General features: G+C 74.0%; 46 protein-coding genes and 1 riboswitch (1 of these 47 running past the window's edge). Of the genes, 24 read left to right on the top strand and 22 right to left on the bottom strand.

Annotated features, from left to right (window positions below):
- The 5 genes from JQX11_RS28290 to JQX11_RS28310 form a co-directional block, all read left to right on the top strand.
- Positions 1-397, top strand: the 3' portion of a protein-coding gene (locus JQX11_RS28290) for an ABC transporter permease (protein WP_204927980.1). Its footprint begins 497 nt before the window's first position; the window shows 397 of its 894 coding nt (coding positions 498-894); the start codon falls outside the window, past its left edge; the stop codon is at positions 395-397.
- A complete protein-coding gene (locus JQX11_RS28295) occupies positions 390-1,208 on the top strand; it encodes an ABC transporter ATP-binding protein (RefSeq protein ID WP_204927981.1) in 819 nt (272 codons plus the stop codon). Before JQX11_RS28290 ends, JQX11_RS28295 begins: the two co-directional genes overlap by 8 nt.
- A gap of 170 nt (positions 1,209-1,378) precedes the next feature.
- Complete coding sequence (locus JQX11_RS28300) at positions 1,379-2,887, top strand: bifunctional cytidylyltransferase/SDR family oxidoreductase (protein ID WP_204927982.1); 1,509 nt, start codon at positions 1,379-1,381, stop codon at positions 2,885-2,887.
- 23 nt (positions 2,888-2,910) lie between these two features.
- Positions 2,911-4,602 (top strand): CDP-glycerol glycerophosphotransferase family protein, encoded by a 1,692-nt coding sequence (locus tag JQX11_RS28305; RefSeq protein ID WP_204927983.1) that lies wholly within the window; start codon positions 2,911-2,913, stop codon positions 4,600-4,602.
- 195 nt (positions 4,603-4,797) lie between these two features.
- Complete coding sequence (locus tag JQX11_RS28310) at positions 4,798-5,802, top strand: hypothetical protein (RefSeq protein WP_204927984.1); 1,005 nt, start codon at positions 4,798-4,800, stop codon at positions 5,800-5,802.
- Positions 5,803-5,865: 63 nt separating this feature from the next.
- Here JQX11_RS28310 and JQX11_RS28315 read toward each other — a convergent pair whose 3' ends face one another.
- From JQX11_RS28315 to JQX11_RS28335, 5 genes are all read right to left on the bottom strand, one after another.
- Positions 5,866-6,717 carry a C39 family peptidase gene (locus JQX11_RS28315; RefSeq protein ID WP_307826389.1) on the bottom strand — a complete coding sequence of 284 codons (852 nt, stop codon included), beginning with the start codon at positions 6,715-6,717 and terminating at the stop codon, positions 5,866-5,868.
- Positions 6,718-6,976: 259 nt separating this feature from the next.
- A riboswitch (cyclic di-AMP (ydaO/yuaA leader) is annotated at positions 6,977-7,121 on the bottom strand.
- Between the two features lie 409 nt (positions 7,122-7,530).
- A complete protein-coding gene (locus JQX11_RS28320; protein WP_204927985.1) occupies positions 7,531-8,292 on the bottom strand; it encodes a hypothetical protein in 762 nt (253 codons plus the stop codon).
- A gap of 131 nt (positions 8,293-8,423) precedes the next feature.
- Entirely contained in the window at positions 8,424-8,819 is a 396-nt protein-coding gene (locus JQX11_RS28325; protein WP_204927986.1) for a hypothetical protein, read from the bottom strand.
- Positions 8,820-9,022: 203 nt separating this feature from the next.
- On the bottom strand, positions 9,023-10,321 hold the full coding sequence (locus JQX11_RS28330) for an acyltransferase family protein (protein ID WP_307826390.1): 1,299 nt from the start codon (positions 10,319-10,321) through the stop codon (positions 9,023-9,025).
- 224 nt (positions 10,322-10,545) lie between these two features.
- On the bottom strand, positions 10,546-11,319 hold the full coding sequence (locus tag JQX11_RS28335; protein ID WP_204927987.1) for a S1 family peptidase: 774 nt from the start codon (positions 11,317-11,319) through the stop codon (positions 10,546-10,548).
- A 259-nt stretch (positions 11,320-11,578) separates the two neighbouring features.
- Between JQX11_RS28335 and JQX11_RS28340 the strand changes: the two genes are divergently transcribed.
- Together JQX11_RS28340 and pseI are read left to right on the top strand one after the other, a co-directional pair.
- Complete coding sequence (locus JQX11_RS28340) at positions 11,579-12,697, top strand: glycosyltransferase family 2 protein (RefSeq protein ID WP_307826392.1); 1,119 nt, start codon at positions 11,579-11,581, stop codon at positions 12,695-12,697.
- 63 nt (positions 12,698-12,760) lie between these two features.
- Positions 12,761-13,810, top strand: a complete 1,050-nt coding sequence (gene pseI / locus JQX11_RS28345; protein ID WP_204927989.1) for a pseudaminic acid synthase — start codon at positions 12,761-12,763, stop codon at positions 13,808-13,810.
- 44 nt (positions 13,811-13,854) lie between these two features.
- On the opposite strand, the gene JQX11_RS28350 is transcribed toward pseI, so the two are convergent.
- Genes JQX11_RS28350 through JQX11_RS28365 form a run of 4 tightly spaced genes read right to left on the bottom strand, consistent with a single transcriptional unit; the run spans position 13,855 to position 16,549 of the window.
- On the bottom strand, positions 13,855-14,334 hold the full coding sequence (locus JQX11_RS28350) for a hypothetical protein (protein ID WP_307826393.1): 480 nt from the start codon (positions 14,332-14,334) through the stop codon (positions 13,855-13,857).
- On the bottom strand, positions 14,318-15,064 hold the full coding sequence (locus JQX11_RS28355; protein ID WP_204927990.1) for an SDR family NAD(P)-dependent oxidoreductase: 747 nt from the start codon (positions 15,062-15,064) through the stop codon (positions 14,318-14,320). The genes JQX11_RS28350 and JQX11_RS28355 overlap by 17 nt, the downstream gene beginning before the upstream one ends.
- Positions 15,057-16,301 carry an AMP-binding protein gene (locus JQX11_RS28360; RefSeq protein ID WP_204927991.1) on the bottom strand — a complete coding sequence of 415 codons (1,245 nt, stop codon included), beginning with the start codon at positions 16,299-16,301 and terminating at the stop codon, positions 15,057-15,059. Before JQX11_RS28360 ends, JQX11_RS28355 begins: the two co-directional genes overlap by 8 nt.
- On the bottom strand, positions 16,298-16,549 hold the full coding sequence (locus JQX11_RS28365; RefSeq protein WP_169733084.1) for an acyl carrier protein: 252 nt from the start codon (positions 16,547-16,549) through the stop codon (positions 16,298-16,300). The genes JQX11_RS28360 and JQX11_RS28365 overlap by 4 nt, the downstream gene beginning before the upstream one ends.
- Positions 16,550-16,638: 89 nt before the next feature.
- Here JQX11_RS28365 and JQX11_RS28370 point away from each other — a divergent pair, with 89 nt between their 5' ends.
- The gene (locus tag JQX11_RS28370) at positions 16,639-17,151 is read left to right on the top strand and encodes a GNAT family N-acetyltransferase (protein ID WP_204927992.1); all 513 of its coding nucleotides are present in this window, start codon (positions 16,639-16,641) and stop codon (positions 17,149-17,151) included.
- A 102-nt stretch (positions 17,152-17,253) separates the two neighbouring features.
- On the opposite strand, the gene JQX11_RS28375 is transcribed toward JQX11_RS28370, so the two are convergent.
- On the bottom strand, positions 17,254-19,044 hold the full coding sequence (locus JQX11_RS28375; RefSeq protein ID WP_204927993.1) for a hypothetical protein: 1,791 nt from the start codon (positions 19,042-19,044) through the stop codon (positions 17,254-17,256).
- Positions 19,045-19,391: 347 nt separating this feature from the next.
- On the opposite strand from JQX11_RS28375, the gene pseB reads away from it, so the two are divergent.
- The 7 genes from pseB (at position 19,392) to JQX11_RS28410 (ending at position 26,759) form a co-directional block, all read left to right on the top strand.
- The gene (pseB, locus tag JQX11_RS28380) at positions 19,392-20,375 is read left to right on the top strand and encodes a UDP-N-acetylglucosamine 4,6-dehydratase (inverting) (protein ID WP_088645426.1); all 984 of its coding nucleotides are present in this window, start codon (positions 19,392-19,394) and stop codon (positions 20,373-20,375) included.
- Positions 20,372-21,529 (top strand): DegT/DnrJ/EryC1/StrS family aminotransferase, encoded by a 1,158-nt coding sequence (locus tag JQX11_RS28385; RefSeq protein WP_204927994.1) that lies wholly within the window; start codon positions 20,372-20,374, stop codon positions 21,527-21,529. Before pseB ends, JQX11_RS28385 begins: the two co-directional genes overlap by 4 nt.
- Before the next feature lie 12 nt (positions 21,530-21,541).
- A complete protein-coding gene (locus JQX11_RS28390; protein WP_204927995.1) occupies positions 21,542-22,378 on the top strand; it encodes a hypothetical protein in 837 nt (278 codons plus the stop codon).
- Positions 22,375-24,180, top strand: a complete 1,806-nt coding sequence (locus JQX11_RS28395; protein WP_372444646.1) for a class I SAM-dependent methyltransferase — start codon at positions 22,375-22,377, stop codon at positions 24,178-24,180. Before JQX11_RS28390 ends, JQX11_RS28395 begins: the two co-directional genes overlap by 4 nt.
- Before the next feature lie 125 nt (positions 24,181-24,305).
- Positions 24,306-25,028 carry a cytidylyltransferase domain-containing protein gene (locus tag JQX11_RS28400; RefSeq protein WP_307826397.1) on the top strand — a complete coding sequence of 241 codons (723 nt, stop codon included), beginning with the start codon at positions 24,306-24,308 and terminating at the stop codon, positions 25,026-25,028.
- Positions 25,025-26,113 carry a PseG/SpsG family protein gene (locus JQX11_RS28405; RefSeq protein ID WP_204928029.1) on the top strand — a complete coding sequence of 363 codons (1,089 nt, stop codon included), beginning with the start codon at positions 25,025-25,027 and terminating at the stop codon, positions 26,111-26,113. Before JQX11_RS28400 ends, JQX11_RS28405 begins: the two co-directional genes overlap by 4 nt.
- Before the next feature lie 13 nt (positions 26,114-26,126).
- The gene (locus tag JQX11_RS28410; RefSeq protein WP_204927996.1) at positions 26,127-26,759 is read left to right on the top strand and encodes an alpha-ketoglutarate-dependent dioxygenase AlkB; all 633 of its coding nucleotides are present in this window, start codon (positions 26,127-26,129) and stop codon (positions 26,757-26,759) included.
- 48 nt (positions 26,760-26,807) lie between these two features.
- On the opposite strand, the gene JQX11_RS28415 is transcribed toward JQX11_RS28410, so the two are convergent.
- Both JQX11_RS28415 and JQX11_RS28420 read right to left on the bottom strand, forming a co-directional pair.
- The gene (locus JQX11_RS28415; protein WP_204927997.1) at positions 26,808-29,297 is read right to left on the bottom strand and encodes a DNA gyrase/topoisomerase IV subunit A; all 2,490 of its coding nucleotides are present in this window, start codon (positions 29,295-29,297) and stop codon (positions 26,808-26,810) included.
- Positions 29,298-29,335: 38 nt separating this feature from the next.
- Positions 29,336-31,393 (bottom strand): DNA gyrase/topoisomerase IV subunit B, encoded by a 2,058-nt coding sequence (locus tag JQX11_RS28420; protein WP_204927998.1) that lies wholly within the window; start codon positions 31,391-31,393, stop codon positions 29,336-29,338.
- A 312-nt stretch (positions 31,394-31,705) separates the two neighbouring features.
- Here JQX11_RS28420 and JQX11_RS28425 point away from each other — a divergent pair, with 312 nt between their 5' ends.
- The gene (locus JQX11_RS28425) at positions 31,706-32,962 is read left to right on the top strand and encodes an SGNH/GDSL hydrolase family protein (protein WP_204927999.1); all 1,257 of its coding nucleotides are present in this window, start codon (positions 31,706-31,708) and stop codon (positions 32,960-32,962) included.
- Between the two features lie 69 nt (positions 32,963-33,031).
- Here JQX11_RS28425 and JQX11_RS28430 read toward each other — a convergent pair whose 3' ends face one another.
- Positions 33,032-33,484: an RrF2 family transcriptional regulator gene (locus JQX11_RS28430; RefSeq protein WP_204928000.1), complete on the bottom strand. Its 453-nt coding sequence runs from the start codon at positions 33,482-33,484 to the stop codon at positions 33,032-33,034.
- A gap of 145 nt (positions 33,485-33,629) precedes the next feature.
- On the opposite strand from JQX11_RS28430, the gene JQX11_RS28435 reads away from it, so the two are divergent.
- The 4 genes from JQX11_RS28435 to JQX11_RS28450 all read left to right on the top strand — a co-directional run bounded on the left by JQX11_RS28435 (position 33,630) and on the right by JQX11_RS28450 (position 37,978).
- Positions 33,630-34,847, top strand: a complete 1,218-nt coding sequence (locus JQX11_RS28435) for a globin domain-containing protein (protein WP_204928001.1) — start codon at positions 33,630-33,632, stop codon at positions 34,845-34,847.
- Between the two features lie 240 nt (positions 34,848-35,087).
- Entirely contained in the window at positions 35,088-36,305 is a 1,218-nt protein-coding gene (locus JQX11_RS28440) for a glycosyltransferase (protein WP_204928002.1), read from the top strand.
- Positions 36,306-36,369: 64 nt separating this feature from the next.
- Positions 36,370-37,233 (top strand): alpha/beta hydrolase family protein, encoded by an 864-nt coding sequence (locus tag JQX11_RS28445; RefSeq protein WP_204928003.1) that lies wholly within the window; start codon positions 36,370-36,372, stop codon positions 37,231-37,233.
- Between the two features lie 121 nt (positions 37,234-37,354).
- Positions 37,355-37,978, top strand: a complete 624-nt coding sequence (locus JQX11_RS28450) for a hypothetical protein (protein ID WP_088647384.1) — start codon at positions 37,355-37,357, stop codon at positions 37,976-37,978.
- 69 nt (positions 37,979-38,047) lie between these two features.
- Here the strand turns inward: JQX11_RS28450 and JQX11_RS28455 are convergent, their stop codons facing one another.
- Positions 38,048-38,944, bottom strand: a complete 897-nt coding sequence (locus tag JQX11_RS28455) for a DUF72 domain-containing protein (RefSeq protein ID WP_204928004.1) — start codon at positions 38,942-38,944, stop codon at positions 38,048-38,050.
- Positions 38,945-39,083: 139 nt separating this feature from the next.
- Between JQX11_RS28455 and JQX11_RS28460 the strand changes: the two genes are divergently transcribed.
- Positions 39,084-39,590 carry a DinB family protein gene (locus tag JQX11_RS28460; RefSeq protein ID WP_204928005.1) on the top strand — a complete coding sequence of 169 codons (507 nt, stop codon included), beginning with the start codon at positions 39,084-39,086 and terminating at the stop codon, positions 39,588-39,590.
- 10 nt (positions 39,591-39,600) lie between these two features.
- Here the strand turns inward: JQX11_RS28460 and JQX11_RS28465 are convergent, their stop codons facing one another.
- Positions 39,601-40,647, bottom strand: a complete 1,047-nt coding sequence (locus JQX11_RS28465) for a polyprenyl synthetase family protein (protein WP_204928006.1) — start codon at positions 40,645-40,647, stop codon at positions 39,601-39,603.
- 4 nt (positions 40,648-40,651) lie between these two features.
- Positions 40,652-41,113 (bottom strand): hypothetical protein, encoded by a 462-nt coding sequence (locus JQX11_RS28470; protein ID WP_204928007.1) that lies wholly within the window; start codon positions 41,111-41,113, stop codon positions 40,652-40,654.
- Positions 41,114-41,295: 182 nt separating this feature from the next.
- Here JQX11_RS28470 and JQX11_RS28475 point away from each other — a divergent pair, with 182 nt between their 5' ends.
- Both JQX11_RS28475 and JQX11_RS28480 read left to right on the top strand, forming a co-directional pair.
- Positions 41,296-41,637, top strand: a complete 342-nt coding sequence (locus tag JQX11_RS28475) for a hypothetical protein (protein WP_204928008.1) — start codon at positions 41,296-41,298, stop codon at positions 41,635-41,637.
- 159 nt (positions 41,638-41,796) lie between these two features.
- Positions 41,797-42,489, top strand: coding sequence for a Pr6Pr family membrane protein (locus JQX11_RS28480; RefSeq protein WP_204928009.1), 693 nt, complete (start codon positions 41,797-41,799; stop codon positions 42,487-42,489).
- Here JQX11_RS28480 and JQX11_RS28485 read toward each other — a convergent pair.
- The 4 genes from JQX11_RS28485 to JQX11_RS28500 form a co-directional block, all read right to left on the bottom strand.
- Positions 42,481-44,547, bottom strand: coding sequence for an amylo-alpha-1,6-glucosidase (locus JQX11_RS28485; RefSeq protein WP_204928010.1), 2,067 nt, complete (start codon positions 44,545-44,547; stop codon positions 42,481-42,483). The two genes, JQX11_RS28480 and JQX11_RS28485, sit on opposite strands and share 9 nt — an antisense overlap.
- The gene (locus tag JQX11_RS28490) at positions 44,544-44,921 is read right to left on the bottom strand and encodes an SCP2 sterol-binding domain-containing protein (RefSeq protein ID WP_204928011.1); all 378 of its coding nucleotides are present in this window, start codon (positions 44,919-44,921) and stop codon (positions 44,544-44,546) included. The genes JQX11_RS28485 and JQX11_RS28490 overlap by 4 nt, the downstream gene beginning before the upstream one ends.
- Positions 44,922-45,041: 120 nt before the next feature.
- A complete protein-coding gene (locus JQX11_RS28495) occupies positions 45,042-45,548 on the bottom strand; it encodes a mycothiol transferase (RefSeq protein WP_307826394.1) in 507 nt (168 codons plus the stop codon).
- Positions 45,549-45,651: 103 nt separating this feature from the next.
- Positions 45,652-46,023 carry a VOC family protein gene (locus tag JQX11_RS28500; RefSeq protein ID WP_204928013.1) on the bottom strand — a complete coding sequence of 124 codons (372 nt, stop codon included), beginning with the start codon at positions 46,021-46,023 and terminating at the stop codon, positions 45,652-45,654.
- 261 nt (positions 46,024-46,284) lie between these two features.
- Here JQX11_RS28500 and JQX11_RS28505 point away from each other — a divergent pair, with 261 nt between their 5' ends.
- The gene (locus JQX11_RS28505) at positions 46,285-47,682 is read left to right on the top strand and encodes an acyl-CoA synthetase (RefSeq protein ID WP_232378785.1); all 1,398 of its coding nucleotides are present in this window, start codon (positions 46,285-46,287) and stop codon (positions 47,680-47,682) included.
- Positions 47,683-47,686: 4 nt separating this feature from the next.
- On the opposite strand, the gene JQX11_RS28510 is transcribed toward JQX11_RS28505, so the two are convergent.
- Both JQX11_RS28510 and JQX11_RS28515 read right to left on the bottom strand, forming a co-directional pair.
- The gene (locus JQX11_RS28510; RefSeq protein WP_204928015.1) at positions 47,687-48,526 is read right to left on the bottom strand and encodes a metallophosphoesterase family protein; all 840 of its coding nucleotides are present in this window, start codon (positions 48,524-48,526) and stop codon (positions 47,687-47,689) included.
- Positions 48,527-48,603: 77 nt separating this feature from the next.
- Positions 48,604-49,242: a 4'-phosphopantetheinyl transferase family protein gene (locus JQX11_RS28515; protein ID WP_204928016.1), complete on the bottom strand. Its 639-nt coding sequence runs from the start codon at positions 49,240-49,242 to the stop codon at positions 48,604-48,606.
- Positions 49,243-49,386 lie beyond the last annotated feature (144 nt).

The following is a 49,386-nucleotide window of genomic DNA, read 5'->3' on the forward strand; positions in this document are numbered from 1 at the left end:
GCCGATCACGCTGGCCTGGCTGATGCTGCCGCCGGCGCTGCTGCTGCAGGCGCTGTTCAACGCCGGGGTCGTGATGGTGGTCGCCCGGATGGGCTCCAAGGCCAGCGACCTCAAGCAGGTCATGCCGTTCATCCTGCGCACCTGGATGTACGGCTCCGGCGTGCTCTACAGCGTCAAGCTGTTCGACCGGCTGCCCGAGTGGGCCTCGACGCTCATCCAGTTCAACCCGATCCTGGTCTACATCGAGCTGGCCCGGTACGCCCTGCTGGAGCAGGCGCCGCTGCTCAACGAGTCGGTGACCCAACTCTGGCTGGTGGCGGTCGGCTGGGCGGTGCTGGGCGGCATCGCCGGGTACGTCTACTTCTGGCGCGGCGAACAGGAGTACGGCCGTGGATGACCGGTACGAGACGTCCAACGACGTCACCGTGACCCTGCCCCGGATCGTCGACCGCATCCCCACCGTGGTGGTCGACGACGCGCACGTGATCTACCGGGTGCACAAGGGCGCCGGGGGCGGGAGCACACCGGTGGCCGCGCTACGCCGGCTGGTCAAGCGCTCCTCCGCGCCCAACATCCAGGAGGTGCACGCGGTCAAGGGGGTGTCGTTCACCGCCTACCGGGGTGAGGCGATCGGCCTGATCGGCAGCAACGGCTCCGGCAAGTCGACCCTGCTGCGCACCATCGCCGGGCTGCTCCCGGTCAACCGGGGCGCGGTCTACACCCAGGGCCAGCCCTCCCTGCTCGGGGTGAACGCCGCCCTGCTCAACGACCTGTCGGGTGAGCGCAACGTCACGCTGGGCTGCCTGGCGATGGGCATGCAGCCCGACGACGTGGCCCGGATGACCCCGGAGATCATCGAGTTCTCCGGGATCAACCAGCGCGGCGACTTCGCCAGCCTGCCGATGCGGACGTACTCCTCGGGCATGGCGGCCCGGCTGCGGTTCTCCATCGCCGCGGCCAAGAAGCACGACGTGCTGCTGATCGACGAGGCGCTCGCCACCGGCGACAAGGGCTTCCGCAAGCGCAGCGAGCAGCGGGTGCGGGAACTGCGCGAGGGGGCCGGCACGGTCTTCCTGGTCAGCCACCAGCTCTCCTCGGTGCGGGACACCTGCGAACGGACGATCTGGTTGGAGTCGGGGCTGATCCGGATGGACGGGCCCACCGACGAGGTGATCCGGGCGTACGAGGCATTCGCCAACGGCAAGTAGTATTCCGGGCGCGCGTGCCACATCGATCCGACGTCCGGCGGACCGCGTCGTCCCGTTGGGGCGGCGCGGTCCGCGCGTTAAGGTTCATCCCGTCGCCACGCTGGCGCAATCTTCCGTTCAGGGTGACCCCCGGGACGCGTGCAGACATCCCCCGAGAGTGAGGATCGGCAATGACGCAGGACCACACCACTGGCCCGGACGCCACACCGGAGACCCCGGCACCGTGGCGGCCCTCGCGGACGGTGGCGGTGGTGCTGGCCGGAGGCACCGGGACCCGGCTCGGCCTGGGCATCCCGAAGCAGTTGCTGAAGATCGCCGGCAAGCCGATCATCGAGCACACCCTGGCCGTCTTCGAGGCCGCCCCGGAGATCGACGAGATCATCGTGCTGATGGCCACCGGGCACGTCGCCGAGGCGCAGCAGATCGTCGACAAGGCCGGCTTCCGCAAGGTCAGCAAGGTCATCGAAGGCGGCGACACCCGTAACGCCACCACCCGGATCGCCCTGGACGCGGTCGGTGACGGTGACGTCAACATCCTCTTCCACGACGCGGTCCGCCCGCTGGTCAGCGCCCGGATCGTCCGCGAGTGCGTGAACGCGCTGTGGAGCTACACCGCCGTCGACGTGGCCATCCCCTCGGCCGACACGATCATCCAGGTCGACGAGGACGAGTGCATCACCGACATCCCGGTCCGGTCCCGGCTGCGCCGGGGGCAGACCCCGCAGGCGTTCCGCTCGGGCACCATCCGCGAGGCGTACCGGCGGGCCGAGGGCGACCCGGACTTCGCCGCCACCGACGACTGCGGCGTGGTGCTGCGCTACCTGCCCGGCACCCCGATCAAGGTGATCGACGGGTCGGACGAGAACATCAAGGTCACCCACCCGGTCGACGTGCACCTCGCCGACAAGCTGTTCCAGCTCGCCGCCGCCCAGGCCCCCCGGCTGTCGCACCGCAGCTACACCGAGGAGCTGGCCGGCCGGACGATCGTCATCTTCGGCGGCAGCTACGGCATCGGGCACGACCTGGCCGAGCTGGCCCGGGGGTACGGCGCGCAGGTCTTCCCGTTCAGCCGCTCCAGCACCGGCACCCACGTCGAGCAGACCGGCGACGTCGAGGCCGCGCTGAAGACCGCGTTCGAGGCCACCGGCCGGATCGACCACGTGGTGGTCACCGCCGGCATCCTGGAGAAGGGCGCGCTGGCCGAGATGGACGAGGAGACCATGGACCGGGTGCTCCAGGTCAACTTCGTCGGGCCGGTGATCGCCGCCCGGCAGTCCCTGCCGTACCTGCAGCAGACCAAGGGTCAGCTGCTGCTCTACACGTCCAGCTCGTACACCCGGGGCCGGGCCCAGTACGCGCTCTACTCGTCGACGAAGGCGGCGCTGGTCAACCTGACCCAGGCGTTGTCCGACGAGTGGGCCGAGTACGGCGTCCGGGTCAACTGCATCAACCCGGAGCGCACCGCCACCCCGATGCGCACCAAGGCGTTCGGTGAGGAGCCGGAGCACACCCTGCTGGCCGCCGAGACGGTCGCCCAGTCCTCGCTCGACGTGCTGATCTCCGACCTCACCGGCCAGGTGATCGACGTCCGCCGGGCCCCCGGGGAGACGGCCCCGGTGCCGGCCCAGCCGGGCGCGGCCGACCAGGACCGGCTGCCCAGCGGCGTCGACGCCGGCTGACCCGACCCCCGGAGACGTACGACATGCGTGGTGACCTGGTCAGGAAACTGATCGCACGGTGCCTGACCACCGGCCTGGCCGTGCTCGCCTTCCTGGTGGTGGCGCTCACCGGCGCGACCGGCTGGGGGCTGGCCCTGGCGGTGGCCGCGCTCGCCGCCGCCGGCTACGAACGCCGGGTCCGCCCCGACGCCGGCATCGTCGCCGAGACGGTGCTGCTGGCCGCCGGCATCCTGGTCGGCCACGCCCGCCGGCTCGACGACGGGTTCGATCCGGTGCTGGCGCTGACCGCGCTGGTGCTGCTGGGCCTGGTGCTGCTGGTGGGGCCGCTGCGCGACGCCGGCAACCTGGAGATCCGGGCGGCGAACCTGCCGGTGCGGGTGTGGACCCCGCTGGTCGCCGCCCGCCTCGACGGCATCCTGCTGGGGCTGCTCGCGGTGGTGGCGGTGGCCGCCGCGTTCGCCCTGCCCGCCGTGGTCGCGCTGGCCGTCGTGCTGGTGGTCGCGGCCGGCTGCGGCGCGGTCGGCCTGGACCTGGCCCGGCGGCGGTTCCGGCCGTCGGGCGGGGGTGGCCCGGTGACCCGGGCGCTGCGCGCGCACCAGCCGGAGTTCCTGCTCTACTTCTCCGCCCCGCCCGGCTCGGAGTACCAGGTCACCATGTGGCTGCCCTACCTGGAGCGGCTCGGCCGGCCGTTCCTGGTGCTGCTGCGGGAGCCGGAGTTCCTGCCCACGATCGCCGCCGCGACCAGCGCCCCGGTGGTCTACTGCCCCACCCTCAAGGCGATGGACGAGGCGCTGGTGCCCAGCCTGCGGGTGGCGTTCTACGTCAACCACGGGGCGAAGAACAGCCACTGCATCCGGTTCACCCAGCTCACCCACGTGCAGCTGCACCATGGCGACAGCGACAAGGCCCCCAGCGCCAACCCGGTCTCGGCCATCTTCGACAAGATCTTCGTGGCCGGTCCGGCGGCGATCGAACGGTACGCGCGGGCCGGCGTGGAGATCCCCGCCGAGAAGTTCGTCGTGGTCGGCCGCCCGCAGGTCGAAGCCATCGAGGTACGCCGGGAGGCCCGCCCGCTGACCGCCCCGACCGTGCTCTACACCCCTACCTGGACCGGCCACCACGCCGACGCCAACTACTGCTCGCTGCCGGTGGCCGAGCCGCTGCTGCGCCGGCTGCTCGACCGGGGCGCCACGGTGATCCTGCGGGCCCACCCGTACACCGGGCAGAACCCGGCCTCGGCCCGGCAGCTGGCCCGGCTCACCGAGCTGCTCGCCGCCGACCGGACCCGTACCGGCCGGCAGCACCTGTGGGGGGCGGCGGCCAGCCGTGAGCTGAGCCTGACCGACTGCGTCAACCGCTCCGACGCGCTGGTCTCCGACGTCTCCGGGGTCATCTCCGACTATCTCTACTCGGGCAAGCCGTACGCGGTGACCGACCTGGGCGTCGACGGCGACGAGTTCCTGACCCGGTTCCCGCTGGCCCGCTCCGGTTACGTGCTGCGCCGGGACATGGCCAACCTCGACGAGGTGCTGACCGGCCTGCTGGACACCGACCCGTTGGCGGCGGCCCGCTGGGACACCCGCCGCCGTTACCTGGGCGACTTCCCCGCCGACGCGTACGCCGACGGTTTCCTCGACGCCGCCCGTCGGGAGCTGGAGCCGGGCTGGACCCCGCCGGCCCCTCGGAAGCCCGCCCCCCTCTCCCCCCACGCCTGACAGTCGCGGCGGTACCCGCACGTCCGGATCCCCGGCCGTGGACGCCCCGATGGCGGTGCCGCCGGGCAACCGCACGGGACAGCCGGCACACGATGATCGCGGTAGAGTCCGCTGCCTCTGGATGGGTGGCCAACTCCCATCACACCAGCCCATGATGGGAGCGGTTCCTTGCGGTCAAGGCACTGGTCGGCACCGATGGCGGTCCTCATGGTCGCCGCACTCACCCCGTTGTCGGGGGTACCCGCGTCTGCGCGGTCCACCGGGGCAGCCGGCACCGCCGCGGCAGCGGACCGCGTGCTGCGGGTCTACAACAACAACATCGAGAACCTCGTGGTCAACAACTCCGACGGGACGTGCACCCGGATCTCCGGGCCGGATCATCTCACCTCGATGCTGGTGGACGACAATGGCGCGACGGGGACTGCCGGGGTGGCGGCCCCCGACCTGCTCATCGTGCAGCAGGTTCGCGGTACGGGCCAGGCCGAGGCGTACGCCGACCAACTGTCGGCCAAGTTCGGCTACCCGGCCGGCAGCTACAGCGCGATCGTCGTCTGGAGCGACCCGGAGCCGTGGGGCAGCACTCACAAGTGCAGCTCCCAGACGCTCGGTGACCTCAAGAAGAAGCAGACCAATGCCATCATCTGGAACACCAGGACGCTGAGCCTCGCCAGCGGCGACGTCTCCAAGTACTGGAGCGCCGGCTGGTTGAAGCCGGGCACCGCCTACGGCGGCGGCGCCGGGTGCACGCTCTACAAACCGCCGAACAGCGACCCGGACACCACCGACTACTACAAGTGGAAGCGGACCAGCGCCATCGCGGCCCGCTTCACCATCAAGGCAACCGGCACCAGCGTGTTCGCCGCAACCATGCACCTACCGCAGGAGAACCGGCAGAATGCCTGCGCCGGGGACGGGATCACCGGCATCGCCGGCAGCGGCATCAACATCGGGGCGGACGCCACCAGTCTGCTGAACGCCTCGACGATCCGGATCGTCGGCATCGACGCCAACCGGACCGGCATCGCGGCGAGCACGCTGAACGGTTTCGGCATGACCGGCTACGGTTCGGCCGCCACCAGCGGTTCCAGCAAGATCGACTATCTCTTCGTCAAGGGTGCCGTGCGGTCCTCCCCGATCGGCCACACCGTGACCGGCACGAAGTCCAACCACCTGGCCCTGTACGGCTTCATCGACTACTGATCCCGTGACACGCGACGGGCGTCGACCCACATGGATCGACGCCCGTCCCGTGCGGGTTACGGATCAGGCCGAGTAGCCCCGGGTGGCGATCCAGTTCGCCAGGGTGGTCACGCTGACCCAGTAGGCCGGCAGGGACGGGTCGGCCGAGTCGGCAATCCGTACGGTACGGCCGTCGTCCCGGTAGCCCACAGCGGCGACGTAGTGGCCCCCGGGGAAGGAGTGCCAGCCGCCGTCGAGGTCGGTGGCGTCCCCGGCCACGTTCGCGACCACGGCCCGCTGGTCGGTGACCGCCGCGACCACGTCGGCCCGGAGCCGCTCGACCTGCGCGTCGCTCGGGGTGCCGGCGAACATCCGGGTCCGGTACGGGTCGCCCTTGACCACGGCGTTGAGCACCCGGGTGGTGTCCTCGGCCGAGTTGGTGCCCATCTCGGTGGTGCCCAGCTGGGCGGCGAGGTCGTCCTGGCCACGCTCGATGCCGGCCGCGCTGAGCGCGTTGCGCACCGCCGCCGGGCCGCAGTAGTAGTAGGTGGTCTGGGCCTGGTAGTCGTAGCGCAGGACCTTCGACGACGGGGGCTTCGGGGCCGCCTTGCGGGTCAGGTCCGGGTCGGCGGTGGCGCGGACCTTGGCCCGGGTGACGCGCGGCGACGGGGTGGGGCTCGCCGAGGGGGTGGCCGACGGGCTGGTCGGGGCGGGGGTGGCCACCCGGGCCTGGGCGCGGCTGGCGACGTCGTCGAGGCGGGGGGCGGTCTCGGCCACGGCGGTGGCGCGCTGCTGGTCGGTCGGGGCGTCGTCGATCCCGGCGGCCAGGGCGGTGCCACCGGCGGCCAGGACGAGGACCGCCGCCGAGCCGACGACCATCCGGTACGGGCGCTGGGCGCCCAGTCGGCGGAGCTGACGCTTCATGTGGTGCTTCACGGGGTGTTCCTCCACGGGGCGAGGCGGCCAGGCACGCCGGACCGGCACGTGGCGGGTACGCCACGCGCGGATCGGGTGTTCAGCCGCTCGTTCGGCAGGGACCGCCCGACGGGAGCCGGACGGATCGGCGGGTCGCCCGACGGGGTCGGGCGGCGGGGTGGACGGCCGGGTCAGCGCCTCAGGCGCGACGGTCCGGCGGTACCCCGGCACCGAGGTGGAGGGACAACCGAGGGGGTGGGGTCATGCTGCACGAGGATGGAACTCCTTCCGCTGCCGCCGACCGGGTTAGCTGACGGATTCGGGCGGGAAGATCGCCCTACCCCGGGCCGTGGCCCGGAGATTCACCCCAGGTGGTGCATGTGGGTCCCCGGTTCGTGACTCGCACGATTGAGCGGGTCGGTGCGGCGTCGCCTCCTGCGATCGGAAACCGCACCGGACCGCAGCGACACTACTGGCCGCCCTTCCCTCCCGCCAAGCCCCGTGAGCTGCGTAAACATCGTCGAGTCGACGATTTTCCGGGGCAGCCGGGCAGCAAAGGCCAGCCCCGGGGACGAAGCCTCGTCGGAGCCCGGCCGGGCGACAACCGGACGACCCGTCCGCAACCTCCGGTGATCATCAGAGTCGATGTGACCGCCTGTGACCGCCTGTCCGGTTCCCCCGTGCCGTGACGCCCCCCACACCGGCCCAAAATAACAATTCGGCCCCCGAGCTCCGGCCTCCCGGCCAGCGGCGTCCCTGGGCAGGGCGGGCCGGGCCGGGCCGGGCCGGGGCAGGGCGATCCGAGTCTCGTCCGAGGCGGCGGTCCCGGGGTGGTCAGCCGACCCGGGCCGGGTGCCAGCGGGTGGCACGCGTCGGGCGGGTCGCCGCCGACGTCGCGGTGCGGGGCAGCGGGACCCGGCCCGGCCGCACCCGCTGCGTCGCCGCGTACGCCTCGACGGCCAGGGAACGGGCGGCCTCGGCGGCCAACTCGGCGTCCCGCCACGCGACGCGTTCCCGCCAGGCCGCCGCCCGGTACGCCGCACGCCGGTCCTCCCGGACCGCCCGGGCGAGCATCACCTCGTGCTCGACGGGGTGCCGGCGCGGGTCCCAGCCGTCGCGGTGCGCGAAGACGTCCCGCAGCCGCTCCACCGACAACTCGCCCCGCCAGTGCGCCGCCACCGCCTCCTGGTGCAGCCACCGCTCCCGACCCGCGTACTCGGCAGGTGTCCGGGGGGTACGCGGGCTGGGCAGCGCCCCCGCGCCGACGAACCGGCGGGCGGTCGTCTCGGCCTCGTCGTACGCCTGCCACGCCCGGTCCAGGGTGTCCTGGGCGGCCAGCCAGGCGGCCCGGTGCCGGCGGGCGGTCTGCGCGGCCCCGGCGGCGGCGACGGCCACCTCCTCGGCGTAGCGGCGCAGGTCGGCGACCGGGGGCGGGTCGTCCGGCGGCGGCACGACGGGGGTCAGCTCGGTCGCCTGGTCCCGCTCGGGGCGGGCGACCAGGACCGCGAGGCCGGTCAGCGCGAGGACGAGCAGCAGGGACCAGATCGCGGTGGCGGTCGGCACCCCGATCAGGAACTGGGAGAGCACGGTGTTCACGGGTCGACACCTCGCGGGCGGATGTGGCGGATCGGGGCCGTACCGGGGCGGGACCGTTGCGGGCAACGTCCGGCCGGTACGGGGACGAGATCGTGGCTGTGGTGGCGGCGGGCGGGCCCGGTGGGGCGGGGTCAGCCCGCCGGGGGTGCCCGGGGCCCGGCGGCGGCGGGCACCCGACCGGCCGGTGTCGGCAGGGTGGCCGTCGGAAGCTCCCGTGCCGGACCGGCCGGCACGGCGGGTAGGCCGGCGTCGACCCGGTCGGTCGCCACCACGTCGACCCGCTCCGTCCCGCGACCGTCGGCGCGGATGCCGTCACCCCGACCGAACGGGGTGTCGAGGGCCACAGCTGTGGGGAAGGAGTGCGACGCATCGGCCGACAGTGCGCCGGGGACCGGATCGAACAGCGCGGGGCCGGACAGCGCCGGGCCGGCGGCGGCGAACGCGAGTGCGACGGCGAGGCCGGCGAGCAGCCGGGACATCCCGCGCGCGACCCACCACAGGGGACTGGTGAGCGCGACCGGGAACACGTGACCACGCTACCGCCGCGCCGACCGGCCCGCAGCACCGCCGGGCGTGTCGCCGCGCCGAGAACACGGAGGAGCAGGTCACCCGGGTTCTGGGGCGGCAGAGCCGGGGGTGTCCAGGATGGAGGGAAGCTGCGCGGCCGACGCGCCAGGGCAGGAGCCGGGCCACGCCGGCGGGACCGGGGAGAACAGGTCGTGACGGCGGGTCAGTGGGGGTCGCGCGGCCCGGCGTACTCGACGGGACGGCCGTCACGCGGCCCGTCACCGGCTCCCCTCGGCCCCGGCACGACGCCGTCGCCGCAAGCGGAGGCAGCGCCGGGAGCAGCCGGGGTGCCGGCGGTGGCAACGCCAGGACCAGCGGCGGCGGAGGGGGCGGCTGGCTTGCGGCGGCGGGGGGCGAGGCGGCGCATCATCGGGGTCTCCACGAAGCGGTGCAGCGCGGCGGCCAGCGCCAGGTTCGCCACCAGGAAGCCGAGCACGGCCAGCGGCCCCGACCAGCCGGACAACCCCACGCCCCAGTGCCCGGTGAGCCGCAGCACGGTCATCATCACCAGCACGTGCACCAGGTAGAAGGCGAACGACACCTCGCCGAGCCAAATCAGGGTGCGGTGCCGCCACGGGGACCAGCGACCCTGCACGTCCGCGCGGGCCGCCGCCGGGATGACCAGGATGTACGCCACCGACAGCAGCGCCGCCCACATCTCGGCCGGGATCCAATGCGCCGCCACCCAGACGACCACGAAGAGCACGCTGGCCAGGGGCAGCCCGGGACCCCGCCAGTGACCACGGCGCAGCAGTTCGGCGGCGGCGACACCCAGCCAGAACTCGGTGGAGCGGACCAGCGGGAAGACCTGGGTGAACCACCAGTTGCTGCCCTCGGGCAGCAGTTGCTGGCCGGGCCAGAGCGCCAGGATCACCAACGGTACCGCCACCACCACGGCCCAGAGCAGGCCGGAGCGGGCCCGCCGGATCGCCGGCAGCGCCAGCGGCAGGCAGAGGTAGAAGAACAGCTCGCAGGAGAGCGACCAGCTCACGTTGTTGATGCTGTAGAAGTAGCCGGGGGTGGGGTCCCACGCCTGGACGAGGAAGAGGTTCTCCAGGGCGGCGCGCGGCACCACCGGGTCGGCGAACCACCACATCACCAGCAGCGCCGCCGCCCAGGTCAGCACGTGGTTGGGATAGATCTTGGCGAGCCGCCGACGCCAGAAGTCCCGCCGCCGGTCGCCGTCGCGGGCCGACCAGACCAGCACGAAGCCACTGAGGATGAAGAAGAACTGCACCCCGGACAGGCCCAGGGTGAACAGCCAGTCGACCACCGCCTTGGCGTCGGGCTGGGCGACGATCCGCATGGTGCCGACGTGGTAGCCGAAGACCAGCATGGCGGCGATCCAGCGCAACCCGGTCAACGACGGCAGCCGGCTCGCGGTGGCGGCACTCGCGGACCGGGTACGCACGCCGGGACTGACGGTGGTGGTCAGTTCCCCGTCGACACGGCTCGGCACCACGGATCTCCCTCCTCGGCCGCGTCGTCGGCACGGCCCGGGGCAGCCTGCACGCCGCGCTGCCCCCGAGCGATCCCGCGACGGGCGGTCACGGCCCCCCGGCGGGGCCGCCGCCGGGCACCCTACCCGCTCGGCACCGGCCGGAACACCGGCGTCGCCCCTGGCACCCCGGACACCGCAGCGGGCCGCCCCCCGTGGGAGGGACGGCCCGCTGCCGGCGTCGGTGACTACACCGTCGCCATGACGTTCAGAATCCAGTCCCGGCTCTCCGGGACCGTGGCCCAGTACGCCGCGCCACTACAGTCCGACATCGCTTGCGAGAGCACCCCCACCTGGTAGCGAAGGCCGTCGACCAGCTTGAACAGCGGCCCACCCGAGTCACCGAAGCAGACGCGGCCGTTGATTCCGGTGGTCGCGATGCCCCGCCCGCCGTACCCGTCGACGGAGTCGATCGACGTGACGTTCTGGGTGGCCCGGCGCAGCGCCGCCGAGGGTGCACAGGAGACGCAGGTGACCCCCCAGCCGAAGGCGTAGGTGGTCGCGCCGACCTTGGTGGTCGCGGTGGGCAGCCGCACCGGCTCCGCGTTGGCGGACCGGTCGAGCTTGAGCATCGCGATGTCGTGGGAGGTCCGCACCCGGGAGGTCGCGATGTTGACCACCCCACCGCCGCTCGCCCAGTTGACGCTCTTCACCCGTACCGAGAGACGCGAGTCCGCGATGCGGTTGTTGTTGTTGTCGAACAGGCAGTGCCGCGCGGTGAGCACCCAGTAGTTGCTGACGATCGACCCGGAGCACTGGAAGTTGCCGCTGACGAGCACCGCGGCCAGGCCGTCCGCGTCGGTCTGGACTTCACCCCCGATGATCGGCTGTGGTGCCGCCGAGGCGGGTCCGGTGAGCCCGGCCGTGAACGTCACCGCCGCGAGCACCGCGACCAGCACCCGCAGCCCGCGCGCCGGCCCGGTCCTGCTCCTGCCCAGCACTGTGGAAATCCCCCGTGTCATGTTGCCCTCCATCGATCTGGACGATTTCCACGATCCTCCTATCCCGCCTGCGGGTTCGCAGCCCCGTTCCATTCCCAGTGACCACCAACCGCTCTGGCCTGCTCTTTCGCCCGTAGGGCCCCGCATCGCGCTTCCCAGATCGCGGGAAGCGGTGCAACGGTGGCTGTTCACCTGCCGCTCGGCCGCTGTTCAGCAGCTCCATCTCCACCGGCTACGTCACGTTCCGTGGCCGTCCATACCCGTGCACCAGGGTGGCGGGGTGGTCAACCAGCCCGCGCCCACCCCGCTGCTCAGCGTCGTCGTCCCCGTCCACGGGGTGGAGGCGTACCTGCACCAGTGCCTCGACTCGGTGCGCACGGACGTGCCGGCCGACGCGGCGGGCGCGGTCGAGATCGTCGCCGTCGACGACGCCTCGCCGGACCGGTGCGGGGAACTGCTGCGCGCGTACGCGGCCGAGCATCCGGGCGTGCGCACGGTGCACCTGACCCGCAACGTCGGGTTGGGTCCGGCCCGCAACGCCGGACTGGACGTGGCGACCGGCGAGTACGTCTGGTTCGTCGACAGCGACGACTGGCTGCCGCCGAGCACGGTCCCGGCGGTGCTGGACCGGCTCCGGGCGCACCGCCCCGACGTGCTGATGCTCGACCACCTGCGGGTACGCGACGACGGCCACCGTGAGGTGGACGCGAGCAGTCACCTGCTGCGCGGCATCCCCGGGGTGGTCCGCCTCGCCGACCGTCCCGGGCTGCTGCGGGTGCAGCACACCGCGTGGAACAAGGTGGTCCGCCGGGCGTACCTGCACGCGCTGGAACTGCGCTTCCACCCCGGCTGGTACGAGGACATCCCGTTCAGCAACCCGCTGCTGGTCGGCGCGGAGCGGATCTCCGTGCTGGACCGGGTCTGCTACCTGTACCGGCAGGGCCGGCAGGGCGCGATCACCTCCACCCGCAGCGGCCGGCACTTCGACGCCTTCGACCAGTACGACAGGCTGTTCGACTGGGTCGCCCGCCGGTACCCGGACGAGCGGCTGCGCGGTGAGCTGTTCGCCCTGATGGTCAACCACATGCTGGTGGTGGTGGGTAACGACGGCCGGCTCCACCCGCACCTGCGCCGGGAGTTCTTCCGCCGGGTCGCCGCGCACTACCGCAGGCACCTGCCGCCGGGCGGCTACCCCCGGCCGGGCGGGGTGGCCGGGCTCAAGCACCGGCTGGTCGGCCGGGACGCCTATTTCGCGTACGCGGTGCTGCGCAACGCGCACCGGCTGGCCGGCTGGCTGCGCCGCCCGGCCGCCCCACCGCAACCGGTGCCGCCGGTCGTCGGGCCGGCCCACCACTCCCCCGCCGACCGCGACGCGCTGGCGGGTCGCGGCAGCAGGTGACCGGCCGGTGGTTCGGCGGCGGCGGGGATACCAGCAACGAGCACAGGGAACAGGGGTCTGGGGATGACGACAGTGAAGATCGGGCCGCACCTGGTGGGGGCCGGGGAGCAGCCGTTCGTGGTGGCGGAGATGTCCGGCAACCACAACGGCGACCTGGGCCGGGCGCTGGCGATCGTGGACGCGGTGGCGGCCAGCGGGGCGCACGCGCTGAAGTTGCAGACGTACCGGCCGGACACGATCACCATCGACGTGGACACCCCGGCGTTCCGGATCTCCGGCGGGCACGAACTGTGGGGCGGGCAGAACCTCTACCGGCTCTACGAGCGGGCCCACACCCCGTACGACTGGCACGGGCCGATCTTCGAACGGGCCCGGGAGCGGGGGCTGACCGTGTTCTCGTCCCCGTTCGACCCGTCGGCGGTGGAGCTGCTGGAGGGGCTGGACGTCCCGGCGTACAAGATCGCCTCGTCGGAGCTGGTCGACCTGCCGCTGATCCGGCTGGTCGCGGGCACCGGCAAGCCGCTGGTCATCTCCACCGGGATGGCCACGCTCGCCGAGATCGACGCCGCGGTGCGCACCGCCCGCGACGGCGGGGCCGGCGGCATCGTGCTGTTGGCCTGCACCGCCGCCTACCCGGCCCCGCCGGCCGACAGCAACCTGCGCCGGATTCCGGTGCTGGCCGACGCGTTCGGGGTGCCGGTCGGCCTGTCCGACCACACCCCCGGCATCGGGGTGCCGGTGGCCTCGGTGGCGCTGGGCGCCTGCTTCATCGAGAAGCACGTCACCCTCGACCGGGGCGACGGCGGGGTGGACTCCGACTTCTCGCTGCACCCCGACGAGCTGGCCGCCCTCGTGGTGGAGTCGGCGCGGGCGCACGCGGCGCTCGGCGGCACCGCCGTCGGGCCGACCCCGGCCGAGCGGGAGGGGCTGCGGTTCCGCCGTTCCCTGTTCGTGGTGGCCGACGTCCGGGCCGGCGACAAGGTGACCGCCGCGAACGTCCGCTCGATCCGCCCGGCCGGCGGCCTGCCCCCGGTGGAGATCGACCGGGTCCTCGGCCGCACCTTCACCACCGACGTTGCCCGGGGCACCCCGCTGAGCTGGGACCTCGTCTGACACCGCCCGCCCCGCCCCGCGCCACCGCGCGGGGCGGGGCGCGTTCAGGGGGCGAAGGCGACAGTGACCACCAGGTCGGCCAGGCGCAGGGTGCGCCAGACCGCGCGGGTGTGCGGGGGTACGGCCAGCCCGTGCCGCCGCCACCAGGCGGCCACCGGCACCTCGGCCAGCTTGCACAGGCTCTCCGCCCGGGTCCAGCGGGCCCAGAAGTCGGCCGGGCCGAAGCGCGCGGCCAACGCGGGCGGGACCTCGGCGGTGGCCCGTTCGGCGTCGATCGCCACCCGCCAGCCGGGGGCGGCCGGCCCGTACCAGCCGACGCAACGCCCGTCGTCGAGGTGGCTGCGGGTCACCGCGTACCGCAGCTCGCCGGGGGTGCCGACGCGCAGGTGCCGTTCGGCGGCACCGAGCAGCGCGGGCACCGGCCGCAGCCCGGTGTCCCCGGCCGGCCGTGCCGGGTCGGCCAGCGGCGGCCCGGCCACCCGCAGGCCCCCCGACCCGGCCGCGAGGTCAGATCGAGGCGGCACCGTCGACCACGATCACCTGGCCGTTGATGTTGGTGTGCGCGCACAGCAACATCCGCACCACCGGGACCACCTCGGCCGGTTCGGTCAGGTGGCCGGTGGGGGTGCGACGGACGATCTGGTCGAGCTGGGTGCTGCCCAGCACGGCGGACATCTCCGAGGCGAAGAAGCCCGGCGCGACGGCGTTGACCAGCATCCGCCCGCCCAGTTCGCGGGCCAGCGAGCGGGTCGCCGCGTCCATGCCGCCCTTGGTGGCCGAGTACGCGACCAGACCGGGGAAACCGCGCTGGGCGCAGATCGAGGTGACGTTGACGATGCGTCCGCGCCGCCCCTGGCCGAGCATCCGCCGGGTCACCAGGCGGGTGAGCTGCAACGGCGCGGTCAGGTTGGTCTCGACGATCCGGGCGATGTCGGCGGTGGCGGTGTGCGTGTGCATCGAGTCCTGCCCGACGGCGGCGTTGTTGACCAGGCCGTCGACCGGACCGAACCGTGCCTCGACCTCCCGGAGGAACCGCTGGGCCGCCGCGAGGTCGGTGACGTCCACCGCGCCGACGTGCACCCGGTCGGGGTGCGCGTCGGCCAGCTTCTCCAGCTCGGGGGTGACGGTACGGGCGAACGCGGCCATGGTGAGCCCGGCGTCGAGCAGGTCGGTGACGATGGCCAGGCCCAGCCCCCGGGACCCCCCGGAGACGAGGACCACGGTGCTGGCGGGAACGGGCGGGGAGTCAGACATCGCTCTTCAGGGTCTCCTTGACGGGGATCTCGGTCAGCAGGCGGATGCGGCGGGGCACCGCGTACTCGGGGAGCCGGTCGGCGCACCAGCGCACCAGCGCGCCCTCGTCCGGCTGCCCGGCGTCGCCCGACGCGGTGGTGGGGACGACCTCGGCGACCACCATCCGGCCGAGCACCGGCGCGCGGCGGCCGGTGACCCGCGCCCAGGCGACCCCGGGGTGGGCGGTGAGCACGGCGCGGACCAGCCCGGCGGAGACCTTGCTGCCGCCGACGTTGATCTCGTCGGAGTCCAGCCGGCCGGTGATCACCACCCGGTCGTCGACCACCTGGGCCCGGTCACCGGTGCGGACCGGCCCGGCGAGGCCGACCCCGTGGTGCGGGGAGGTGATCACCAGTTCGTCGTCGCGCAGGGAGAGGGTGGGACGGCCCGGGGTGACCCGGTCGAGCCAGCCGACCGGGAACCCGGCCCGCCCGTCGTGCACCACGATCGACGCGCCGACCTCGGAGGAGGCGTAGATCCAGGAGATCCGGGCGGCCGGGAAGAGCTCCCGCAGCCGGTCCAGGACGGCCTGGTCGACCGGTTCGCCGCCGAGGGTGAGCTGGCGCAGCGGCACCCGGGCCAGCGCCTGCGGGTCGCGGTGCAGGGTGCGCCGCCAGAAGGTGGGGGTGCCGGAGACGGCGTCGACGCCGTGCGCGGCGGCGATCGCCGGCCAGTCGTCCAACTCCTCGGGGTCGACCACCACCAGGTGCTGACCGGGCTGGGTCAGCGACAGGGTGACCACCTGCCACCAGGCGTAGCTGCCGGGGGCGTACGGGCACAGCCAGGTCCGTTCCGGCTGCGCCGACCGTACGGTGGTCAACGAGTCGAGGCTGTGCCCGACCCGCTTGGGCCGTCCGGTCGACCCGGAGGTGAGCAGCCAGAGCCGACCCGCCTCCGGCGCCCGGGAGACGGCCGGCGGCACGGTCCGCGGCACCCCGGCGGTGAGTACGGTGACGGCGAACCCGGCGGCGCGCAGCTCGTCGCGCATCGTCGCGTCGACCCGGGTGGGGGCGGCGAGCAGCAGTTCGGTGCCGTCGACGGCGTGCCGCCGGGCGACGGCGAGCGCGTCGGCGGCCCCGGCGGCGAGGACCACCCCGGGCGACGGCAGCACCGGGGCGGGCAGGTCCCGCCAGCTCCGGGCCACCCCGGCGACGACGACCCGGTTGTCCAGCCCGGCCGGCGAGGTCGCGACGGTCACTGCCGCTGGAGTTCGGCGAGGAAGTCGAGGACGTCGCCGACGGTGGCGATCCGGCGCAGGCCGGGGGCGTCGAAGTTCAGCTCCTCGCCGGTGGCGTCCTCGACCCGCAGGGCCAGCTCCGAGAAGTCCAGCGACCGGAAGCCGATCTCCCGCAGGTCGGTGGAGTCGTCGTCGGGCAGCACCCGGCCCTGGTTGCGCACCACCTGCGCCATGAGGTCGCGGATCTGCGCGCGACTCAATTCGTTCATGCGCCGGAGTGTACAGCCCGACAATTATCCGGCCCCTTTACCCGGGTAGGGTCCGCAGGGGTCCACCAGATGAATACAAAGGGGTACGGGTGCTGCGCGAGGCCACTACGGACGACGTTAACCTGATGTTGTCCTGGCGTAATCAGGAAACCAACCGGCAGGTCAGCAAGACCAGTCACGAGATCACCGCCGCCGAGCACGCGGCGTGGTGGTCGCGGGTGCTCACCGACCCGACCCGGCGGGTGCTGATCTACCTGCACGACGATCGGCCGGCCGGTGTGGTGACCTTCTTCGACCTGCGCCCGGACGGGCCGCAACGCACCGCTTCCTGGGGTTTCTACCTGGATGCCGACGGGTTGGCCGAGCGGGGGGCGACGCTGCCCGCCTGGCTGGGCGTGATGCGGGCGGCGGTGGACCACGCCTTCGACGTGCTCGCGCTGGACCGGCTCGACGGCGAGGTGCTGGCCGACAACACGGTCGTACGGCAGATGAACCGACGGTTCCGGTTCGTCGAGGGCACCGGTCGACGCGAGACGCACGACGGCCGGGAAATCACCGTCATCCCTATTTCCCTGACCCGGGAGAACCGTCGCCGTCGCTGATTTCCCCGATTGTCCGGCGACCATTAACCGGCCCGCCACCCCGCGTTAACCGAATTGCTTCGCCGAGCCCGGCGGGCCGGTTCCGGGCGGCGCGGCCTCGGCTCAGGCACGCCGCCAGGCGGCCCAGCGCTGCTCCGGGTTGCCGCCGAGGCGGACGAAGCCGTACCGGGTGCCGTCCCAGTCGTCCGGCTCGCCGGGGGCCCACCTGACGAACACCACGTCGGCGTCGGCCGGCGGGTCGGCCCCGAACCACCGCACGTCGGCCCAGGTGACCTGGTGGCTGAGGTTGAACCGGAGCACCCACTGCACGCCGAGCGACGCCCAGACCCGGTCGCCGGGGCGTACCCCCAGGTCGGCCACCCGGGGGGTCGGCGCGGTCGCCGCGACCACCGGCCGGACCAGCCGCTCGGTGATCACCTGCATGGTGCCGAGGTTCACCGCCACCAGCGCGGCGAGCACCGGCAGCCGCCACCGGGGCAGCCGCAGGGCGGCGACCAGCAGCAGGCAGCCGGCGATCCCGACGGCGGCCCCGGTGAACGGCCGGAACTCCCGCCAGCCACCGGTGAGCGCCATCAGGTCCGGTGCGCCGAAGCCGCCGTAGCGCAGCTCGTGTCCCCGGCTGGCGACCCAGGCCAGCCGGGCGGCGATCAGGGTCGCGCCGGCCAGCAGCAGGCCCACCGCGACCGCCACCCGCCGCCACCGCTGCCGGGGCGTCGCTGCCACCAGCATCCCCACCCCGAGCAGCAGCCAGAACGGGGCGAGCATCTGCACGTACCGGCCGTAGATGGCGTCCAGCGGTTTGCCGGTGATGCCGGCCAGGATCACCGACGCGCCGGCCGCCACCCCCACGCTGGTCACCAGCGCCACCCCGACCGTCCACCGGGTCGCCCCGACCCCGTCGGCCGGGCCGGCGGCGGGCGGCGGGGACGCGGCGGCGGGCCCCGGGCCCGTGGTGGGGGCGGGACGGCGGAGCAGGAGGCGGACGGCCCCGGCCCAGGCGACACCGGCCAACCCGAAGGTGATGACCACCAGGTACCAGAGCTGGGTGGCGACCGCCGCGCCGACCCGCAGCAGCCCCGGCCCGGAGGCGACCGCCCGGACGGTGCCGCCGCCGGGCGGATCGCCCAGCAGGTAGACCCGGTCACCGAGCAGCCGGATGACCACCTCGTTGAGCAGCGCCAGCGCCAGCACCGGCAGGACGGCGGCGAGCACCTGCGCCGGGCCGATCCGTCGCCGCAGGAACAGCAGCAGCACCAGGCCGGCGTGCACACCCACGATCACCAGGCCCCGGGAGTGCAGCAGGTGGAACGTCCCGACCAGGGTGCCGGCCCCGGCGGCGACCAGCGGGCCGGGCCGGCGCACCCAGTGGTGCACGGCCAGCAGCCAGGCCAGCACCAGCGGCGCGAGCACCGCGTCGATCATCGCCACCCCGGCGTAGAACACCGTCGCCGGCAGGGTGGCCGCGACGGTCGCGGCGGCCAGGGCGACCGCGCGGCGCACCGGCACCAGCCGACGCAGCAGCAGGTACGAAAGCGGCAGCACCGTCGCGTTCACCGCCGCGTTGACCAACTGCACCAGTCGGTAGCTGTCGGCGAAGTCCCGCTCCCCGAGGAACGCCGGGGAGATCAGCAGCGGGTAGCCGACCCGGCGCAACGGCCCGTTCTCGCTGCTGAAGCCGCCCGGCCCGCCGGCCAGCGCGCGGGCGGTGTGCAGGTAGCTGTCCTCGTCGGTGTGGGCGATGGGCAGCGGCACGTGCCGGGACAGCCACATCCGCCAGCCGACGCCCAGCAGCCAGCCCACCACCAGCAGCGCCGGCACCAGCCGCCGGCGTCGGCGAGCCGGCTGCCCGGCCGGGTCGGCGACCCGGGGTCCCACCTCGGTGACGGCCACCATGCGTCGTCTCCTGCCTCGTCGGGGTACCCCCGTCGGCCCGCCCGGGGCGCGCGACGGCCCCGGCCCGCAGGCCGGGCCGATGGGGGCGGTGCCCGGCCGTGGGTGTCGGATGCGCCTGCGGCGGGATGCCCACCGGCCGCGCCGGGCCACTGTAGTCAGCGGCGTACCCGCTGGTCAGCCGGCAGCGGCCGGGTCGGCAAGTGTTCGCCCGCCGGGGGGCCGGCATTCACACGACCAGCGTGGGCGGTTAACCCGGGGGCGTCGGTGCGTTAACCCGACCTGGTTAGCGTCCGTCCGGTCGCCTGGCCCGGAGCCTGCGGCGCAACCACGAGCTGGGGAGCACCAAATTGAGTGAGTTGAATGGGTCCTCCATTCTGGTCACCGGCGGGACGGGGTCCTTCGGGAAGACGTTCCTCCGGCACGTCCTCGACGTGGCCGACCCGGCCCGGGTGGTGGTGTTCTCCCGCGACGAACTCAAGCAGTACGAGCTGCGCCAGCAACTCGGCGACGACCCCCGGCTGCGCTGGTTCATCGGGGACATCCGGGACCGCCACCGGCTCACCCGGGCCATGCACGGGGTGGACCACGTGGTGCACGCCGCCGCCCTCAAGCAGGTCGACACCGCCGAGTACAACCCGTCGGAGTTCATCGCCACCAACATCACCGGCTCGCAGCACGTGGTCGACGCGGCCATCGAAGCCGGCGTCCGGAAGGTCATCGCGCTCTCCACCGACAAGGCGTCCAGCCCGATCAACCTGTACGGCGCGACCAAGCTCGTCGGCGACAAGCTCTTCGTCTCGGCCAACCACTACGCCGCCCAGCACCCCACCCGGTTCGCCGTGGTCCGCTACGGCAACGTGGTCGGCAGCCGGGGCTCGGTGGTGCCGCTGTTCCGGCGGCTCGCCGCCGAGGGCAAGAGTCTGCCGATCACCGACAAGCGGATGACCAGGTTCTGGATCACCCTGGACCAGGCCGTGCAGTTCGTCCTGGACAGCTTCGACCAGATGCAGGGCGGTGAGCTGTTCGTGCCGCGCATCCCCAGCATGCGCATCCTCGACCTGGTCGAGGCGGTCGCCCCGGACGCCACCACCCACGAGATCGGCATCCGGCCCGGCGAGAAGCTGCACGAGGAGATGATCGCCCCGGACGACAGCCGCCGGACGCTGCGCGCGAAGGACCGGTTCATCGTCCAGCCGACGATCGCCACCTGGGGTTACCGGCCGCCCGTCGACTGCGAGCCGGTGCCGGACGGCTTCGCCTACCAGTCCGACGGCAACGACGAGTGGTTGAGCGTCCCGCAGCTGCGCGACATGCTCGGCATCGCGGCGTGACGGCGATGCTCCCGTACGGCCGGCAGTCGGTGACCGACGACGACGTCGCCGCCGTGGTCGCCACCCTGCGCAGCGACTGGCTCACCACCGGCCCGCAGGTCGACGCGTTCGAGGCCGACCTCGCGGGCTGGACCGGCGGGGCCGGCTGCGCGGCGGTCGCCAACGGCACCGCCGCCCTGCACGTCGCCTACGCGGCGGCCGGGGTGGGACCCGGCGACGAGGTGGTGGTGCCGCCGATGACGTTCGTGGCGACCGCCAGCAGCGCGGTCGCCCTCGGCGCGCGGATCGTCTTCGCCGACGTCGAGGAGGGGACGTTCACCCTGGACCCGGCGGCGGCCGCCGCCGCGACCACCGCCCGGACGAGGGTCGTCGCCGCCGTCGACTACGCCGGCCACCCGGCCGACTACGACGCCCTGCGCACCGCCCTGGCCGGCTCCGACGCGCTGCTGCTGGCCGACGCGGCGCACTCCATCGGGGCCACCTACCGGGGCCGACCGGTCGGGTCGCTCGCCGACCTGACCACCTTCTCGTTCTTCCCCACCAAGAACCTCACCACCGCCGAGGGCGGCGCGGTCGCCACCGCCGACCCGGAGCTGCTGACGCGGGCCCGCCGGTTCCGCAACATCGGGCTGGTCCGGGAGCGCGCCGAGCTGCGCGAGCCGGACGAGGGCGGCTGGCACCAGGAGGTGCACTCCTTCGGGCTGAACTACCGGCTGCCGGACGTGCTCTGCGCGCTGGGCCGCAGCCAACTGCGCCGGCTCGGTGACTTCCTCGCCGCCCGCGCCCGGCTGGTGGCCCGCTACGACGAGGCGCTGACCGACCTGCCCGGGGTACTCACCCCGACCCGCCGGTCCTGGGCCGCCCCCGCCTGGCACCTCTACCCGGTCCGGATCCTCGACGGCCGCCGCCGCGAGGTGTACGACCGGATGCGGGCGGCCGGCATCGGCGTCCAGGTCAACTACCTGCCGGTGCACTGGCACCCGGCCTTCGCCGACCTGGGTTACCGGCGCGGGTCCTGCCCGGTGGCCGAGGCGTTCTACGCCCAGCAGCTCTCGCTGCCGCTGTACCCGGGTCTCACCGACACCGACCAGGACCGGGTGATCGACGCGCTCGGCGCGGCGCTGCGCGGCGTCACCGCGCCCACCGCCGCCTGACCGGGGGAACCGATGCACCACGCGAACCACTTCTACGGCCACGCCCACGTGCTGGCCCGCTACTGCGGGCTGGGCGACGGCCACCCGCCCCGGATCAACGGGTACGTCCAGCACGGCTGGAACATCGGCGACGGTCTCGCCCCCGGCCACCCGTACGCCGAGCGCACCCCGAGCCTGCTCTGGTCGGAGCAGACCCGGCGGCGGGCCTGGTCGGTGGGGCGGCGCAACGTGGTGGTCGTCGGCGCGCCCTTCGCGTACCTGCTCGACCTGCGCCGCGACGACCCGCCGCCGGCCGCCCGGGAGGGCACCATCTGGTACCCGTTCCACGGCTGGGAGGGCCAGCACGTCAAGGGCGACCACAGGGAGCTGATCGCCCGGATCAGGGACACCGAACCCGGCCCGGTCACCGTCTGCCTCTACTGGCACGAGTACGGCATGCGCCGGGTCCGCCGGCTCTACGAGAACGCCGGCTTCCGGGTGATCTGCCACGGCTACCGGGGCCACTGGTGGCGCGACACCGACCCGCTGTTCCTCGACAAGCAGCTCACCGAGCTGCGCCGGCACGCCCGGGTGGCGTCCAACCGGCTGACCAGCGCCATCTTCTACGGCATCGCCGCCGGATGCGAACCGGCCGTCTACGGCGACCCGATGATCCTGGCCAAGGAGGACCCCACCTTCGGCGGCACCGCCCGCATCCGCCGGCAGTGGCCGCAGCTGCACGGCGAGTCGGTGGACCTGCCGACCGCCGTCGGGATCGCCCGCGCCGAACTGGGCACCGACCACCGCTGTACGCCGGCCGAGCTGCGTGAACTGCTCGGCTGGGCGCATCCCGCAGGAGGCACGAGTTGACCACTGGAACCACCGCCCCCGTCGTCCTGCCCGGCGGGGAGATGCTGGCCTGGTCCGATCTGCCGGAGCAGCGGCTGGCCGACGGTGGGCCGCTGGGCGCGCTGGCCGCCCGGGTCGTACCGGCCGGGGCGCGGGTGCTGCTGGCCGGGCCGCACGACCCGGCGCTGCTCGACCGCCTCGCCCATGCCGAGGTGACCTGCCTGCTGCGCAGCCACCCGGACGCGGTGGCCCTGGCCGACCGGGCCGCCCGGGTGATCGTCGGCGGCCCGACCGGACTCGACCCGACCGACACGTTCGACGTGGTGGTGGCCGGGGCCGGGCTGGACGCCGTCGAGTCGGTCGAGGGGGCCCGGCTGGGCTGGACGGGGGTGCTGGCCCGGCTGGCCGCCGCCCTGCGCCCCGGCGGCACGCTGCTGCTGCGCCTGGACAATCCGCTGGGGGTGTCCCGGCTGGTCGCCCCCACCCCCTGGTACGCCGACCGGGGCGACGCGGCGTGGAGCATCGGCGGGGTGCTCGACGCCGGCCGCCCGGTCAACCGGGAGCAGCTAAGCGCCCGGCTCGCCGAGGTGGGACTGACCACCGACGCCGGCTACGCCGCGTACCCCGGTCCGGGTGCCCCGACGGCCCTGGTCGCCACCGACGCGCTGGAGCAGCGGCCCACCTCCGGGCTGCTCGACGCGGTGCTGCACGGTGCCTGCGCCGGTGGGTTCGCCGCCGGCCCGGTGCTCCAGGACCCGGCCCGGCTGGCGGTCGACGCACTGCACGCCGGGCTCGGTGCGGCGCTGGCCCCCGGCTGGCTGACGCTGGCCCGCCGCGCCGGCCCCGCCGCGCCCGTCGCCCCGGCGCTGCCGGTGGTGCTGGTGCAGACCGGGCCGCCCGGGGTGGGGGTGGTCGAGGTGTCCGACGGGCCGGACGGCTGGCGCTGGGCGGTCACCGGCGGCGGGGCCGACCGGACCCGGCCGGCACCCTTCGCCAGCCGGGAGGCCGCCCACCGGGACCCGGCCGCGCTCACCGGCCCGGTGCCGCCGGGACGGCTGCTGCGCACCGTGCTGCTCGACGGCTGCCTGCGCCGCGACCTGGACGCCCTGCGCCGGCTGCTGGGCGGCTACGCGGGGTGGCTCGCCGGGCAGGCCGACCCGGACGGGCGGCTCACCGGGGCGGTCGCGCTCGCCGACCCGGACACCGTGGTCGTCGACGGGGACACCTTCGCGGTGCTCGACCCGAGCTGGCAGGCCAGCGAGCCGCTGACCCTCGAGGTGACGCTGGCCCGGGGGCTGTGGCGGTTCGCGGTCACCCTGGTCACCGGCGGCTACGCCCACCCGTGGCCGTCCACCCTGGACGTCGCCGGGTTGACCGTGGTCCTCGGCGGCGTCGCCGGGCACGACCTGGACCGGGCCACCGTCGACGCGGCCGTGGAGACCGAGGCGGCGGTCGCCGCCGCCCTGCGCGGCCTCGACGCCGACCGGCGGGGGACGCTCGCCACCGAACTGCGGGCGGTCACCCCCACCGACCCGCCCGCCGGGCCGCGCAGCTACCAGCAGATGCGCGAGGCCTGGGTACGCCAGCGGGAGGAGCTGACCCGGCTCGCCGCCCTGCTGAAGTGGACCGAGGAGCTGCTCACCTCGCGGGAACGGGCGCTACGTCGCGCCGACGCCACGATCAACCTGCTCAGTGGCTCGCTCAGCTACCGGGTGGGCCGGCTGGCCATCACCCCGGCCCGACTGGCCAAGCGGGGCGCCCGGGCGGCCAAGCGGCGGGCCCGCGAGGCGCTCGGCCCCAAGCCGCAGGAGGAGCAGCAGTGACCGCCCCGGCCACCCCGCCGCCATGCCGGCGCGGCGGCACCGGCATCCCGGCGGCGGCCCGGCCCGGCCCCACCACCGACCCCGTCGGACCCGACGCGGTCGCACAGGTCGGCTCCGACCCGCGGATCGTCGGGATCGTGCAGGCCCGGATGGGTTCGTCGCGGCTACCCGGCAAGGTGCTGCGCCCGCTGGCCGGGCGCAGCGTGCTCGGCCGGGTGGTCCGGGCCGCCCGGGACAGCGGGATCCTCGCCGACCTGGTGGTCGCCACCAGCGTCGACCCCGTCGACGACGCGGTGGTCGCCGAGTGCGCGCGGCTCGACGTGCCCGTGCACCGGGGGCCGGTGGACGACGTGCTGAGCCGGTTCGTCGGCGCGCTCGACGCCCACCCCGGCGACGCCGTCATGCGGTTCACCGCCGACTGCCCGCTGCTCGACCCGGAGATCGTCACCCTGGTGGCGTCGGTCTACCGGGCCGTCCCCGGGCTCGACTACGCCAGCACCTCGATCGCCCGTACCCTGCCCCGGGGGTTGGACGTGGAGATCATCCGGGCGGACGCGCTGCGCACCCTGGACCGGCTCGCCGTCGACCACCACCGGGTGCACGTCACCTCCTTCGCGTACGCCCGTCCGGAGCTGTTCCGGGTGCTCGGGGTGACCCTCACCCCGGACCGGTCGACGCTGCGGCTCACCCTCGACACCGACCAGGACTGGGCGCTGGTCAGCGCCGTCGTCGACCACTTCGGCGACGTCAGCGTGCCGCTGGCGAAACTCGCCGACTGGCTCGACGGGCGGCCCGACCTGCGTACCCTCAACTCCTCGGTACGCCAGAAGCGGCTGGAGGAGTCCTGAACCCACCACGGATCGGGCTGCGCTGCGACGCCGGCCCGCACACCGGCGTCGGGCACCTGGTGCGCTGCCTGGCCCTCGGCGAGGAGTTCCTGGCCCGGGGTGCCCGGGTCGAACTGTTCGGCACGGTGGACCGGGTCGGCTGGGCCGCCGCCCACCTGGCCGCGTGCGGCATCCCGGTCCACCCCGGTCCGGACACCCCCGCCGGGCTGGTCGAGGCCGCCCGCGCGCACGCCCTCGACGCGTTCGTGCTCGACTCGTACGAGCTGGACCCGGCGGGCGCGGGGGCGCTGCGGGCGGCCAGCGTGCTCACCCTGGCGATCGTCGACGGCGACGCCCGGGGTCAGGACGCCGACCTCTACCTGGACCAGAACTTCGGCGCGGACACCCCCGACGGGCAGCCCACCGCCGGCACACCCGGCGACGGGCGGCTGCTGGCCGGGGTCCGGTACGCGCTGCTGCGCGACGCGGTGACCGCCGCCCGGCCGGCCGCCCCGCCACCGGCCACCCCGGCACCCCGCCCCCGGGTGCTCGCCTTCTTCGGCGGCACCGACGCGGTCGGCGCGGCCCCGGTGCTGACCCGGGTGCTGCTCGGCACCGGTCACCCGATGGCGGTGACCGTGGTCGTCGCCCGCCCCGGGATCGAGGCCGACCTGTCGCAGGTCGGCACCGGGCGGGGGCAGTCGTTGCACCTCGTCGCGCCGACCGACGCCCTGCCCGCGCTGATCGGCGCGGCCGACCTGGTGGTCAGCGCCGCCGGCACCTCCACCTGGGAACTGTGCTGTCTCGGTGCGCCCGCCGCCCTGGTCTGCGTGGTCGACAACCAGCGTGACGCGTACCGGCGGGTGGTGGCGCACGGGCTCGCCGCCGGCCTCGGCGAGCTGCCGGAACTGGCCGCGCCGGGGTTGGCCGGGCGGGCCGCACGGGCGGAGGCGGCCCGCACCCTGCGCACCCTGCTGGCCTCCCCCCGGCGGCGGGCGGCCCTCGCCGCCCGCGCCTGGACCACCGTCGACGGGCGCGGCCGGCAACGGGTGGCCGAAGCCGTCCTCACCCGGATCGCCGATCGTACGGGTGTACTAAAACCCTGATAGGGTGCCGGGTATGCCGCAGGCCGCCTACCAACCGTCGATGCTCGACCTCACCGACACCGGCCCGACGCTGACCCCGCTGACCGGGCTGCGCCGCCGGATGCTCACCCGGGGCGCCTGGGTCGACCACCTGCCCGGCTGGGTGCACGGCTCCGACGCGGTCCTCGACACCCTGCGCACCGGCGTCCCCTGGCGGGCCGAACGCCGCACCATGTACGACACGCAGGTCGACGTCCCCCGCCTGCTCTGCTGGTACGGCCCCGACCGCCCGCTGCCGCACCCGCTGCTCACCGCCGCCCGCACGGCACTGAGTCGGCACTACGCCGCCGAGCTGGGCGAGCCGTTCGTCACCGCCGGCATGTGCCTCTACCGCGACGGGCGGGACAGCGTCGCCTGGCACGGCGACACCCTCGGCCGTTCCGCGCACACCGACACGATGGTGGCGATCGTGTCGTTCGGCGCGCCCCGCCCGCTGCTGCTACGCCCCCGGGGCGGCGGCGACACCCTGCGCTTCCCGCTCGGTCACGGCGACCTGGTGGTGATGGGCGGGTCCTGCCAGCGCACCTGGGAGCATGCCGTGCCCAAGACCACCCGCCCGGTCGGCCCCCGGGTCAGCGTCCAGTTCCGCCCCGTCGACGTCGCCTGACGCCGACGGGGCGGCCGGCCGTCAGCCCTCGCGGCGGCCGGGGTGACCTCAGTCGCGTTCGATGAGGTGCCCGACGACGGTCGGGCCGAGCATGACGGCGAAGCCGGACCCGTCCCGGCGCGGATCGGCCGGCGGCAGCTCCACCGGGTCACCGGTCGCCGTCGCGCCCACCGGCCGCGCGCCGATCCAGGCCACCACCAGATCCGTCTCCCCCTTGAGGAACCGCTGCGCCCGCACCCCGCCGGTCGCCCTGCCCTTCGCCGGGTACGACGCGAACGGCGTCACCTTGACCGTCGCCCCCGTCGAGGTGACCACCATCGGCTCCCCGTGCGCGGCGTCGTCGGTGCGGACCGCGCCGAAGAACACCACCCGGGCGCCCGCCGGCAGGCTGACCCCGGCCATCCCGCCGCCCTTGAGCCCCTGCGGGCGGACCACGGACGCCGCGAACCGCAGCAGGGACGCCTCACTGGTCACGAACGCCACCGTCTCGCTGCCGTCGTCGAGCCAGGTGGCCCCCACCACCTCGTCGCCCGACCGCAGCGAGATCACCTCGAACTCGTCGGACCGCACCGGCCACTCCGGCGTGCACACCTTCACCACGCCCTGCCGGGTGCCCACCGCCAGGCCCGGGGAGCCCTGCGCGGTCGGGCCCAGCGGGGCCAGCCCGATCACCGTCTCCCCCGCCGCCAACGGGACCAGCTCGGCGGCGGCCATCCCGCCCCGCAGCGACACCGTGCCGGCCTGCTCGGGCAGCACCGGCAGCGGCAACACGTCGACCTTGAAGGCCCGGCCGGCGCTGGTGACCAGGAGCACCCGACCCCGGGCCGTGGTGTGCACGACCGCGCGTACCGTGTCGTGCTTGACCCGGCCGTTGCGCCGACGCCCCTCGGACGCCTCCTCCGACTCGGCCGCCGTCCGGGCGACCAGCCCGGTCGCCGAGAGGATCACCTGACACGGGTCGTCGGCCACCTCCAACGGCCCGGCCGGCACCGACGCCGCCAGCACCTCCTTGAGGTCCCCGTCGACCAGGGTGGTCCGCCGCGCCGCGGAGAACTGCTTGACCACGGCGGCCAACTCGTCGGAGACGACCTTCCGGAGCACCTTCGGGTCGTCGAGGATCTTCGACAGCGCGGCGATCTCCCCGCGCAGCTTCTCCTGCTCGGCCTCCAGCTCGATCCGGTCGTACTTGGTCAACCGGCGCAGCGGGGTGTCCAGGATGTAGGTGGCCTGGATCTCGGAGAGCTTGAACTTCTGCATCAGGCCGTCCTTGGCGGCCTGGGCGTCCTCGCTGGCCCGGATCAGCTTGACCACCCGGTCGATGTCGAGCAGGGCGATCAGCAGGCCGTCGACCAGGTGCAGCCGCTCCTGGCGCTTGCGCCGCCGGTACGCGCTGCGCCGGGTCACCACCTCGTAGCGGTGGGCCAGGAACACCTCCAGCAGCGCCTTCAACCCGAGGGTGCGCGGCTGGCCGTCGACAAGCACCAGGTTGTTGATGCCGAAGGACTGCTCCAGCGGGGTCAGCCGGTAGAGGTCGGCCAGCAACGCCTGCGGGTTGACCCCGACCTTGCACTCGACGACCAGCCGGGTGCCGCTCTCCCGGTCGGTGAGGTCCTTGACGTCGGCGATGCCGGTGAGCCGCTTGGTCTTGTTCACCTCGTTGGTGATCGCCGCGATGACCTTCTCCGCGCCGACGCCGTACGGCAGTTCGACGACGGTGATCGCCTGCCGGCCCCGGCTGCCCTCCAGCGGGCCGATCTCCACCCGGCCACGCATCCGCACCACACCGCGCCCGGTCTCGTACGCCCGGCGCACCTCGTCCAGCCCGAGCAGCAGGCCACCGGTGGGCAGGTCGGGGCCGGGGACGAACTCCATGAGCTTGTCGAGGTCGGCGTCCGGGTGGTTGATCAGCCAGCGGGCGGCGGAGACCACCTCGCCGAGGTGGTGCGGGATCATGTTGGTGGCCATCCCGACCGCGATCCCGGACGCCCCGTTGACCAGCAGGTTGGGGAAGGCGGCGGGCAGCACGGTCGGCTGGGTCAGCGAGCCGTCGTAGTTGGGCTCGACGTCGACGGTGTCCTCGCCCAGCTCACCGACCAGCAGCATCGCCTCCCGGGAGAGCCGGGCCTCGGTGTAGCGCGCGGCGGCCGGTCCGTCGTCCGGGGAACCGAAGTTGCCGTGCCCGTCGATGAGTGGCGCGTTGAGCGAGAAGTCCTGGGCGAGCCGGACCATCGCGTCGTAGATCGCCGTGTCGCCGTGCGGGTGGTACTTGCCCATGACGTCGCCGACGATCCGGGCCGACTTGACGTGCCCCCGGTCGGGGCGGTGGCCCTGTTCGTGCATGGACCACAGGATGCGGCGGTGCACCGGCTTGAGGCCGTCGCGGGCGTCGGGCAGCGCCCGGGAGTGGATGACCGAGAAGGCGTACTCCAGGTAGGAGTCGGACACCTCGGTGACCAGCGGGTTGTCGAAGACCCGCGCGCCGGCCTGGTCGAAGGCGGACAGGTCCACCTTGGCGCGGTCGTCCTTACGGCGTGCCATCGTTCAGCTCTCTTCCGGGGATACGGCGGCCACGGTGCTCATGCGTCGATCGCGTCGCGGTCGACCCGGTCGGAGGAGTCGATCAGCCAGTTGCGGCGCGGCTCGACCTTCTCGCCCATCAGCAGTTCGAGGATGCGCTCGGCGGCGTCGACGTCGTCGAGGGTGATCCGCCGGACCGCCCGGGTGGCCGGGTTCATCGTGGTCTCCCACAACTCGTCGGCGTCCATCTCACCGAGACCCTTGAAGCGCGGGATCGGGGTGACGATCTGCCGGCCGGCCTTCTCCAGCTTGCGGACCGTCGCCTCCATCTCGGCCTGGGTGTAGGTGTAGGTGGTCTGCGGGCTGCGCCCCTTCGTGGTGATCTTGTGCAGGGGCGGCATCGCGGCGTAGAGCCGGCCGGCCTCGATCAGCGGGCGCATGTAGCGGGCGAACAGGGTGATCAGCAGGGTCCGGATGTGTGCACCGTCCACGTCGGCGTCCGCCATGATCAGCACCCGGCCGTAGCGCAGCGAGGACAGGTCGAAGGTACGCCCCGAGCCGGCCCCGAGCACCTGCACGATCGCCGCGCACTCGGCGTTGTCGAGCACCTGCTGGAGGTTCGCCTTCTGCACGTTGAGGATCTTCCCGCGAATCGGCAGCAGCGCCTGATACTCGGCAGAACGGGCAAGTCGCCCTGTTCCGAGGGCGCTGTCGCCTTCCACGATGAACAATTCACTTCTGTCGATGCCTGCGGCGCGGCAGTCGACGAGCTTGGCGGGCATCGACGCGCCCTCCAGGGCGGTCTTGCGCCGGGCGGCGTCCTTCTGCTGCTTCTGGGTCAGCCGGACCCGGGCCGCGTCGACGATCTTCTGGAGCACCGTGCGCGCCTCGGCCTTGCTGCGCCGGTCCTCCAGCCACGCCTTGACGTGCTGCTCGACCAGGGTCTGGAGCACCTTGGTGACGCCGGCGGTGGAGAGCTCGTCCTTCGTCTGCGAGGTGAACTGCGGCTCGGGGATGCGCACGTGCACCACCGCCGTCATCCCCTCCAGGACGTCGTCCAGGGTGGGCGGGTCCTCCTTGGGCTTGAGCAGGCCCCGGGTGTTGCGGACGGCATCGGCCAGGGTCCGGGTCAGCGCCCGCTCGAAGCCCTTGCGGTGGGTGCCGCCGTGGGCGTTGCGGATGGTGTTGGTGAAGCACTCGACGGTGCGCTCGTAGCCGGTGCCCCAGCGGAAGGCGATCTCGACCTCGGCCCGGCGCTGCACGTTGGACTGCATCACGCCGTTGGCGTCGGCGGCGTTCTCCCGGTACGTCCCCTCGCCGGTGACCAGCAGGGTGCCGGAGACGGGCCGGTCACCGGCCGGTGCCAGGAACTCGACCATGTCGGTGAGCCCGTTGGGGTAGTGGAAGCGCTCCTCGACCGGCTCCTCGGCGGTCTCGTCGCGCAGCCGGTAGTCGACCCCGGGGACCAGGAAGGCGGTGTTGCGCAGCTTCATCCGGACGGCCTCGACGTCGAGGCGCGCGCCGGTCTCGAAGTAGCGGGCGTCGTGCCAGTAACGGATCGAGGTGCCGGTGCGCTGGCCCCGCTTCATCGACCCGACGACCTGCAGGCCGGGGCCGGGGGTGAACGGGGCATCCGGGCCGTCGCCGGCGAAGACGCCGGGGACGCCGTGCCGGAAGGACATCGCGTGCACCTTGCCGCCGCGCCGGACGGTCACGTCGAAGCGGCGGGACAGCGCGTTGACGGCGGAGGCGCCCACGCCGTGCAGGCCGCCCGAGGTCTTGTAGCCGGAGCCGCCGAACTTGCCGCCGGCGTGCAGCCGGGTGAGCACCAGCTCGACCCCGGAGATGCCGGACTTGGCGTGCACGTCGGTGGGGATGCCCCGGCCGTCGTCGTCGACCTGCACCGAGCCGTCGGCGCGCAGGATCACCTCGACCGTGGTGGCGTGACCGGCGACACCCTCGTCGGTGGAGTTGTCGAGGATCTCGTTGACGAGGTGACCCACGCCACGACTGTCGGTCGAGCCGATGTACATGCCGGGACGCTTGCGGACGGCGTCCAGGCCCTCCAGGTGGGTGAGGTCGTCTGCCCCGTAGAGGGTCTCAGGCTGTGCGGTCAACTGGTCGTACTCCCCGGTCTCGGCGGTGTGGTGCCGCTCACCGTCTCGATCTCCACGCGCGGCGTGCCGCAGCGAGCGTAGCCCTACGCCCTGACAGCGCCGTGCAGCCCCACGTCGGACGGCGGGTGCGCGTCCGCCGGGGGCAACGCCGCCGGGGGTCGGGGCCTTCCCGGGCGGGGTGCCCGCCGGGCCGGAAACGACCGTTTCCACCATTGGACGATCATGTTAAGAGGCATTGACGTCCATCTCGCCAAGTGATCTGATCCGGCCCGGAAGGATCTTTCACATTTCCATGGACAGATGGGGGACGTCATGTCCAGGTTCCACCGTAGCGCCCTCGCGGCGCTGCTCACCGTCGCCACGGCCGCCCTGCCGGTCGCCGTCGGCTCCGCCGCACCGGCCGCCGCCGCCCTGCCCACCGCCGCCGTCGCCCTCGGCGACAGCTTCATCAGCGGCGAGGGTGCCGGGGCGTACTCGGCGGTGACCGACGTCAACGGGGTCGCCCAGCCGTTCCCGGGCTGGTCGGCACCGAACAACAACGCCTACTTCTGCCACCGATCACCCAACGCCTCGCTGTTCAAGGCGGACCTGCCGGGGATCGCCGACCGGTTCAACCTGGCCTGCTCCGGCGGCCAGCCGTACGACATCGCCAACGCCTCGGCCAGCCGCGCCAAGGGCCGCCAGGTCGCCGCCCAGCTCGACCAGTTGCGCGCGGTCGGGCAGACCCACGACATCGACCTGGTGCTGATCGGCCTCGGCTCGAACAACAGCTCGTTCACCTTCGGCACCGTCGCCGAGAAGTGCGCGAACCGGTTCATCGCCGACGCCTGGACCGGGTGGTGGGAGTTCTGGGCGTACCTGGGCGGGCCGGTGGAACAGAAGCCCTGCACGGACGCCGACCTGGCCACCTCCGCCCAGGTCGCCGCCGCGACGGCGGAGACCACGGCGGCGGTTCGGCAGATCCTGACCACGCTGGACCAGATCGACGCCGACGGCCAGCACCGGATCGTCTTCCAGGACTACACCAACCCGCTGCCGCCGGAGCTGGCCTCGACCTACTGGGAGGAGGACAGCCGGGACGACACCCGGGACAAGTTCCGTGACCTGGGGGCCGAGCGGTACGCCGCCGGTTGCCCGATCCACCGGGCCAGTCTCGCCCCCGGCCAGCGCTTCTCGCAGGGCCTGGGCACGCTGGTGAACTCGGTCCGCAGCACGCTGTCCGCCGAGTTCCCCGCCGCCGACCTGGTCTACCTCAACGTGCAGCGGGCCTTCGACGGCGCCCGGCTGTGCGAGTCGGCGGGCAGCCCCGGCAACGCGCTGGCCACCCCGATCCGGCTCCAGGACGGCACCTCGGGGGTCTTCGTGACCAGCCTGTCCGGCTACGACAAGCTGGACATCCAGCGGATCGCGAACACCTGCGGGACGTACTTCCAGACCTGCCAGGAGTCCTGGCACCCGAGCGCGGCCGGGCACCAGGTGCTGGGCCGGTGCCTGAGCGGCGCGGCGGCGACCGGCGCCCGCGCGGTCTCCTGCGTCCGCTCGCCGGACGGGACGATCCAGGTCAGCTGAGCCGGCGGCCGGTGGGGCGACCGTCCGGGTCGCCCCACCGGCCGACCGGTCCGCGTCCGCCGGTCCCGTTCAGGTCTGCGCCGGGGTGCGGGCCACCGGGCCGGACGCGGGAGTGAGCAGCAGGGCCGCCGCCGGGCCGTCGGCCAGTTCCGCCAGAGGCATCTCGTCGAGTACGGCGAGGAAGGCGGCCTGGGCGCGGCGGAGCTGGACCCGCAGGCGGCAGCCGGCGCGCAGGGCGCAGCCGGTCTCCTCGCAGGAGACCACCTCCCCCTCCCCCTCGAAGGCGCGCACGACCCGGCCGACGGTGATCCGTTCGGCCCCCTCGGCGAACGCCACCCCGCCGGAGCGGCCCCGGACGGTGAACAGCACCCCGATGCGCTGGAGCCGCTGGACCACCTTGGCCACGTGGCTGCGGGGCAGGTCCAGCCGTTCGGCCAACTCGTCGACGGTGGTGCGGGTCGAGGCGGGGGCGGTGAGCATGGCGATCCGCAGGGCCATGTCCGTCGACAGGTTGAGCTTCACGATCCGACCCTAGCCAGAGCCCCTGGTGGCGAACAGGGGCCGGGCGGCGGTGGCCGGCGCGCCGAGGGGCCCGGGACTTTCGGCCCTAAGAGGACTTTCGGATTCCTGTTTGAGTGGTCTCCGGTACCCATCTGGAGGAGGAGCCGTGCTCTCGGAGTCGTCAGCCGCCGTCGTCACCGCCACCCTGCCCGTGGTCCGGGCCCACGCCGACCGGATCACCGGCCGGTTCTACGCCCGGATGTTCGCCGCCCATCCGGAACTGCTGAACCTGTTCAACCGGGGCAACCAGGCGACCGGCCGGCAGCAGGCGGCGCTGGCCGCCTCGGTCGTCGCGTACGCCGGGCACCTCACCGGCGAGGACGCGACCGGGTGGACGGCGGTGCTGGAGCGCATCGCGCACAAGCACGCCTCGCTGGGCATCGCCGCCGGCCAGTACCCGCTGGTGGGCAGGCACCTGATGGCCGCCATCGGCGAGGTGCTGGGCGCGGCGGTCACCCCGCAGGTCGCCGCCGCCTGGGACGAGGTGTACTGGCTGATGGCCTGCGAGCTGGTGGCCCGGGAGGCCCGGCTGTACGCGGCCACCGGGCTGCCCCACGGCGGGGTGGTCTGGCGCGACTGGCGGGTCACCGGGGTCACGTCGCAGGCCACCGACGTCGTCTCGGTCACCCTCGTCCCGGTCGACGGCGGTCCGGTGCCGGGCTTCGTCCCCGGCCAGTACGTCTCGGTCGCGGTGGACCTCGACGGCGGACGCGGCCGGCAGATCCGGCAGTACAGCCTCTCCGGCCGTCCCGACGCCGACCACTGGCGGATCACCGTCAAGCGGGTACGCGGCACGGCCGGCGCCCCGGACGGGTTGGTCTCCGGTTTCCTGCACGACCACGTCGGCCCCGGCGACGTCCTGCGGCTGAGCCCGCCCTTCGGCGAGGTGAGCGCGGTGGCGGGCCAGGGGCCGCTGTTGCTGGTCAGCGCCGGGATCGGGCTCACCCCGGCGATGTCGGCGCTGGCCCACCTGGCGGCGACCACGCCGGACCGGCCGGTGGTGCTGGCCCACGCCGACCGGGACGGTGCCGCCCACGCCCACCGGGCCGACCTGGTCGAGCTGCACGCCCGGCTGCCCCGGCTGCGGCTGCGGCTGTGGTACGAGGAGATCACCGGCGACGACGCCCCGGCGCTGCCGGCCGAGGTGAGCCGGGGCCGGATCGACCCGGAGCTGATCCCGCTCTCCCCCGACGCGCACGTGCACCTGTGCGGTCCACTGCCGTTCATGAACCGGGTCCGCGGCGGCCTGCTGCGCCGGGGGGTGCCGGTGGAGCGGATCGCCTACGAGGTGTTCGGGCCCGGGATGCTGCCCGAGGTGGGCTGAGCACGGCCGGTCGCGGGGCACGCAGGGCGCTCGGACGGGCACGCAAAGTTGATGTTTACCGCCTCCGCGCTGGGCAACTGGTTCGGCATACCGGGCGGCGCGTGACGTCCGGGCACCGGTGCCGCGAGGGCGGCCGGGTGCCCGTCGCGCGCCCGGTGCGCGGGACCGGGTGATGACGCCGGCCGGAAGCCCCCGCACCGGATTCCGCCTCGCCGGTGACCGGATCACGGAGGAGGAAGCATGCGCATCGCGATGGTCTCGGGGCACGCCAGCCCGCTCGCCGTCCCCGGCGGACAGGATGCCGTGGGCCTGCACCTGCACGTCGCCGAGCAGGCGGCGGCGCTGGCCGCCGAGGGCCACGAGGTGCGGGTCTACACCCGGCGGGACGACGCCACGCTACCCGACACGGTGCCGACCGACGCGGGGTACCAGGTGTGGCACGTGCCCGCCGGCCCCGCCCGGCCGGTGCCGGCCGAGGAACTCCTGCCCCACGTGGGCGAGTTCGGCCGCTGGCTGGCCGCGCACTGGCAGCAGGCCGACTGGCGGCCGGACGTGGCGCACGCCCACTTCTGGCTGAGCGGCCTGGCGGCCGTGCACGCCGGCCGGCGCACCGACACGCCCGTGGTGTTGACGTACCACGACCTGGGCAGCACGTACCGACGCCGCCCGGGTGGCCGGGAGCCGGCCGGCCGGGGACGGATCGGCTACGAGCGGGCGCTCGGACGGGCCGTCGACCGGGTCGTCGTCCAGTCGCACGACGAACTGGGGGAACTGGTCCGGCTCGGGGTGCCCCGGGCGAAGCTGACGCTGGTGCCGTCGGGGGTGGACGAGCGGCTGTTCACCCCGACCGGTCCGGCCGCACCGCGCGCCCCGGGCCGGCCCCGGCTGCTCACCGTGGGGCCGCTGCACGAACGCCGGGGCGTGCAGGACGTCGTGCGGGCGCTGCCCGGGGTGCCCGGGGCCGAGTACGTGGTGGTCGGCGGCCCGCCGGCCGGGTCGCTGGCGGCCGACGACGTCGCCCGCCGGTTGACCGCGCTCGCCGGGTCCTGTGGTGTCGCCGACCGGGTCCGGCTGGTCGGCGCGGTGCCGCGCGAGGAGTTGGCGGCCTGGTACCGCTCGGCCGACGTCCTGGTCGCCGCCCCGTGGTACGAGCCGTTCGGCCGTAGCCCGCTGGAGGCGATGGCGTGCGGCGTGCCGGTGGTCGGCACGGCGGTCGGCGGGATCACCGACAGTGTGGTCGACGGGCTGACCGGGGACCTGGTGCCGCCGCGCGACCCCCGGGCGCTGGGTGCCGCGGTCCGCCGGCTGCTCGCCGACCGGGTCCGCCGCTTCGCGTACGCCACGGCGGCGTTGGACCGGGTGCGGGTGCGCTACTCCTTCCGGCACTGGGCGGAGCAGCTCGGTGGCGTCTACGCCGCGGTCAGCGGGGTCGGCCGGCTGGCTCCGGCGGCGGCCTGACCGGCCGCGACGGGCCGACCGGGCGGCGCGCGGACCACTTATTACCGGCCGGTAGGATGGGCCGGTGAGCGGGGACGCGGAGTACACGCAGGAGTTCGTCGACGTCGACGGGGCCCGGATCGGCATCCAGATCTATCCGGAGCCCGCCGGCACGTCCGCCGCGCCGGTGGTGCTGATCTGCCCGGCGATGGGGGTACGCGCCCGCTACTACCGCCCGTTCGCCGCCACGCTGCGCGCCGCCGGCCTCGCCGTGGTCGTCGCCGACCTGCGCGGCACCGGGGCCAGCACACCCCCGCCGTCGCGGTCCTGCCGGTACGGCTACCGCGAACTGGCCGCCGACGTCGGCGCGGTCCTCGACGCGCTCAAGTCCCGGCGGGACGGCCGGCCGACGCTGCTGCTCGGGCACTCCCTCGGCGGGCAGGCGGCCCTGCTGCACCTCGCCCTGCACGGCGTCGACCAGGTCGACGGGCTGGCCCTGCTCGCCGTCGGCATGCCGTACTGGCGCGGCTACCCGGGCCTGCGCCGGTACGGCGTGCTGCCGTACAGCCAGGGGATCGCGGCGGTCGCCGGGACGCTCGGGGTCTGGCCGGGCTGGGGGTTCGGCGGCCGGCAGGCGCGCGGGGTGATCCGGGACTGGGCGCGCACCGCCCGCACCGGCCGCTTCCCCACCCTCGACGGAGTCGACGGCGACGCGGCGGTGGGCCGGCTCACCCTGCCGGTGCTCGCGGTCAGCGTCGACGACGACCAGTACACCCCGCACCCGATCGTCGACCACCTCTGCACCAAGCTCACCGCCGCGCCGGTCACCCGGCACCGGTACACCTCGGCCGAGGCGGGGGCTCCGCTGGACCACTTCCGCTGGGTCCGGGCCGGCCTGCCGCTGAGCCGGCGGGTGGCCGACTTCGCGGCCGGTCTGCCCCGCCGCTGACCCCGGTGTCCGGTCCCCGTACGCCCGATCCGGATCATCGGTGACCCGGCCGGCAGCCGGGCGCGTAGCCCCCGTCGGGACGGGTATGCCGCTGCGCCCGAACACGGTGGAGGGGGATCAGATGTCGGAACGACACACCGCACTGCGCTCGATGCACGATCTCGGCCTGGCGGCCTGGTTCGGTGGCTCCCTGATGGGGGCGCTGGGCGTGAACGGAGCGGCGGCACGGATCAGCGACTCGACCCAACGGCTTCCGGTGGCCTCGGCCGGCTGGTCGCGGTGGACGCCGGTCAACGCAGCGGCGATCGGCGCGCACCTGGCCGGCGCGGTGGGTGAGCTGGCCACCGAGAGCCCCCGGATGATGGCCCAGTCCGGGGTGGGCCGGATGAGCGCGGTGAAGACGGCGCTGACCGTCGGCGCGCTCGCGGTCACCGGGTACAGCCGGTTGGTGGGCATGAAGTTGCAGAACGCCGGCAACCCGCCGGTGTCGGGGACCACCGAGCCCAACTACCAGACGCCCGCCGAGGTGGCGCACCGGCAGCGGCAGATGAAGGTCCTCCAGTGGACCATTCCGGCGTTGACCGGGGCGTTGGTGGTGGTCACCGCGTACATGGGTGAGCAGCAGAAGCCGGGCCAGGTGTTCCGGGGGATGCTCGGGCGCGCCGGTGGGCTGATGGGCGCGCCGATGACGATGGGTCGGCTGGCCGCGACGGGGGCCCGGCGACGGATGGCGATGGCCGGCTGACCGGCGGGCCGGGACCGGCCGGTACGGGGGTCGCCGTCAGCACGGACGGCGGGCCCCGTACCGGCGCGGTCAGTGGCCGACGGCCGCCGTCGTGGGAGCGACCCCGAGCAGTTCGGCCAGCCGGGCGGCGTCGCGCTGGGCCTGCCCCGCGCAGCAGTTGTTGAACAGCACGTGCAGCTCCCCGGACCGGTCGGCCAGGTCGGTGAGCAGGTCGGCCCAGCGGCGTAGTTCGTCGTCGGCGTAGGCGTACCGGAACCGGTCCTCCTTGCTGCCGTGTTCCCAGTGCGCGCTGTGGCCGTGCATCCGCACCAGCACCGGCTCGGCGGTACCGATCATGATCGGGGGCACCGAGGACGGGTGCCCCTGCGGCATGTCGACGCAGACCAGGCTGAGGTCGTGGTCGCGCAGGAAGGTCACCGTCTCGGCCGCCGCCGCACCGTCGAACCAGGACCCGTGGCGCAGTTCCACGGCGACCCGCCAGGGCCGGCACCGGTCGGCCAGCTCCGCGATCCGCCGCCGGGCGCCCTCCCCCCGCACCAGCCACGGCGGGAACTGCAACAGCACCGCGCCGAGCCGGTCGGCCGCCGCGAGCGGTGCCAGCGCCGCCCGGAACCGGGTCCACAACTCGTCGTACGTCGCCTCGGGCAGGTCCCGGCGGCGGACCCGGGACGGACCGGTGGCCGGTCGCAGGTCCTTCGGCAGCACCTGCACCGGTGTCGGGTGTCCGGTGAAGAGGCTGAACGCCTTGACGTCGAAGGTGAAACCCGGCGGAGTGGCCGCCGCCCAGCCGCCGGTGGTCTCCGGCACCGGGATGGCGTAGTACGAGGTGTCCACCTCGACCAGCCCGAACCGCCCGGCGTACCAGCCCAGCCGCTGGGCCGGGGTGCGCACCGACCGGGGATACCAGCCGGCGCGCAGCAGCGTCTGATCCGCCCAGGACGACGTCCCCACCCTGATCGTTCCCATGTGGTCCAGTCCACCGCCCGGCGGCCGGATCGGCAACCGCAGGGGCGGACGCGGTCGGAGGCGCGGTGTGGCGGGGCGGAAAGTGTCGGGGGGTGGCCCTAGCGTGGCCCTCGACGACATCGACCACGGAGGGTGGCGGATGACCACTTCGGAGCGGGTGCTCACCGGCGAGAAGGCCGACCTGTTGCAGTCCCTCGGCCAGCACCGCGGCTTCCTGCGGCACACCGTGCGCGACCTGACCGACGAGCAGGCGGCGGCCCGCAGCACCGTCAGCGAGCTGTGCCTGGGCGGCCTGATCAAACACGTGACCCTGGTGGAGCACCGGTGGGCGCGGTTCATGGCCGGTGGGGCCGAGGCGATGGAGAGCGAGCCGGTCGACTGGGCCGGCATGTTCCGGATGACCGACGACGACACCCTGACCGACCTGCTCGCCCGGTACGCCGAGACGGCGGCCCGCACCGACGAGCTGGTCGCCACCCTCGACCTGGACACGGCCCACCCGTTGCCGGAGGCGCCCTGGTTCGAGCCGGGGGCGAGCTGGTCGGTGCGCCGCACGGTGCTGCACGTGATCGCCGAGACCGCCCAGCACTGCGGGCACGCCGACATCATCCGCGAGTCCATCGACGGTGCGAAGACGATGGGCTGAGCCCGGCCGGTCAGCGTGGGCGGTCGACGACGTAACGGGTCAGGCCGAGCAGGAACCGGCCGTCCTCGGTGCCGGCCCGGTCACCGAGGACGGCACGCCCCTCGGCCAGCGCCGCGTCGGCCAGTTCCCGGGCGCTGCGCCGGGCCACCTCCACACTGTCGTACGCCGTCAGCCGGCGGTGCAGCCAGCGCACGTCGGCCGCCGTCCGGTCGGCGCGGGGGGTGCCGAGGAAGGCCACCGTCCGTTCCCGTTCCCCGGCGGTGCAGCGGGCGAGGAAGTCGATGAGGATCAGGGTGCGCTTGCCCTCCCACAGGTCACCGGCGATCTCCTTGCCGTAGGCGGCGTACTCCCCCACCAGGTTCAGCACGTCGTCGGTGATCTGGAAGGCCGCGCCGAGGTACCAGCCGTAGCGGTCCAGCCGGTCGGTGCGCAGCCGCCCGCCGCCGGCCGCCAGCACCCCGGTGCGGCACGGGTAGATGCAGGTGTACCAGGACGTCTTCTTCAGGCACATCCGGTAGTAGTCGTCGGGGGTGAGATCGCAGGCGTTGTCCCTGATCCAGCCGATCTCGATGGCCTGGCCCTCCAGCGAGTGGCGCAGCATCAGCCGGGTCTGTTCGACCAGTTGCCAGGCGGTGCCGGAGCCGAGGCCGTCCCGGTTGGCCAGCAACCGGTCCAGGGCGAGCAGGTTGGTCATGTTGCCGACGTTGAGCGCCACACCGACGCCGTACGCGGCGGGCAGGGTCGGTGCGCCGCGCCGCTGTTCGCTGCCGTCCTGGATGTCGTCGTGGATGAGGAAGGCATTGTGGAACAACTCGACGGTGGTGGCCACGTTGACCGCCGCCTCGTCCGGTTCGTCGCCGTCCCCGGCGAGCCGGCACGCGGCCAGGCAGAGCGCCGCCCGCAGCCCCTTGCCGGAGCGGCGGGGATAGTCGGCGACCAGGTCGTAGAGGTAGCGGGGGCCGCCGGTGGGCAGCTGGGCCAGCAGGGTCGCCATGGTCCGCGCCCGGTAGCGGTCCAGCACCTCCTCGACCCGGTCGTCGATACCCGGGACGGTCATCGGCTCAGGCCACCGCGGCGGGCCCGCCGTCGGCCGCCGGGGCCCCCGGGTCCCGGTCGACGCGGACCGGGCCGGTCGGTTCGTGGCCCTGGCCCGACACCCGGTCGATCAGCCCGTTGGCCAGTTCCGGGGTGAGCCGGGCCAGGTCGAGCAGGCTGTCCAGCACGTCGTGGGCGTCGGCGGCGTAGCGGCGGGTCAGCTCGCCCCGCTCGCCGGTGATCGGCAGTTGGGCGACCACCATGTCGATCAGCGCGTGGGTGTCCCTGCGGACCCGCCCGGCCACCTCGTCGAAGGCCGCCGGGTCGACCCGCCGGTCGGCGGTGAGTTTCTCCTGGAGCCGACGGGCGCTGTCGATGCCGGCGGACAACTCCTCCTCCAGCACCGATGCCGCGCGGGTGACGGCGGCCGACATCTCGTCGCCGAGCTGATCGAAGCGTTCGTCACGGTGGGTGTCACGTTCGGGCATGGCCAACCTCCCTCGATGCGACCTGTCCAGCGGATTTTTACACCAGCGCATACCGGCCGGTCACGTACTGTAGGGATGCCGACCCGGTTTTCGTCCCCGCCGCCCGACTCGGGTGTGACCGGGGCCACGTCGGGCCCCGTCGGCGTGACGTCCCAACCCGCGCCGACGCTGAGGGACACGAGATGACCCGATACCGCCTGGATCAGGAAACCGCTGAGCGGCTGCTCAGCGGGGCGGTCGACGGGTCGACCGGCCCGGTCCGGCCGCTGGTGACGCTGCTGACCGCGGTGCGCCCCGCCGCGGCCCGGGACGAGCTGCCCGGGGAGTCGGCGGCGATGTCGGCGTTCCGGGCCGCGCGGGCCACCCTGGCCATCCCCGTCCCCGACCGGCCCGCGGATCCGGCCCGAGACCCGGACGGGCCGGTGGACGGCAACGACCCCGGGCCGGATCACCCGCCGGGACCCGGCTGCCCACCCACGACCGGTGGCCGCAAGGGCCGACGGCCGCCGACCCACGACCGGTGACCGAGACGGCCGCGGCCGGTGTGGTCGGCCGGACGCGGCCCTCCAGGTCGGTGCCGGCCAGGCCGCCGGGCCCACGACCGCCGACCGCTGGCGGGTGACCTGCGGCCGGTGGCCCGGCCACGGCCGGGGTGGCGACGGCGGGGCTGGTAGCTTGCGCCGATGACTCTGCGGCGTCGACGCCTGGCGGTGGCCTTCCGGCTGGCGATCGTGATCGGTGTGCTGGCCGGGATCGTGCTCACCGCCCTCGGCCCGGCCACCGTCACCGGGCTGCTGCCGTACTTCACCATCCAGAGCAACCTGGCGGTCGGGCTCTTCGCCGGCTACGCCGCCTGGCAGGCCGCGCGACGTCGACCCGAACCACCGTCGGCGCTCAAGGGCGCGGTGACCCTCTACGTCACCATCACCGGCGTGGTCTACCACCTGGTGCTGGCGAACCCGGCCAGCCCGTTCGCGATGACCCAGCCCGACCGGGCGCTCGGCGAGGCGGTGGGCAACCAACTCCTGCACACCGTCGTTCCGCTGCTCGCCGTCGCCGACTGGACGCTGTTCGACCCGCGCGGCCGGCTACGCCCCCGGTACGCCCTCTGGTGGCTGGCGTTCCCGCTGACATACCTGGGGTTCGCCCTGGTACGTGGGCTGATCGTGCACCGCTACCCGTACCCGTTCATCGACGCCGGGCAGCTCGGCTACGACGGCGTCGCGGTCAGCGCGGTCTTCTTCGCCGTCGCCTTCTGGCTGCTCGGCCTGCTCTTCGTGGGCGTCGACCGGGCCCTGTCCCGGTGGGTCACCCACCCGCCCACCGACCCGGACGCCCCGGTGCAACCGGCACCGCCGGCCGGGCGGTCAGCGTAGCCGGGGACGACGCCCCGGGCGGACGGCCGACCGGTCCCGGCCGTACGCGTCGGCCCGGCCCCACCGGCCGGGCACGTCCAGCAGTTCGATCCGGCCGAAACCGTCGGGCAGGGCCGGGTTCACCAGCAGGTTGTCCCCGCAGGGCCGTAGCCCGAGGAGGGTGCCGAGCAGCATCAGCAGGGCACCCGCGGACCACGACTGCGGTCGCCCGGCCATCGGCAGCTGCACCGGGTAGCCGGTGACCGCACGGGGATACCCGGCGATCACCTCCGGCACCGAACCCCCGATCAGGTCCGCCATCGCGAAGATGCCGTCGGCGACCCGGGCGGCCTCCTCGTCGTGGTGGTACCGCCGCAACCCGGCCGCGACGAGCGCGTTGTCCGACGGCCACACGGCGCCCAGGTGCGCGCCCACCGGGTTGTACGCCAACTGCCCGTCGGCGAACGTGCGGACCCCGAAGCCGGAGAAGAGCTGCGGCCCCACCAGGTGGGCGGCGAGGGCGGCGGACCGGTCCTCGGCGACGATCCCGCTCCACAGCAGGTGCCCGAGCTGGGACGTCAACGCCACCACCGGGGTGCCGTCCGGCTCCAGGGCCGACGCGTAGTGCTCCTGGCGGGGCAACCAGAAGTCCCGGTTGAACCGTTCCTTCAGCGCGGCGGCCTGGCGCTCCAGCAGGTCGGCGTACTCGGGCTCGCCCCAGAACTCCCGGGCCAGGCGGGCTCCGCGCCGCTTCGCGTCGTAGGCGTAGCCCTGGAGTTCGCAGGTGGCCCTGGGCCCGGCGGGAGCCCGGCCGTCGGCGTCCACGATCGCGTCCGGCGAGTTGCGCCAGCCCTGGTTCACCAGCCCGTTGCGGGTGTTGCGTCGCTGGTAGCGCAGGTAGCCGTCGCCGGTCAGGTCACCGTACCCGTCGATCCAGTCCAGCGCCATCCGGGCCGGGTGGCGCAGCTGCCGCACCAACGCGGCGTCGCCGGACCAGCGCTCGTACTCGTCGAGCAGGATCACGAACAGCGGGGTGGTGTCGGCCGCGCCGTAGTAGAGCCCGGTCGGCTGCTCGTCGAAGGCGGCCGACTCGCCGTACCGCAGTTCGCCGAGGATCTTGCCGGGTTCCTCCTCGTGCTGGTCGTCGAGCCGGCCGCCCTGGAGCAGGGCGAGCATGCGCAGCGTGTTCGGGGCCAGTTCGGGGGTGAACGGCAGGGTCATCAGGCAGGTGACCAGGGCGTCGCGGCCGTAGAGCGCCATCGCCCAGGGCAGACCCCCCACCGGCACCCGCCCCGAGTACGCCAGCGGGACGTAGCGCAGCGCGGCCAGGTCGGTCAGCGCCTGCTCGTACGTCGCCGGCAGCCGTTCCCGCTCGCTGATCAGCTGCGGTGCCCGGTCGAGCCAGTCGACCAGGTCGTGCCGCATGTCGTGGCGTACCCGCAGCCGGTGCGACTCCAGACTCTCCCGCAGGTCGTGCCCGCCCTCGCCCCGGATGGACATCCCGACGTGCAGGTCGGTGACCCATGTCCCGTGCGCCGGCACGGTGATCCGGTAGGTGAAGCCCCCCTCGTCGACGTCGGCCGGGGCGGTGCTGGAGACCGTCGCCTCCCGGGCGAACCGCTCCCGTTCGTAGCGCAGCCGCAGCACCGCCTCGGACGGGGAGGCGACCGTGGTGACCCGCCGGGGCGTCGGGCTGCGGATCTCCGAGGTGTCGGCGAAGTCCGCGCCGACCTCCATCCGCACCACGAAGTCGGCGGGCTCGGCGGCGTGGTTGAGCACGGTGAGCTGCTCGGTGAAGCTGTCGTCGATGGACCGGTGCCGGATCACCGACACGTCCGCGTCGACGTAGTGGCTGGCCGTGCCGGGGACCAGGAAGAACCGGGTCTCGAAGTAGGTCATGTCGTCGCGGGACAGGGCGTGCAGCCGCTGCCCGTCGATGGTGAGCACCCAGCGGCACAGGAACCGGGTGTCGAATGAGAACAACCCCACCGGCGCCCTCGGGTCCACCTCCATGTCGCCGTGCGCGTCGCTGACGGCGAAGGCGTTACCGGCGATGATGTGGACCCGTTCCTCCCTCACCGGTGGCCGTCCCGTTCCCGGGCGGCCTCCCGGGGGTGCCGGGCGTCGGGCGGGCCGGGGAAGATCCGCCGCAGCATCATCAGCAGCCGCATGTTGCCCCGTATCGACAGGTCGTTGCGCAGCAGCGCGGTAGCGAGGTGGGTCCGACCCGACGCCAACCGGTCGAAGACCGCCCGGTCGGCGCGGACGACCAGGTCGGCATCGTCGGCGGAGCGGGTGACCTCGACGCGTTGGTCGCGGATGGTCAGCCGCCAGTGCGCGGTGTGCCCGTCCTCGGCGGCGTCCAGGCGCAGCGTCCCGCTCGTCGTCTCCGGGAGGTCGGGCCGCCGACTCCCGTCCCACCGCTCCAGGAACTCCGCCACCGACGTCCCCACGGCTGCCCTCCCCCACGGCGTGTCACGTGCCCGGTCAGCGTGCCGGTCGAGGGGGTGAGGCCGGCTCACCCGGACCGGACGAGATCGGCGACGGAAGCGGGCGGGACCGGGCGCGGACGGTCAGGACCGCAGCAGGCCCCGCAGGTAGGCGGCCTGGCCGACGTGCTGGAGATCGTCGGCGGCGATGCTGACCAGCCGGACTCCGAGGGTCACCGGCGGGTCCCAGCTCTCGTCGACCACCCGGTCCAGGTCCGCCGGACGCAACCCGGCGAGGAACGTCCGGGTCCGCTCCGCCACCGCCCGGTGGTAGTCGACGAGCGCCTGCGCGCTGTCCGGCCGGACCGTGGCGACCTGCTCCGGGGTGTGGCCGTAGCCGGTGTCGGCCGGGTCGGCGGGCAGCCCGAACCGGGCCGCCCGGTCACCGGTGACCCACACCTGGTCGACCCCGAGCAGCTCGGCGACCTGCTGGTCCTGGATCCGGGTGAGGTGCCAGACCAGCCAGCCGACCGGGTTGGCACCCGGACCGGGCCGCCGGCACAGCTGTTCGGGGCTGAGCCCGTCCACCGCCGCGTCGACCAGGTCGGGCAGGTGGTCGTAGATTCCGGTCAGCAGGGCGTCGACGTTCACCGGGGCCTCCTCGTAGCGGCGTACCCGATCGGGATACCGCAACCGGAGCCCGACAAACCGCCGCGCCGGACGATCCGGTGGCCCGCGCGGGCGTACCCCGGGGTCAGCGCGGCGGTTCGGGGCGGGTGATGGCCCAGCTGCCGCCGTGCCGGTCATGCAGCAGCACCTCGCGCGGCGTGCCGTTGGCGGCGCTGACCTGCGCGCCGGCCGCGCGGGCGCGGCGCAGCACCGCGTCGGCGTCGGCGGCGGTGACGGTCAGCACCGGCAGCCCGCCGGTGGCCCCGGGCCGGTCGGTCCACTCGCTGACCGTGAACCGGTGACCGTCGACGACGAGGTCGGCGGCGAGCACCCGCCCGTCGGGGAGGCACTCCTGGCGGTACGGGACCGCACCGAAGACCCGGGTGTAGAACGCGATGGCGTCGGACGCGTCGGTGACCGTGAGATGCGGCACGGCTGGTGGGTGCTCGGATGTCATGACGTCGGTGCCACCTTCCCGGTCGACCGGTGACGGAACCGTCGCGTGTGACGGTAGGCGGGCCGGCCGCCGCACCGGCACCCTTACCCGACCCCTGAACCGTCCCGACGGCAGGTCGTGGCCGGCGCGCCGGGACCCCGGTGGCGGAGCGTGGTGGGGGGTGGTGACGGGCCGGTCGTCGCACTAGCGTCGGCGGCACGGGGCCGCACCGTGCCCCCGTGCGAATCCGGAGGGGCGTGGACCGTGTCGCTGCTGGCCGCGATGTCATCGTCGGTGGACGACCGTCCGGATCTCCTGCGGGTGGGTGACGTGTGCCTGTCCCGGTCCCGGCTGCTCGCCCTGGCCACCGCCGTCGCCGACGACCTGCGCGGCCTGGACCGGGTCGCGGTCGTGACCACCCCGACGATCGAGACCGTGGTGGGGGTGGTGGGCGCGTTGCTGGCGGGTACGGCGGTGGTGCCCGTGCCGCCGGACGCCGGGCCCCTGGAGCGGGAACACATCCTGCGCGACTCGGCGGTCGGGGCCCTGCTCGCGCCGGCGGGCGCGACCCCGCAGGACGCTCCGGCGGCGGACGGGTTGCCTGTCGTCCCGGTCGACCTGCGCCGGGTGTCGGCGACCACCCATCCGGAGCCCGGACCGGAGCGGACCGCCCTGATCCTCTACACCAGCGGCACCACCGGCGCGCCGAAGGGTGCGCTGCTGTCCCGAGGGGCGATCGCCACCTGCCTGGACGGGTTGGCCGAGGCGTGGGCGTGGACGCCGGACGACCTGCTGGTGCACGGCCTGCCGCTGTTCCACGTGCACGGGCTGGTGCTCGGGGTGCTCGGCCCGTTGCGGGTCGGTGGCCGGCTGCACCACGTCGGCCGGCCGCAGCCCGAGCGGTACGCGGCGGCCGGCGGGACGCTCTACTTCGGCGTACCGACGATCTGGTCGCGGATCGCCGCCGCGCCGGCCTCCGCGCGGGCCCTGCGGGGCGCGCGGCTGCTGGTGTCGGGCAGCGCGGCGCTGCCCACGACGGTCTTCGACGACCTCACCGGGTTGACCGGGCACCGGGTCGTCGAGCGGTACGGCATGACGGAGACCCTGATCACGGTGAGCGCCCGCGCCGACGGCCCGCGCCGTCCGGGCGCGGTCGGGGTGCCGCTGCCCGGGGTACGCACCCGGATCGTCGACGAGCAGGGCCGAGACCTGCCCACCGACGGTACGGCGATGGGCGAGCTGCTGGTCACCGGCCCGACCCTGTTCGACGGCTACCTGAACCGGCCGGACGCCGACGCGGCGAGCCGTACCGCCGACGGCTGGTTCCGCACCGGGGACGTCGCCACGGTCGGCCCGGACGGTTGGCACCGCATCGTCGGCCGGGCGAGCACCGATCTGATCAAGAGCGGCGGGTACCGGATCGGGGCGGGTGAGGTGGAGGAGGCGCTGCTGGCCCACCCGGCGGTGCGCGAGGCGGCGGTGGTGGGCCTGCCGCACCCGGACCTGGGGCAGCAGGTCACCGCGTACGTGGTCGGCGACGGGGTGACCGGGCCGGAGCTGGTGGACTTCGTCGCCCGGCACCTGTCGGTGCACAAGCGGCCCCGGGAGGTCCGGCTGGTCGACGCCCTGCCCCGCAACGCGCTGGGCAAGGTGCAGAAGAAGCGCCTCGTCGAGGGGTGAGCCGTCAGACCTGCACGGGCGTCGACTGCACCCGCCGCAGCCACGAGTCGGGGCGGGGGCGGGTACGCCACTCCCGGGGGTAGCCGACGGAGACCTCCTCGAACCGCACCCCGTCGTGCCAGGTCACCCGGGGGATGTGCAGGTGCCCGTAGATCACCGCGCTGGCGTGGAAGCGGCGGTGCCAGTCGGCGGTGAGTTCGGTGCCGCACCACTGGGCGAACTCGGGGTAGCGCAGGATGTCGGTGGGCATCCGGACCAGCGGGTAGTGGTTGACCAGGATCTTCGGCACCGCCGGGTCACTGCCGGCGAGCCGGGTCTCGGTCAGCGCCACCCGGGCCCGGCACCAGGCGTCCCGGCTCGGGTGCGGGTCGGGGTGCAGGAAGACCTCGTCGGCGCAGACCACCCCGGCGGCGTGGGCGCGGGCCAGTGCCTGTTCCTTGCTGGTGACGCCCGGCTCGCGGAACGAGTAGTCGTAGCCGACGAACAGCGGCGCGACCAGCAGGGGGCCGCCGGGCCCGGTCCAGACCGGGTAGTCGTCCTCGGGGGTGGCCACCCCCAGGTCCCGGCACTGCCGCACGATGGCCTGGTAGCGGGCCTCGCCCCGCAGCCGGACCGGATCCTGCGAGTGGGTCCACAGCTCGTGGTTGCCGGGCGCCCAGATCACCTTGGCGAACCGGTCGGCGAGCAGCGTCAGCGCCCAGGTGACGTCGGCGAAGAGTTCGGCGACGTCCCCGGCGACGATCAGCCAGTCGCCGGCCGCGCGGGGCCACAGGCTCTCCACGATCTTCCGGTTCTCCGGGTACGCCACGTGCAGGTCGCTGACGGCGTAGATGCCGGCGTTCATCGGGTGTGGTCCCCTCGTTCGTCCGGTGCGCACGGCGGGGCGCGGCTCCGGGTCGGCTGGTGCGGTCCGGCTCGGGTTCAGTGCGGTACGGCGACGACGGTCAGGGTCAGCCCGACGTCGTGCAGGTAGCGACCGTCGAAGTCCCGACCGCGGCCGGGGACGAGGACGTGGCCGGTGAAGGTACGTCCGGCCGGGTGCAGGACGATCCGCGCCTCGTCGAAGCCGAGGAAGATCCCGGTGATCGGGAACCACGCCTTGTAGAGGGACTCCTTGGCGCTGAACAGCAGCCGGTCCCAGTGCGGCCCGGGGGCGTCGGTGGTCAGCCGGTCCACCATGGCGCGTTCCTCGGGCAGGGCGATCGCGTCGAGTACCCCGTCGGGCAGTGCCTCGTCGGGTTCGGCGTCGATGCCGATGGAGCGGACGTCAGCGCAGCGGGCGACCACGGCGGCCCGGTAGCCGGCGCAGTGGGTGAGACTGCCGACCACACCGGACGGCCAGACGGGTGCCCCCCGGTCGCCGGTGAGCACCGGGGCGGGCGGTACGCCGAGGGCGCGCAGGGCCCGGCGGGCGCAGGTACGGGCGGTGGTGAACTCCCGCAGCCGCTTCTCGACGGCGCGGGCCACCAGCGCGGCCTCCTCGGGGTACAGCGGCTCGGTGTCGGTGTCGTCGAACGCCTCGACGGCGACGACGCCCGGTGGCGTGATCCGGTCGATCATGCGTCGGCCAACGGCCGGATGGTCCAGGTGTCGCCGGTGTGGAGGAGGGTGGTGAGTTGTTGTTCGGGGGTGTCGGTGGTGGTGTTTCGGGCGGTGGTGATTTGGTGTTGGACGAGGGTGTCGTAGGTGGGGCGTTGGGTTTGG

It is taken from the genome of Micromonospora humida (genome assembly GCF_016901255.1).
GTDB classification, from domain to species: domain Bacteria; phylum Actinomycetota; class Actinomycetes; order Mycobacteriales; family Micromonosporaceae; genus Micromonospora; species Micromonospora wenchangensis.

Coding starts and splice junctions, on each gene's coding strand:
- JQX11_RS28300 (WP_204927982.1), top strand. CDS start 1,379: ATGACGCAGGACCACACCACTGGCCCGGACGCCACACCGGAGACCCCG.
- JQX11_RS28305 (WP_204927983.1), top strand. CDS start 2,911: ATGCGTGGTGACCTGGTCAGGAAACTGATCGCACGGTGCCTGACCACC.
- JQX11_RS28310 (WP_204927984.1), top strand. CDS start 4,798: ATGGCGGTCCTCATGGTCGCCGCACTCACCCCGTTGTCGGGGGTACCC.
- JQX11_RS28335 (WP_204927987.1), bottom strand. CDS start 11,319: ATGACACGGGGGATTTCCACAGTGCTGGGCAGGAGCAGGACCGGGCCG.
- pseI (WP_204927989.1), top strand. CDS start 12,761: ATGACGACAGTGAAGATCGGGCCGCACCTGGTGGGGGCCGGGGAGCAG.
- JQX11_RS28355 (WP_204927990.1), bottom strand. CDS start 15,064: ATGTCTGACTCCCCGCCCGTTCCCGCCAGCACCGTGGTCCTCGTCTCC.
- JQX11_RS28365 (WP_169733084.1), bottom strand. CDS start 16,549: ATGAACGAATTGAGTCGCGCGCAGATCCGCGACCTCATGGCGCAGGTG.
- JQX11_RS28375 (WP_204927993.1), bottom strand. CDS start 19,044: ATGGTGGCCGTCACCGAGGTGGGACCCCGGGTCGCCGACCCGGCCGGG.
- JQX11_RS28390 (WP_204927995.1), top strand. CDS start 21,542: ATGCACCACGCGAACCACTTCTACGGCCACGCCCACGTGCTGGCCCGC.
- JQX11_RS28410 (WP_204927996.1), top strand. CDS start 26,127: ATGCCGCAGGCCGCCTACCAACCGTCGATGCTCGACCTCACCGACACC.
- JQX11_RS28415 (WP_204927997.1), bottom strand. CDS start 29,297: ATGGCACGCCGTAAGGACGACCGCGCCAAGGTGGACCTGTCCGCCTTC.
- JQX11_RS28425 (WP_204927999.1), top strand. CDS start 31,706: ATGTCCAGGTTCCACCGTAGCGCCCTCGCGGCGCTGCTCACCGTCGCC.
- JQX11_RS28440 (WP_204928002.1), top strand. CDS start 35,088: ATGCGCATCGCGATGGTCTCGGGGCACGCCAGCCCGCTCGCCGTCCCC.
- JQX11_RS28450 (WP_088647384.1), top strand. CDS start 37,355: ATGTCGGAACGACACACCGCACTGCGCTCGATGCACGATCTCGGCCTG.
- JQX11_RS28455 (WP_204928004.1), bottom strand. CDS start 38,944: ATGGGAACGATCAGGGTGGGGACGTCGTCCTGGGCGGATCAGACGCTG.
- JQX11_RS28460 (WP_204928005.1), top strand. CDS start 39,084: ATGACCACTTCGGAGCGGGTGCTCACCGGCGAGAAGGCCGACCTGTTG.
- JQX11_RS28465 (WP_204928006.1), bottom strand. CDS start 40,647: ATGACCGTCCCGGGTATCGACGACCGGGTCGAGGAGGTGCTGGACCGC.
- JQX11_RS28470 (WP_204928007.1), bottom strand. CDS start 41,113: ATGCCCGAACGTGACACCCACCGTGACGAACGCTTCGATCAGCTCGGC.
- JQX11_RS28475 (WP_204928008.1), top strand. CDS start 41,296: ATGACCCGATACCGCCTGGATCAGGAAACCGCTGAGCGGCTGCTCAGC.
- JQX11_RS28480 (WP_204928009.1), top strand. CDS start 41,797: ATGACTCTGCGGCGTCGACGCCTGGCGGTGGCCTTCCGGCTGGCGATC.
- JQX11_RS28500 (WP_204928013.1), bottom strand. CDS start 46,023: ATGACATCCGAGCACCCACCAGCCGTGCCGCATCTCACGGTCACCGAC.
- JQX11_RS28505 (WP_232378785.1), top strand. CDS start 46,285: ATGTCATCGTCGGTGGACGACCGTCCGGATCTCCTGCGGGTGGGTGAC.
- JQX11_RS28510 (WP_204928015.1), bottom strand. CDS start 48,526: ATGAACGCCGGCATCTACGCCGTCAGCGACCTGCACGTGGCGTACCCG.
- JQX11_RS28515 (WP_204928016.1), bottom strand. CDS start 49,242: ATGATCGACCGGATCACGCCACCGGGCGTCGTCGCCGTCGAGGCGTTC.